Raw genomic sequence first — 57,671 nt, forward strand, 5'->3', positions numbered from 1 at the left:
GCCCCGTTGGTCCATGTCACCGTGGCCGAGGTGCCCGGCACGACCCGCTGGGTGGCCCTCGTACAGGTGCATCACCTCATCCAGGACCACACCGCGGTGGACGTCCTCTTCGCGGAGGTCCAGGCGTTCCTCACAGGACGCGCGGCCGAGCTCCCGACGCCGCTGCCGTTCCGGAACTTCGTCGCACAGGCGAGGCTCGGGATCCCGGTCGCCGAGCACGAGGCGTTCTTCACCGACCTCCTCGGCGATGTCACGGAACCCACCGCCCCGTTCGGCATCGTGGATGTGCGCGGGGACGGCACGGCGGTCGCCGAGTCCCGTGCCGCCGTCAGCGAGGCGACGGCCGCAGCGGTGCGTGAGGCGGCTCGTCGTCTGGGGGTGAGTGCGGCGACGGTCCTGCATGTGATGTTCGCCTGGGTGGTCGCGGCGGTCGCGGGCCGTGAGGATGTCGTCTTCGGCACCGTGCTGTTCGGGCGTATGCAGGCCGGCGCGGGAGCGGACCGTATCCCCGGGCTGTTCATCAACACGCTGCCGGTCCGACTCGACACCGGTCGTGGTGGGGTGCTCGACGCGGTGCGTTCCATGCAGGGTGACCTGGCCGAACTCCTGGTCCATGAGCACGCCCCGCTCGCCCTCGCCCAGCGCATGAGTGGCGTCGCGGCGGAAGCGCCGCTCTTCACGGCGCTGTTCAACTACCGGCACAGCGCGGGCGCGACGGACGCGGGCATGGAAGTGGAGGGGATCGAGGTCCTGTTCGCGCAGGAGCGGACCAACTACCCGCTGACGGTGTCCGTCGACGACACCGGCGACGGGTTCGTCTTCACAGTCCAGTGCGTCGACCCGATCGACCCCGACCTCGTCCTGTCGTTGATGGACACCGCGACCGGCCGACTGGTCCAGGCCCTGGACGATGCCCCCGGGACGCCCCTGCACACCCTCCCCGTCCTCGACGACACTCACCTGAACCAGGTCCTCACCCGCTGGAACGACACCACCCGGGACACCCCGAACTCGGCCCTTCCGGCACTGTTCGAGGCACAGGTCGCGCGGACGCCGGACGCCACGGCGCTGATGTCCGACGGCATCGAGCTGACCTACCGCGACCTCGACGACCGTACGAACCGGTTGGCCCGGCTGCTGATCGAGCAGGGAGCCGGGCCGGAGCGGTTCGTCGCGGTCGCCCTGCCCCGTTCCGCCGAGCTGGTGGTGGCACTCCTGGCAGTGCTGAAGACGGGGGCGGCCTACGTCCCCATCGACCCGGACTACCCCGCCGACCGCATCGCCGCCATCCTCGAAGACGCCCACCCCATGGCCGTCATCACGGGATACGGCGCACAGCACGCCCTGCCGAAGGAGACCCCACGTATCGTCCTCGACGACCCCGCCACCCAGCGGATCGTCGGCGCGAAGGCGGCGCACGGGCTGCGCGACGACGAACGTCCGGGTGCCTTGAACGCGGGCACACCGGCGTACGCGATCTTCACCTCGGGATCGACCGGTCGTCCGAAGGGCGTGGTGATCGAACACCGGGCCCTGGTCAACTTCCTGACCTCGATGCAGGAGCGGTTCGCGCTCCGGACCGGGGACCGGCTGCTCGCGGTGACCACCATCGCCTTCGACATCGCGGGCCTGGAGCTGTACCTGCCCCTTCTGAACGGCGCGACGGTCGTCCTGGCCGCACCGGACCAGGTGCGCGACCCGCTCGCCCTGCGCGCGCTGATCGCCGCCGCCGGGGTGACGGTCATGCAGGCCACACCGAGCCTGTGGCACGCGGTCGTCGCCGACAGCGAGGGCGAACTCGCCGGGGTACGTGCCCTGGTGGGCGGCGAGGCCCTGCCGGGCGAGCTGGCCCGGACCCTCGTCTCCCGGACCGCGGCCGTCACCAACCTGTACGGGCCGACGGAGACCACCATCTGGTCCACCGCCGCCGAGGTCCACGCGGACGCCACCGGTGTCTCCTCGATCGGCCGCCCGATCGCCAACACCCAGGTCTACATCCTGGACACGGCCCTCTCCCCGGTGCCGGCGGGCGTCCCCGGCGAGCTGTACATCGCCGGTGACGGCCTGGCGCGCGGGTATCTCGACCGCCCGGACCTCACCGCGGAACGCTTCGTCGCCGACCCGTTCGGCGTCCCCGGCGCGCGCATGTACCGCACCGGTGACCTGGTGCGATGGAGCACGACCGGACAGCTGGAGTATCTGAGCCGCATCGACGACCAGGTGAAGGTGCGCGGCTTCCGGATCGAGCTGGGCGAGATCGAGTCGACCCTGGCCGCCCACCCCGGCATCGCGCGGGCCGCGGCCGTCGTACGGGAGGACCGGCCCGGCGACAAGCGGCTCGTCGGATACGTCGTCGCCGCCCCCGGAGCCGTACTCGACCCGCAAGCCCTGCGGGCCCACGCGGCGGCGGCGCTCCCGGAGTACATGGTCCCCGCCACCGTCATGGTGCTCGACGCGCTCCCGCTGACCCCGAACGGAAAACTCGACCGACGGGCCCTGCCCGCACCCGAGTTCACCGCGAACGCCACCGGCCGCGCCCCGCGCACGGCCCGGGAGAAGCAGCTGTGCGAGCTGTTCGCCGAAGCGCTGGACGTCGAACAGGTCACCATCGACGACAACTTCTTCGCACTCGGCGGCCACTCACTGCTGGCCACCCGACTGATCAGCCGCGTCCGCAGCGTCCTGGACGTCGAGTTGGGCATCCGCGCCCTGTTCGACGCGCCGACCGTGGCCGGGCTGGTGGAACGGCTCGACACCGCCGACCCGGACGACTCCTTCAGGGTGCTGCTGCCGCTGAGGACCACCGGGACCGCGGCACCGCTGTTCTGCGTACACCCCCTGGGCTCGCTCGCCTGGGCGTACGAGGGCCTGGCGGACCGGCTCGGGCCGGACATCCCGGTCTACGGTCTCCAGGGCCGGGGCCTGCTGGAACCGCAGCGGCGGCCCGAGAGCGTGGCGGAGATGGCCGCCGACTATGTGGCGCGGATCCGCGAGGTGCAGCCGTCCGGGCCGTACCGGCTGCTCGGCTGGTCGTTCGGCGGGAACGTCGCGCACGAGATGGCGGTGCAGCTCGAAGAGCAGGGCGAGCGGGTGTCGCTGCTCGCGCTGGTCGACGCGGGGGCGACGTACGCGGTCGGGCCCGATGGTTCGGTCGTGGAGCACGAGACGCTGGAGACGCTGTTGCAGAGCCTCGGGTACAAGGCCGGTGACGTGGTCGGGGACGCGTTCGGCACGGACACCGGCGCCGGTCGACTCGTCCGCGCGGACGTGATCGAATTCCTGCGGGGCGCCCGGGCCGACTGGCGTGAGGGCGACGAGGCACGGATCGACGCGCTGGTCGAGGCGGCCCGGAACAACGAGCGGATCCTCGGCGCGTTCACGCCCCGCCGCAGCGCCGCGCGGGTGCTGTACTTCGCGGCCGACCCGGCCGGGCGCGATGACGGCACGGCGGCGGACAAGTGGCTGCCGTACGCCGGTGGCGGAGTCGTGCGGCACACGGTGCCGTACGAGCACGACGCGATGATGAGTCCCGGTTCGCTCTCGTCCATCGTGCCGGTCGTCGCGGCCGCACTGCGGGGTGAGGACTGAACGCGCGAGCACCGCGGTCGGGGGACCGCAACACAGCACATCAGTAGTCATGCATGGTCCACACGGGGAGCAGAGATATGGAGTTCGGAATACTGGGGCCGTTGTCGCTGGTCGACAGCGACGGCAGGTCCTGCGCGCCCGGCGCCCTGAAGCTGAAGATACTGCTGGCGAATTTCCTGGTGCGGCCCAACCGCACGATGTCCACCCATCAGCTGATCGAGGAGATCTGGGGCGGATTCCCGCCCCGGACCGCGACGACGGCGCTCCAGGTGTACATCTCCAACATCCGGAAGATTCTGGGCGAGGGGGGCTCGCGCACCGAGCAGTCCTCCATCCTCACCCGCCCGCCGGGGTATGTGTTCGAACTGGCCGGGCACGGCAGTGATCTGCACCGGTTCGAGCAGGAACGCGACGAGGCCGGGCGGCTGGAGGCGGCGGGGGACACGGAAGGCTCCGCGCGGCTGCTGCGCACGGCGTTGCGGCGATGGCGCGGGCGGGCCCTGGCCGATGTGCGGTGCACACCGCGGCTGACGGCGGCGGCACGGCGCCTGGACGAGCTGTACATCGCGTCGTACGAGAAGTCGATCGAACTCGAATTGATGATGGGGCGGGACGCGGAACTCGTCGGGGAGCTGTACGCGTTGGCGGGGGAGTATCCCTCCCGTGAGCGGGTCCATGAATTCCTGATGGTCGCCCTGTACAACACGGGACGGCCCGGTGAGGCGTTGCAGGCGTACATGTCGATTCGCAATGCGCTGAGCGAGCAGTCCGGGCTCGCCCCGAGCCATCGGCTGCGCGGACTTCAGCAGGCGATCCTGTCGCGGAGCATCGATGTGCTGTCGATCAGACCGCAGAGCCCGATGCGGTCGATCGCGTGATCCGGCGTATCGCGAACCCCTGAGAGCCGGAGCCGGCCCACCCCGAGGAACTGGACATTCATGCGCGAACTCTTTCGGCTGCGCAATCTGCGTATCTGCATTCTGGGCAATACCGTGACCATGATCGGCGACAACGCCTTCTGGCTCGCCGCCTCCATCTGGGTCAAGGAGCTGACCGGATCGACGGCACGGGCCGGCGTCGTCATCCTCTGCCTGACCGTGGGGACCATGCTCTCGCCCCTGACCGGTGTGCTCGTGGACCGGTTCCGGCGCAAGCGGCTGCTGATGGTCACCGAGGCGGTCACCGCGCTGCTGATGCTGACCCTGGTCACGGTGGACGGCCCCGGCCAGGTCTGGCTGATCTATCTGATGATGTTCCTGTACGGGTGCAGTGCCGCGATCACCTCGGGGGCGTTCGCGGCCCTGCGGGAGCAGCTGATGCCCGCCGAACTCGTCAGCACGGCCATCGGACTCAGCCAGGCACTGAACCAGGGCGCCCGGCTGATCACCCCCGGGATCGGACTGGGGGTCCTGGCGGGCTGGGGCGGGCATGTCCTGGCGATCGTCGACGCGGCCACCTTCGGGGTGTCCGTACTGTGCTGGTCGCTGGTGCGGATCGAGGATCCGAAGCCGGTACGGGAAGCGCAGCGGGAGCGCTGGACCCGCCATGTCGGCGCAGGCTTCCGGTACTTGCTGACCACGGCACTGCTGCGGCAGCTGTCCTTCGCCCTGGCGCTCGCCTTCTTCGCGATGGGCTTCTACGAGACGCTCGGCATCGCCGTGGTGACGGTAGGCCTCGGAAAGCCCGCGACCTGGGTGGGCACGCTGGTCACCGTCATGAGCCTGACCGGACTGGGCGGCGGACTGCTCGCACCGGCCATCATCAAACGCGCGGGGCCCGGCCGGACCGCCGCGGCCGGTCTCGCGCTGTGCGCGGTGGCCGGCGTGTTCGTGGCCGTCCCCAACACGGCGGTGGTGCTCGCCGCCGCGGCGGTCGTCGGGCTGGGCCTGGCGCCGGTCGTGGTCAGCTCCATGACCGCGTTCCAGCTGTACACCGCGAACGAACTGCTGGGCCGGGTGACCGGCGCGGCGAACTTCGTGATGACCGGTATGCAGGGCATCGGGATTTTCGTCGGCGTCATGCTGATCGACGTACTGCCCTACCGGTACCTCGTCTACCTCAGCGTGGCCGTTCTCGCCGTCGGCGCGCTGTATCTGGCCACCCGCCCCGAACAGCGGCGGCGGCCCCTGGTCCCGGCGCCGGCGGGTATGTCCGGCACACAGTGAACCGACCCGACCGTGATCTCCCCGCGCACCCACCACTGGAGCACAACCCATGATCCTGAACACCCCCGGCACCGCGACCTGGCTGCGGCGGTTCGGCACGGCCGCCGGGCCCCGGCAGCATCTCGTCTGCTTCCCGCACGCCGGGGGTGCCGCCAGCGGCTTCAGCGGCTGGCGCCGGGGGCTGCCCGCCGATGTGGAACTGCTCGCGGTCCGCTACCCCGGCCGGGAGGACCGGATCACCGAGCCGTTCATGGCGGACATGGACGCGATGGCCGCGGCGATCTCCGCGGACCTCGCGCCGCTGCTCGATCGCGGACTGGTGCTGTTCGGGCACAGCATGGGCGCGGCCCTCGCCTTCGAGGTCGCGCTGCTGCTGGAGCGGCGCCACGGCCGGGGCCCCGACCTGGTCGTGGTGTCCGGGCGCGGCGGCCCCGGCACCGGCGGGCGCGAACTGCCCGAGGACGACGACGAGTCGGTCGTCGCGTTCGCCAGGTCCCTGGACCACGCCAACGCGGCGGTGTACGACAACGAGGACCTTCGCCCGCTGCTGCTCCCTGCGCTCCGCGCGGACCTGCGGGTGATCAGGAACCACACGCCCCGGCCCGGCCGCACCGTCAGGAGCCCGCTGGCGATCTACGTCGGGGACCGCGACCCGGACGTCACCGTCCCCGAGGCACACGCCTGGTCGCGGGCCTCGACCGGCGCGTCGAGCCTCAAGGTGTTTCCCGGCGGACACTTCTACCTCGCCGAGTCCGAGGCGTCGGTGCTGGCCGACCTGTCCGCGCGGCTGCGCGACATACGCGCCGACTCGGCGGTACGGCAGGGAAGCTGAGCCACCTGAGGGACGTCAGGTCGCCACCTGGATCTCCAGCAGGATGTGTTCCAGCGTCTCCGTTCCCTCCGGGAAGCTGTGCCGGCGCAGCACCTTCAGCCGGCGGTCGTGGGCCGTGGCCAGGGCGGTCAGACGGGGGAGGTCGCCGCGGTCGCTGAACTGGAGGAGGGCCCTGCCGCCGGACGTGAGCCGCAGAGGGGCCTCCACCAGATAGCGCTCATGGGCGCGGTAGCCGGTGTCGACGTAGGCGCGCTCGTGGTCGCCGCGGTAGCGGTAGTCGTCCGGGGCCAGCACGAAGTTGGAGTGCCAGTACACGCAGTCGAAACGGTCGTCGGCGTCGAGCGCGGCGAACAGGTCGCTGTGTACGGCCCGCAGCCGGTCGCCGACACCATGGCGCCCGGCGTTGCGGCGGGTGTTCTCCACGGCGCGCGCGTTGATGTCCGTGGCCACCACCCGGGCGGCGCCCCGCAGCGCGGCCATGACCGCGATGATCCCGGTGCCCGAGCCGACCTCCAGGAAGGACCCGCCGGGCCGCAGCAGGGGCGCCTCGGTGCCAGTCAGGCCCAGGATGTCCATCGCCGTCTCGGTCGTCCTGGAGAACGGCGGCGCGAAGACATCGGCGAGCAGGTCCCATTCGAGGCCCGCCATGGTGAAGGTGTCCGGACGATCCGGCCGACTCGAAGCCGCGCGGCTTCGTTCGAGAGATCGCTCGTAGCTGGTGCGTTCCGTCATCTGGGTTCCTTCCCCCCGCAGTTCGTCCCGGCTCATGACAGCACGGACGGGGGAGACATGGCCGAGGTGAACGCCGGCACCGAATGATTTCGGCCGAACGGGCGGGTGTTCGCACGCTGGAAAACGGTGGTCCGTGCGTCGGCGCGGCTAGACAAGCACGCTCTCGGTACGGGTGTGGGTGCGCACCAGCGCCAGGGACGCGAGCACCGCGAGGCACAGTAACGGCAGGCTGTACGCGTACACCGTGCCCGCGAGCCGTCCGGCCGGGAAGAAGACCAGGCCCGCGCAGCTCAGGCCCAGCGACCCGGACAGCTGCTGGATCGCGGGCAGGGCACCGGAGGCCGCCCCCCGCAGGTCCGGCCGGATTCCGTCGAGAGTGTCGGCGAACACCCGGGCCACGAAGGCGCCGTAGCCGACCCCCGCCGCGAACAGCGCGGGGCTCAGCGCGATGGGCGGGACCCGGGGAAGCAGTACGGCGACCACGAGCAGGCTCGCCGCGACCAGCGCGGCGGCGTACACACTGTGCCGGGGGGAGCGGGCCCGGCGCCCCGCGAGGGTGGAACCGGCGATCGCGCCCACCGCCCAGGGGATCTGGAGCAGCCCGGCGCGCAGCGGGCTGAGCCCCCGGACCGTCTGGAGCCACTGGCTGAACAGGAAGAAGAACGGGGTGACCGCGAGGAAGAACGCCGCCGCCGTCGCGCTCCCCGCACGAAAGCGCGGCCCGCGCCACAGCCCCAGCGGCAGGGTCACGGGCCGCCCGTTGCGCCCCTGGAGCACAAGGGCGCACACCACCACCGCGGCGCCGATCGCCCCGCACAGCCAGGGCAGGACGCCCCCGACGGTGCGGGCCAGCGAGATCGCCAGCACGAGGCCCAGCACCCCGGCGGCCAGCCCCGCCGCGGTCGACCAGCCCACCCGCTGCTCCGGATCGCGTGCGAGCACCGGCACACAGCGGGGGAGGGCCAGCAGCACCGCGGCACCGACCGGGACGTTGACCGCGAAGATCGCCCGCCAGCCGATGCCCGCCACGTCCGACTCGCTGAGCAGCGCGCCCAGCACCGGTCCGAGCACCGAGGCCAGGCCCATCGTCGCGCCGTACCAGCCGAGAGCGCGGCGGTGGGCCGGACCCTGCCACAGGGCGGAGATCGCGAACAGGGCCTGCGGGACCATCACCCCGGCGCCGATGCCCTGCACCAGCCGCATGCCGATGAGCACGTCGACCGTCGGCGCAAGACCGCAGCCCGCCGAGGCCAGCGTGAACAGCGCGACACCGACGGCGAACACCCGCCGGGGACCGTGCCGGTGGCCGAACCGCCCGGCCGGCAGCAGTGTCGCGGCGAGAGCGGCGGTGTAGACGGCCGAGACGAGGACCAGCCGGCCGCTGCCCGCGTCCAGGTCGGCGCCGATGGCGGGCGCGGCGACATTGACGATCGTCGTGTCCAGCAACTGGATGAACGTGGAGGCGAGCAGGACAGTGAGGGCCAGGGGGCGGGAGGCGGTGGGCACGTTCCTACCTGATCATCCGGGCGACGGTGGCGTCCCGTGAATCGGCGCGGGGCTTCAGAAAGTGACCGGAAGCCCCTCGGTGCGCAGCGTGATGTGGCCACCGATCCACTTGACCTCCTCCGGGTCGACCGCGAGCCGCAGACCGGGCAGCCTGCGCGCCAACGTGCCGAAGGCGACCTGGAGTTCCATGCGCGCCACACCCGCGCCGGGGCAGTGGTGGGGGCCGTAGCCGAACACCAGATGGCGGTTGTCCGCGCGGGTGATGTCGAACCGCTCCGGCTGCGCGAACTGCCGCTCGTCACGCGAGGAGGCGTGCATCAGCGGAATGACCCCCTCGCCCTTGCCGATCGAGGTGCCCGCCAGCTCCACATCCTCCAACGCCACGCGCAGCAGGCCGACATCGGACGGCGGGGCGTACCGGAAGACCTCCTCCACGGCGGGCTCGGTCAGCTCGTCCGGGCGGGCGGTGAGCAGCTCCCACTGGTCCCGGTGCCGCAGCAGCTGGAAGATTCCCCGGCCAATGGTGTTCACCGTGGTGTCATGGCCCGCCAGCAGCAACTCCGCTCCCAGCCAGGTCAGTTCGGCCTCGGACAGCCGGTCGTCGGCGTCCCGGGCCTGGACCAGGGCGCTGAGCAGATCGTCCCGGGGCTCGGCCCGCCGCGCGGCCACCAGCTCCCGGACGTACGCGGTCATCGCCTCACGCGTGGCCAGCCGCTGCTCATTGGCTCCGACGCTCATCAGCGTCTCGGTCCAGGTCTTGATCCGGTCGCGGTCCGCCAGCGGCGCCCCGACGATCTCGCAGACCACCCAGATCGGCAGCACGGTGCAGAACTCGTGGTAGATGTCGACCGGTTGGGGCAGCGCCGCCACCCGGTCGATCAGCTCGTCCGTGATCTCCTGCACCCGGGCCCGCAGTTCCTCGGCCCGGCGCGGAGCGAAGGCGCCCGCGATCAGCCGGCGCAGCCGGGCGTGGTCGGCGCCGTCCAGGTTGAAGATGCTGTACGGGTTGTCGCCGAAGTCCGGGCCCTTCACCATCCGGGGCGCGCCCGGTGCGCGCAGCGCGGCCCGGGACAGCCTGCGGTCCGTCAGCGCCGTGACCACCTCGTCGTAGCCGCTCACCACCCACGCCTCGTCGCCGCTGGGCAGCGTCACCCGGCTGACCGGGCACGCGGACCGCAGCCCGGACAGCTCGGTGGGCGGCTCGCCCAGCGGGCCGGGCGGGAACGGGAAGGCGGTCGGGTCCTGCGCACTGCTGCTCATGGAGACTCCCCCTTTGTCGGGCGTCCCTGCGGGCACCCCGTCGGTTGCCCCCAGTCTGCGGGCGCCCGGCCGGGCCGGTCTTCGGGTCTGGGACGGGGATGGCCCGCCGTCGGGCCGTACCGGCGGACGGGCCGCTTCCCCGCCCCGCGGCCAGGTCACCGGGCGCGGCGCGCTCACTAGGCTCATCGTGACCATCCGTCCCCGGCGATCCAGAGGCCCGTCATCGTGCGTTACGGGGTCAACCTTCCGCTGCCCGGCGTCCCCCTGTCCGACCACGCGCCCGTGCTGCGCGAACTGCCCGGCCTGGGCTACACCGACCTGTGGACGGGCGAGGCGGCGGGGCACGACGGGTTCACCCCGCTGGCCCTCGCCGCCGCCTGGGCGCCCGGGATGCGCCTGGGCACGGCGGTGGTGCCCGCGTTCACCAGAGGACCGGCGCTGCTCGCCATGACCGCGGCCACCCTGGCGGAGGCCGCGCGCGGGGACGTGGTCGTCGGTATCGGCTCCTCGGGACCGCCGTTCGTCGACCGGATCAACGGCATCTCCTCCGCCGAGCCGTACCGGCGGGTGCGGGACACGGCACGCTTTCTGCGCGCGGCCTTCGACGGGCGTACGGTACGGGGCCGCTTCGACAGCTTCACCATCGACGGATTCCGGCTGCCGCGACCGCCCGCGCCCCGGCCCAAGGTGATGATCGGCGCCCTGCGGCCCGGCATGCTGCGGCTCGCGGCCCGCGAGTCCGACGGGGCGATCACCAACTTCCTCGCGGTCCGGGACGTCCCCGTGGTGGCGGCCGCGCTGGGGCCCGAACGCCCGGACCGGGAACTCGTCGCCCGCCTGTACGTGTGCCCGACCCGCGACCGGACGTACGCGCGCCGGCTCGGCCGCCGGATGCTGGCGGGCATCCTCAACGCGCGGACGTATGCCGCCTTCCACGCCTGGCTCGGCCGGGCGGACGTCCTCGACGCCAGCTGGCGGGCCTGGGCCGAGGGCGACCCGGAGCGCGCGGCCGCCGCCGTACCGGACGAGCTGGTGGACGACCTGCTCATCCACGGGGACCCGGAGGAGTGCCGTGCGCACATCGCCCGCTTCGTCGCGGCCGGCATCGACACACCGTTCCTCCATCTGCTGCCCGCGCCCGAGACGGGCACCGGCCCGCAGGGGGTGCTGACCGCGCTGCGCGCCCTCGCGCCCGCCCGGTGACGCACCAAAAGTCCAAAAAGGCGCGGTAAAAGCCCGCTATGCGGAGATTTCGACCGAGAACGACACGGAGAGGGGGAGGGGCGTCGGGCGCGGCCCGGCGGCCCCGACAGCCATGAAGGCGATCGCATACAACCACCGGGGCGGCCCGGACGTACTGGAACTGGTCGAACGGCCGATACCCGAACCGGGGCCCGGCGAGGTCCGGGTCCGGGTCCGGGTCTCGGGCGTCAACCCGACCGACTGGAAGGCACGCGGCGGCGGCCCGACCGACTGGAAGGGCGCGGCCCCCGGCCAGGCGCTGCCCGCCCCGCAGGTCCCCCACCAGGACGGCGCCGGTCTGCTCGACGCCGTAGGCGAGGGCGTCGACGCGGGGCTGCTGGGCCGCCGGGTCTGGATCTGGGAGGCCGCCTGGATGCGCCCCGACGGCACCGCGCAGGAGTACGTCGTGCTGCCCGCGCCCCAGGCCGTGCCGCTGCCCGACCATGCCTCCTACGACCTCGGCGCCTGCCTGGGCATCCCCGGCTTCACCGCCCACCGCGCCCTCACCCTGCCCGGCAGCGGACCCGACCGGCTGGGCCCCGGCACCTGGGCCGGCCGTACGGTCCTGGTGGCGGGCGGCGCGGGCGCCGTGGGCAACGCGGCGATCCAGCTGGCCCGTTGGTCCGGTGCCACGGTGATCACCACCGTCAGCAGCCCGGAGAAGGCCCGGCTGGCCCGCGCCGCCGGTGCCGAGCACGTGGTCGACTACCGCGCCGAGGACGCCGCCTCCGCGATCCGGGCCGTCGCACCCCGGGGGGTGGACCTGGTGGTCGAGGTCGCGCCCGCGGTCAACGCGGAGCTGGACCAGGCGGTGCTCGCCTTCGGCGGCACGGTCGTCTACTACTCCAACGACGGCGGCAACACCCTCACCCTGCCGGTCTTCGACCAGTTCATCGCGGGCACCCGCTGGCAGGGCCTGCTGGTGTACGCCGTCCCGCCGAAGGCCAAGGCCCAGGCGGTGGCCGACCTCACCGCGGCCGTCGAGACCGGTGCCCTGCGGGTGGGGGAGGCGGCCGGGCTGCCGCTGCACCGCTACCCGCTGGAGAAGACGGCCGAGGCCCAACGGGCCGTGCAGGACGGCACGATCGGGCGGGTCCTCGTGGACGTCGGGGAGTTCTGACCCGCACACGCGGTCGCACGCGCGCCCGCACACGCGAGAAGCGGGGCGCCGAAATCCCGGCGCCCCGCTTCTGCTTCCGCTCTCGCGTCAGGCGGTCAGAGCCACTCCTCCAGCACCGCCCAGAAGCCGGCGAAGTCCTCGTTGTGCACGACGTGCCCGGTGTCCGGCACCGTCCGCACGGTGAAGCCCCGCTCGCTCAACTTCCGGGCCCACGGCGGCGGGACGTTGTGACTCGGGTCGGCGAGGACGATCAGGGAGGGCACCTGCGGGGCCGGCGGATCGTAGCCGCCGAAGCCGTCGAACGCGTCGAGCGTCGCCGGGTCCCAGCGGCGCAGCGCGGTCGACTTGTGCTCCCGCGCCCGCGGTTCCCAGCGCGCCAGCGAGGCCTGGATCCGCTCCTCGCTCCAGTCCTTCTGGACGCGCAGCGCGTCCGTCATCGCCTTGGCCGTCGCGTCGTCGGGCGGCGCCGCCCACGCCGGATCCACATGGACCACGCGCCGCGGCCGCAGCCGGTCGAGCGCACCGGCCAGCAGCAGGGCGCCCAGCGAGTGACCCAGGGCCAGATCGGGCCGCTCGGGCAGGGCCTCGGCGATCGCGTCCGTCATCGTGTCGAGGCCGTACGCGTCCCAGCGCGGACTGCGGCCGTGGCCCGGCAGATCGACCGCGACGACGCGATAGCCCCGCCGGACCAGTTCCGGTGCCGTACGCCACCAGCTGTTCGTGTCGGCGGTGATGCCGTGCACCAGGACGGCGATGCGGTCACCGTCGCCCCACTGTTCGATGTGCAGCTGTGCCATCGAGAATTCGTTCCTTCCGTCTCACGGGTTTCACAGCACGACCCGGACGCCGTACTCCCGTAGCCACTGGTCGAGTTGGATGAGCCGGGGCAGCCAGGGCGGCGGGGTGAAGTCACCGCTGAACCAGGCGTCGCTGTCCACCATGGCCCGCACGGCGGGCACATTGACCAGGTCGAGGACCGGCGCGGCGGGGTCGGCGACGATGGTGCGCACGGAACGGCGGATCGCGTCGAGGTAGGCGGGGCTGTGCCCGAACGGGAAGCCGCTCTTGGGCCGCCGCACCACCTCGTCCGGCAGCAGATCCGCGACCGCCCGACGCAGCAGGCCCTTCTCCTGGCCCCCGGTCCGCTTGAACTCCCAGGGCACGTTCCACAGGTACTCGACCAGCCGGTGGTCGCAGAACGGCACCCGGACCTCAAGGCCGTTGGCCATGCTCATCCGGTCCTTGCGGTCCAGCAGGAAGGGCAGGAAGCGGGTGATCTGGAGGTGGAACACCTCGCGCATCCGCCGGTCCGCGCCGCTCTCGCCGTCGAGCCGGGGCACCTCGGCGAGCGCCGTGCGGTAGGCGTCGGCGACATAGGCGTCCAGGTCCAGCGCCTCGCGCAGCTGCGGCGACAACTGGGCGTTGCGGTCCTTGACCCCGGCCGACCAGGGGAAGTTGTCCGTGGGGCGCTCCGCCTCGGCGCGGAACCAGGGGTATCCGCCGAAGAAGTCGTCGGCGCCCTCCCCGGACAGGGCCACGGCGGCGTGCCGGCGCACCTCGCGGAAGAGCAGCAGCAGGGACACATCGAGGTCGCCGACGCCCGGCATGTCCCGCGCGCGCAGCGCCGGCCCCAACTCGCCCACCAGGGAGATCGTTTCGACCGAGACATCGGTGTGGTCCGTGCCCACGTGGCCGGCGACCGCCCGGACGAACGGGGCGTCCCTGCTGACATGCAGGGCGTCCGGCTTGAAGTCGGTCTCGCTGCCGGTGAAGTCCAGCGCGTATGTGGCGAGCCGGCCGCCGCCGTCCTCCGCGAGGCGCCGCGCGGCGAGCGCGACGATGGCGCTGGAGTCGATACCGCCGGACAGCAACGCGATCAGCGGCACATCGGACTCCAGCTGGGAGCCGACCGCGTCCCCCAGCAGCCGGCGCACCTCGGCCACGGTGGCCGGCAGGTCGTCGGTGTGCGGGGCGGTGGTCAGCTCCCAATAGCGCCGGTGACGCACGCCGTCGCGGTCCACCCGTACGACATGGCCGGGCCGTACCTCGTCAAGGCCCCGGTAGACGCCCTGGCCCGGGGGCTTGATCGCCACCGTGAACAGGGCGGCCAGGCCCTCGGCGTCGACCTCCGCGGGCACCTCCGGGTGGGCCAGGACCGCCTTGGGTTCGGAGCCGAAGATCACCCCGTCGCCGCGCCGGGTCCAGTACAGGGGCTTGATGCCGAGCCGGTCGCGCACCAGCAGCAGGGTCTCGGTGCGGGTGTCCCACAGCGCGAAGGCGTACATGCCGACGAGCCGGTCGAAGGCCCCCTCACCCCATTCGAGATAGGCCCGCAGCACCACCTCGGTGTCGGACCTGCCGCAGAACGCGTGCCCGCGCCGGGCCAGTTCGGCGCGCAGCTCACCGTGGTTGTACACCTCGCCGCTGAAGACGAGGACGGCCGGCGGCGCCGTGTCGGCAGGGCCCGCGGGTGTCATCGGCTGGCCGCCGGTCGCCAGGTCGATCAGGGCGAGCCGCCGGTGTCCCAGCGCGGCGTGCGGGGACAGCCAGACGCCCGAACCGTCCGGTCCGCGCGGGGCCATCGTGGCGGCCATCGCGGTCAGCAGCGGGCCCTGGCCCGACAGATCGCGCGTGTGGTCGACCCATCCGGTGATGCCGCACATCAGTGAGTTCCTTCCGGTGTGTCGGAGCCCGTCCCCAGCTGGCGGAGGGACTCGGCGACCACGGCGTTGATCGGCTCCGGCAGGCGCGCCCAGTTGCGTTCGTCGTTGAGGTCCAGGACCCGGGACAGCTTCCAGCCGAGGTACTGGCCGAGGGAGGCGAGCGGGGGCAGTGTCTCCACCGGGCGCACGGACACCGCGAGCCCGGGGAACAGCGGCGCGAGCCGCTCGGCCACCACCGCGTTCCAGATCTCGTCCGGGGTGCCGTCCGTGGTCACCAGCAGCACCACACCGCGATCGCGTACCACCAGCATGTAGTTGAAGACGGTGTGCCCGGGCAGCTCCGTGGACCACAGTGCCGCCTCCAGGTCGTTCTGGCGCACCCCGTTGCCGGAGAGCGCCACGACGTCCTGCTCCCGGCCCAGCGTGCGCAGCACCGGGGTGCGCACCCCGCAGGCGCACGTCTCGCCGGTGATCTCCACGCGGTCGCCGGTGCGGTAGCGCAGCAGCGGCCGGGCCGGCAGGTCCAGGGTGGTCACCACGAGTTCACCGCGGTCGGCGGAGCCGTCGACGGGCCGGGTGCCGGTGTCGTCGTGCAGCTCCAGCAGGTAACTCTGGGTCTGGAGATGCAGATTGCGCTCCCGGCAGGTGACCGCCGTCGTGCCGGTCTCCGAGGAGCCGTACGAGCAGACGTAGGCGGTGCCGCCGGTCAGCCGCTCCAGGTGGCGTACGAAACTCGGTCCGGTCTGTTCGGCCATGAGCAGCAGCCGGTCGAAGCGGGGGGCCGGGAGGCCGTTCCGGTGGGCGAACTGGATCATCTCCAGCAGCCGGGAGGGCGGGCCCACGAACACATTGGCGTTCAGGGACTCGATCAGGCGCAGCACCCTGCCGTAGTCGCCGGTGATGTTGTCCACCCAGGGGCGGAACGACATCACTCCCACGTACTCCAGCACCTTCTCGAACTGGTAGGCGGCGGGCGCGAACGGGGCGTTGATCAGGATCAGGGCGACATCGCGGGGCTGGAGGAACTGGGCCCACAGCTCACCGATGTTGATGGTGTTGATCACGAGGTCGTCGACGGCCTTGGGCGCGGCGACCGGGTTGCCGGTGGTGCCGGAGGACTCGTAGTAGTGCAGGAACTCGGCGAGCGGCCGGGTGAAGGCCTCCTCGCCGTGCGCGGACAGCTCGGCCTTGCCGAGCAGTGGCAGCCGTGGGAAGAGCTCCCGCAACACGGCCCGGGGGCCGCGGAGTTCGGCCGTCGGCCAGTCGGCTCGCACCGAGGCGTCGGCGGTGTGCCGGTACAGGGCGCTGCCCGCGGCGTGGCCGAGGGCCCGTGCGAGCTTGCCCGCGTGCACCGCCGTGAGGTCCGCGGTGCCCGCGTGGGTCTCCCGGACGAGGCGGGTGTGCTCCTCGACCAGCTTTCCGACCGCCGTGTTCTGCTCGCGGTCACGCAGCAACAACATCTGCCAGCCCCCTGCCTGTGACGAAGTCGGAGTCGGCGAGGCCGGCGGCACGCCGCACGGCCCCGCTCTCGATCAGCCCGATCACCGCCGCGATGTCGCCGTCGAGCCGGCGGTCGCGGGTGACGAACGCGGAGTGCTCGCGCAGCAGCGCGTGCACGGCGCGGGTCGCGGGCGCGCAGTGCTCGATCCCGCGCAGTTCCACCGCCTGCGCGAGCGCCAGCAGGTGGATCGCCGCCACCTCGCGCACCAGGCCGCCCACGGCGCGCGCGTCCCGTGCCGCGATGGTGCCCATGCTGACCTTGTCCTGGTTGTGCGCCTCCGTGGAGCGGGAGAAGACGGAGGCGGGCCCGGTCTGCTTGAGCGCCTCCGCGGTGATCGCGGACGCGGCGATCTGCATCCCCTTGAAACCGTGGTGCAGTCCGGCCTGCGGATCGTCCGCCGAGCGCGGCACGATCAGGTTCGGCGGCAGCCCGCCGTTGAACTTCTCGTCCACGACCAGCGCGAGTTGACGGTCCATCAGGTCGGCGAGCCCGGCCACGGAGACCTTGAGGCTGTCCATGGCGTGCCCGACGTGCCCCGCGTAGAAGTTCCCGCCCAGATGCAGCCGGGACTCCTCGGTGTCGAAGAGCGGATTGTCGCTGGAGGAGTTGATCTCGGTCTCCAGCCAGCGGTCCACCCAGTCGAGCATGTCCCGCACGATCCCGGCGATCTGCGGGGCGCAGCGCACCGAGTACTTGTCCTGGATCCGGTCGTCGAGCTGGAGATAGCCGCGCCCGGCCAGCGGTTCCCGGCGCGTCAGGATGTCCTCGAAGGAGGTCGCGAGACCGGATCCGGAGAGCAGCGCGCGGATCGTGCGGGCGCTCTCGATCTGTCCCGGGTGCGGTTTGTTCTCGTGCACGAACGGGTGCATCGCCGAGATGTTGCCGCGCAGCGACTCCAGGGTCATCGCGGTGGCCACATCGGCGACGAAGGCCAGCTCGCGGGCGTCCCAGGCGGCCAGTACGCCGAACGCGGCCGTGAACGAGGTGCCGTTGATGAGAGCGATGCCCTCCTTCGGTTCGAGCGACAGCGGCCGGATTCCGGCGTCGAGCAGCGCGTCCAGGGCCGGGCGCGCCTCGCCCCGGTGTCTGACGTCGCCCTCGCCGATCAGCGCGGCGGCCAGATAGCACAGCGGGACCAGGTCGCCGCTGGCGCCGAGCGAGCCCCGCTCGGGGATCATCGGCAGGATGTCCGCGGCCAGGCAGTCCAGCAGCGTCCGCACCACCTCGGGGCGCACCGCCGAGGGCCCGCGGGACAGGGCGTTCGCCCGGATCAGCATGGTGGCCCGGGCGACCTCGTCGGGTGCGGCCGGGCCCACCCCGTTCAGGTGGTACAGCACCAGGTGCCGTTGCAGCTCATGGGCCTTGTCCCCGGAGATCTGCCGGATGCAGCTGTCCCCGAACCCGGTGGTCACACCGTAGATGGGGATGTCCTGCGCGAGCAGGGAGTCCTTCAGGGCGACCGACGCCCGCATCCGCTCGACGGCCTGTGCGGCGGGTTCCGCCCGTGCCGTGCCGGCGGCGCCGCGCGCGAGCGTCGCCACCTGGACGGGGGTGAGCGAACCGCCGTCCAGCGTGAGCGTCGTACTGCTGATCTTGCCCGGTGTTCCCGACACTTCCGACCCCCGTGTGATGACGACAGGCCCTCACCCTCGGCCACGGGACGATCCCCCGCCTTCCGCCCGGCGACGGGTTTTCCACCCTGTCCGTAGGGACGGTTTCCCTATTTGCGCACATCGCCTTCGGCTCTCAATGTCAAGATATGCGACGCGTATTTAGCTGTTTCTTTGTCAGTAACGTTCTGGACAGTCGTCCACGTGTTCGCGTAGGCTCGATGCCGGTCAGAGGACTGCTGTTTGACGTTCAATTGACTGCCGGGGTGTTTACCGAAACAGCGTGATTCATCACACACGCTGCGGCGTGCACACGGAGACGGGGGCTTGTTGACATGGAGTGTCGTAGTGGTCCGGTGAGTGCGGTCCGGGGGGCCGGAAGAGCCGCAAGAGCACCTTTCCTTTAGGGGTAAGGGATTTACGGATGCATACCGCTTCCCACGAAGAAGCGCGCGTGCCAAGGAATCTTTAACTCAATTCTCGCGCCCGTGGACACGATTCATGACGGGACAAGGACAGGACTCCATGCTCTTGCACAAAGCACTGCCCGAAACCGAACGAACCGATGACGAGAACACTTCCGCACGCAAAGAAGTCAAGGTGGCGGTCCTGGCCAGCCGGGCACTGACGCGCATCGCGCTTCGCACCGTCATGGCGCAGTCCTCCGGAGTGGAGATAGTCGCCGAGGCGACCACTCCCTTTCAGCTCCAGCACGCCGTCGCCGTCAAACGCCCGCAGGCACTGCTGCTCGACGACGCCGATCCCGCCTGGGACACCGCCGAGGTGCTGCGCGGACTGCGGGAGAACGCCGGCCGCCGGGTGGGCGTGGTGATCCTCGCCGACGCGGGCGCGCTGGACGACGCGCTGACCTATCTGTGCGACGGCGCCGACGGAGTGGTGCTGAACGACGACGCGCCGGCCGAGGTGGCCACCGCGATCCGGGCGGTCGCGGCGGGACACGCCGTGGTGCCCCCGCCGCTCGCGCGCCGGCTCGTCGACCTCGTCGGGGTGCGCAGGCCGGCGATGCCCGCCCAGGACCAGATGGCCGCGCTGACCGCGCGCGAGCAGGAGATCTTCGAACTGGTCATCAAGGGCATGTCGAACCAGGAGGTCGCGCAGACCCTGGTGCTCAGCGAGCGGACCATCAAGTTCCATGTCTCCAACCTGCTGCGCAAGCTCGGGGTGCGGAACCGCACGCAGGCCATCGTCTACGCGCGGGACCGCCGTCTGCTGCCGGGCCCAGCTCCGTGCGTCAATCCGTGAGGATGCGCAGCTCGGCCAGGGACCGCCGGCAGCGCTCGATGGCATCCGTGGTGTCGTCGCCCTTGCTCGCCACATGGCCGAGTCCGTCCCACTGTCCGTCGAAGGAGCGGACCACATCGCCCGGTCCCACCCACAGGTCGACGCCTACCGTGTCCGGCTTGGCCAGTATCTCGTCCAGACCCCGGACCTCCCGCACCTTCCCGGGCTCCGTCACGATGAGCCAACTCGCCGCGCCGCCACGGGGCTTCGGCCGCTCCGCCACCGCCGGCGCCACGCCCAGCGGCCAGCTGAAGGCCAGCTCCTGGAGGTCGAGGCCGTAGACCGTGCTGATCAGCTGGTTGAGCAGCGCCCCGCCGACCCGGGCCTGGGTCTCGATGAGCACGGGGCCCTCGGGGGTCAGCTTGAACTCGGTGTGCGTGGCGCCGTCGCGGTAGCCCAGCGCGTCCAGTACGGCCCCCGTCACCCGCACCACGTCCGCCTCGACGGCCGGGCTCACCCGCGCCGGAATGGCATGGCCGACATGGACGTGGTTGCTCTCCTCCGTGATGGCCTCGGTGACGGTCGCGACCACATGGTGCCCGTCGAAGCTGAACGCCTCGGCGCTGCACAGCGGCCCGTCGATGTACTCCTCCATGATGAACTCGCCCAGGTCGTAGGCGTGGACGAGCGGATGGTCGGAGGTGCGCAGCCGGCCGATCTCCGCCCAGGCCGCCGCCGTCAGCTCGGGACCGTCCACCTTCAGCACCCCGAAACTCGCCGTGCCGCAGGTCGGTTTCACGATGAACGGGTAGCCGTGCGCGGCACCGAAGTCGCGCAGGCTCCGCTCGTCCTCGACCAGCGCGCAGGCCACGAGCCGGATCCCGGGCGCCGCCGCCTCCGCCAGCCGCCGCCGCATCAGGTACTTGTCGGTGAACCGGTGCGCCACCTCGAATCCGGTACCGGCCAGGCCCAGTTGGTCGTTGACCCGGGCGGCGGGGTCGAGACCGGGCTCGGTCAGGGACACCACGGCGTCGAACGGCCGTACCTCGTGCGCCTCCTGGGCCAGCCGGCGCAGCGTCTCGGCGTCCGCGTAGTCGGCGTGGACGACCTCGACACCGTCCCCGGTGTCCACCGGGCCGGTCTCCTCCGGCAGCCGGACCCAGAGGATGTCGGCACCGCTGGCCCGTGCCTTGGACAGATGGGTGGCGGAACCGCCCACGAGAAGCAGGCGCTTGGCTGGCGTCATGGGATGTGTCGCTTTCTCACTGCGGATCCTGGCTGATCCGTGATCGGGTGGATGCCGTGGTCAAGTCGGGTCGGGGGGAAGGCGGGTTCAGGCGCGCGGCTCCCCGAACAGATCGGGGAAGTAGTAGATGTCCGAGGTGACGGCGTCGAGCATCTCCCCGATGCGTCCCTCGCCGCGGCGGTCCAGCAGCTCGTCGTTGTGCCGCAGGGTGCGCCGGGAGAACGGCAGCGAGCCGGCGGACAGATAGCGGATCGCGCCCTCCCGGTCCCGGCCCGGGATGAGCGCCGAGCGGGCGTGGCGGCTCGCGCTGAAGGGGATGTCCAGCGTGCCCTCGGCGAACGCGTCCACGATCGCCGCCTTCAGATCGCCGCCCCGGCCCAGCACCGGCGCCACCAGCTCGTCCACCTCCGCCAGGATGCGTGCGCGCTCGGCCGCCACCCGCTCCTCGTCCACCGTCACGAAGTCGAGCAGCGGGGAGTTGGCGCGGTCGGCCAGCCGGATGCCCTCGGCGTTGGCCTCGGTGTCCGGGATGCCCGCGGCCTCCTGACGGGTCTTGGAGATCACCTTCCACGCCCCGCCGAGACGGGCCACGAGGGCGCCGTAGAGGATGAGGTCCTCCGCGTGGTCGCGGTGGCGCGGGAAGACCCCCATGAACTCGTGCAGCACCGGGGGCACCAGGACGTCCGGGCCCAGATACCGGGCCGCCAGCTCCGGGATCGCGCGCAGCGCGGCGACGTCCTGGATCACCTGCCCGCCCTGCGGATAGGCGATCGAGACACAGCGGACGCCCGCCCGGACCGCGAGGACGGCCTCCAGGACGCTGACGGCCAGGCTGATGGACGGCGGCACCAGTACGGCGGTCAGGGTCCCGAACAGCTCCCGGTCGACCACCACCCCCAGCTCCGCCAGCTCACCGCAGCGCCGGTCGACCTCCTCCCACGCCGTCAGCGACTCGGCCAGCGGAACCGCCTTGGAATAGGGCAGGTTGTAGGAGATGCCGCCGCCCTCGAACGAGGTGATGCCGGACGCCACGGCCGTCTCGAAGAGCAGCCGGGCGTCGGGCGAGCCGTGCCGCACCTCCAAGGGCGCGGCCACCGCCTCGTTGAGCTCCCGGCCGCGCCGCCAGCCATGGGTCACCAGCGGATATCCGTTGAGGTCCTTGGGGTCGTCCAGCAGCGCGCGCCGCGCCTGCCCGAACCGCAGCAGCCGGGTGTGCGAGTCGATGGTGAGGGTGAGGACATCGGGCGCCGCCCGCTCCTCCAGCGTCATCAGCAGCCGCTTCATCTCCTCGTGCCCGCCCACCCCGCAGCGCGGCTGGACGGCGACCCGCCCCAACGCGTGCGCCTGTCGCAGCACCTGTGCCACGGTGGGCTTGCCCAGCTCCTCGATGTACGCCGCGGACTCCCGCAGCGGGGGTGGCACGGGTGCTCCGCCCGGCGGCAGGGTCCGCTTCACGCGGCACCCAGACCGTCGCCCCGGGCCCGGCCGGCCGCACGGGCACGCTCGGCGCGCAGTTCGTCCAGGACGGCCGGCAGCAGCGAGGGATCGGTGACGATACGGTCCACGCCGAGCGCCAGCAGCCGCTCGGTCGCGGCCGCGTCCTTCGCGCTGCCGACCGACAGATTGCCGCCGAGGACCACCGGGCAGGGCACGGCACCCGAGGCCCGCGCGGCGGGCAGCTCCCTGAGGTCCTCGTAGGCGTGCCCGTTCATGCTGCCGATGAGCACCGCCTCCGCCTCGGGATGCTCCCGGCACGCGGCGGCGAACTCCGCGACCGGGGTGCATGTCCCGAGATTGACCACGTCGAAGCCCTGGGCCCGCAGGCCATGGGCGATCAGCTGGTTGGCCACGGCATGGCTGTCACTCGCGGCCACGCCGAGGATGACCAGCCTGCGTCCGGATCCCGCGTCGGCGCGGTGCCTCCGGTGGGCGGGACCTGTCACGGCTGCTCCTTCCATGGAGACGGCTCAGGGGGTACGACATGTCACTTCGGCGGTACGACGACAGGGGCCGGGCCCCTCAGATGAGCTGGCCCGTGCAGGCGTCGTCCAGGTAGGCCTGCTTGGCCGCGTCGTCGCGGGCGGACTGGAGGAAGCGCGACCAGCCGCGGCGCTCGTGCGAGGTGGCGTCCAGCTCCACGACCTCCTGGGTGGCGCGCAGGGTGCCCGGCGCGGCCTGGTAGGGGCCGTACCCCGACGCGTCACGGGCGAAGATCGCCTGGCACATCTCGTTCTTGTTGCGCCACACGCACACGATCATGAAGTACTTGTCGTCGCACCGGTGGTTGAGGACGAAGCCCATCTCGCCCCGGAACTCCAGCCGCCCCGCGGCCGCCTCCGCCCGCAGGAAGGCACGTGCCTCCTCGGTGACCTCGGGGGTGGCCTCCTGCTCCGGGGTGCGGATGTCGTACCACTTCAGCAGGGCGCCCGGCAGGCTCAGGTGCTCGCCGGGGTGGATGCGCTTCTCGGCGTGCTGCCAGTCGGCGGGGTAGTCGGCCACCTCGGCCAGGTTCAGCCCGGACGTCGTCTCAACGGACATCGTTTCAACTCCTCGGTAAGGGACTGTCGTTGTGGGGGGAGAAGTCAGTGGCCGCCGGTGGGCACCGGAGCCGCGTAGAGTCCGGTGCGCTCCAGTTCGCGCAGCCGCCGGTAGTCGGCCTCGACCTGCGCGGGGTCCGGCGCGCTGAGGTAGACGTAGCCGGGGGAGCTGTTCAGATCCACGGTGGGGCGGACCGGCGAGCCCTCCGGCGCGGTCAGCACCAGTTCCACGAAGGACGGCAGCGCGCGCACCGGGGCCAGCCGTGCGGCGTCCGGCGCGATGCCGTCGACCTGGCTGATCAGCGACACATAGCGCAGCGGGGTGCCGATCCGGTAGCGCGGCAGGGTGCCGTCGGCCAGCTCGCCGGGCCGGGCGATCACCCGGGCGAGCAGGTCGATCTGATTGGTGCCCAGGCAGCGGGAGACCACGTCCGGGGTGTGCGCGCCGCCGGGCCGCGCCCCGCACTCCACGAGCACCGGCCCCTCGGCGGTCAGCATGACCTCGGTGTGCGCCGACCCGTTGCGGATCTCCAGCGCGTCCAGGACGGCCAGCGCGTAGGCGGCGACCCGGCGCACCCCCGGGTCGTCGGCCGGTACGGGCTCCTCGTAGTCGTACATCGGCACGGTCCCGGAGATCAGCGCCTTGTGATAGCGCCAGACCTCGACGACATGGTGCGCGCCGTCGCGGCTGACGGTGTTCACGAAGTACTCCTCGCCGCGCAGATACCGCTGGGCGAGCACCGTCGTATTGCGGGTGCCGTAGTGGTCGGTGGCCGCGACGATGGCCGCGAACGCCGTGGTCACCTGCTGCTCGTCGTGGCAGAAGTGGACCTGGTCGGTGCCGGCGCTGGCCCGCGGCTTGAGCACCACGGGCCACTCGCCCCGCCGCCGCACCCACTCGCGCAGTTCGGGCAGTGAGCCGGTGACGAGCGAGTCCGCCGTGGCCAGGCCCGCCGCCGCGACGGCCCGGGCCATCGCGTACTTGTCGCGGCGGGCGGTGGGCACGGACATGCCGTTGCCCGGGGTCCCGAGCGCGGCCGACAGCGCGTCGGCCAGCAGCACCCCGGACTCGGTGCCCGCGACGACGAAGTCCACCCCGAGCCCGCGCAGCGCCGCGGCGGTGGCCGACAGGTCGCCCGTGTGCACGACATCCGCGCCCGCCTCGCTCCGCTCGTGGGCGAAGCTGGCGGACGGGGTGTCGGAGCGTACGACGACACAGCCCAGACCCTCGCGGCGCAGCGCGCCCGGGAGATGGGCGCCGATGCCGTCGGCGTCGACCACGGCGACCGTGCGGGGCCCGGTCATCCCCGGCCCACCAGCGGAATGCCGTCGGCCGCGTCCGCGAGCAGCGCCTCGTCCGGGCGGTCGTCGGCCAGCGTGCCCGCGAAGTACCGGTCGTAGGCGGCGAGATCGAAGTGGCCGTGGCCGGACAGACCGAACAGGATGGTCTTGGCCCTGCCCTCCTCACGGCAGCGCAGGGCCTCGTCCACGGCGACCCGGATGGCGTGCGTGGACTCCGGGGCGGGCACGATGCCCTCGGTGCGGGCGAACCGCACGCCCGCCTCGAAGCAGTCGGTCTGAGGCACCGCCCGCGCCTCCATCAGCCCGTCCTCCACACAGCGGCTGACCAGCGGGCCGATGCCATGGGCGCGCAGCCCGCCGGCGTGCACGGCCGGGGGCACGAAGCCATGGCCCAGGGTGTGCATCCGGAACAGCGGGCCGAGCCGGCCGGTGTCCGCGTAGTCGTAGGCGATGGTGCCCTGGGTGAGGGTCGGGCAGGCGGCCGGCTCCACGGCGATGACATGCACATCCCGGCCGCCGCGCAGCCGCTCGCCGAGGAACGGGAAGGAGAGACCGGCCAGATTGCTGCCGCCGCCGGAGCAGCCCACGACGATGTCGGGGTAGTCCTCGGCCAGCTCCATCTGCCGGATCGCCTCCTGGCCGATCACGGTCTGGTGCAGCAGTACATGGTTGGCCGCGCTGCCGAGCACATAGCCCAGGTCCGGGTCCTGGGCGAACGCCTCCAGCGCCTCCGAGGTGGCGATGCCCAGGCTGCCGGGGCAGTCCGGGTCGTCGGCCAGGATCTTGCGCCCGACCTCGGTCTCGGTGCTCGGGCTCGGTGTGCACCGGGCGCCGTAGGTCTCCATCAGGGCCCGGCGGTACGGCTTCTGCTCGAAGCTCACCTTGACCATGTAGACCTGGGCCGTCATCCCGAAGAAGGACGCGGCCAGCGCGGTGGCGCTGCCCCACTGCCCGGCACCGGTCTCGGTGACCAGACCGGTCTTCCCGGCCAGCTTGTTGTAATACGCCTGCGGGATCGCGGTGTTGGGCTTGTGGCTGCCGGTCGGCGCGCCACCTTCGTACTTGTAGTAGATACGCGCCGGAGTGCCCAGCGCGCGCTCCAGGCGGCGGGCGCGGAAGAGCGGGGAGGGCCGCCACAGCGCGTACAACTCCCTTACGGCGTCCGGGATCTCGATCTCGCGCTCGGTGCTCAGCTCCTGCTCGATGAGCGGCTCCGGCATCGTGTGCGCCATCTCCGCGCGGGTCAGCGGCTGATGGGTCTTCGGGTTGAGCGCGGGCGCCAGCGGGGCCCCGGGCAGATCCGCGGCCAGGTTGTACCAGGTCGTCGGAGCATCGTTCTCGCCGAGCGAGAAGCGCGTCCTGTCCATGCTGAAGGTCCTTTTCAGAGCGCCGCACCGGCCGCCTCGGCGGCCAGCGATCCGGGAGTGGTGGTGTGCGAGCCGGCGAACAGCCTGGGGTGCGCCGCTTTGATCCCCTGGTAGACGAGGTCGTAGGGAACGTCGTCGAACTCGCCGTGGACGTGCAGGAATTCCATGTGCCGGCGGTTCTGCTCGTCGTAGGGGTGGTACATGCTGTCGGCGCGCCCGTCGAACTCCAGCGGCTTGATGCCGTACAGCTTGCACAGCATCTTGTTGAACACCGGGGTGGCCTTGGTCCAGCGGCCGTCCAGCCGCACCACGGCCAGGCTGTGGAAGCGGAAGATGTCACCGCCGACCAGTTCGCGCAGCCGCGGGGAGGCGAGGTGGTTGCGCACATCGCCGTAGTAGACCCGGCTGGGCACGCCCACCGCGCGCACGGCCGCCGCGTACAGCGCGGACTTGTGCACACAGAAGCCGAAGCCGTGGCCGAGCACGCCGCTCGCGCTGAGCCCGGCGCGGGTCAGGTCGGCGCCGTACACCTCGTACGGGATCGAGTCGCGGACCGCGTAGTACAGCGCGACCGCGTTGCGCCGGGCCCGTTCGGCGTCGGGGTCGGCGCCCTCGCCGGTGAAGACGTCGGCGGCGGGCAGCACCTCGGCGACGAATGCCCGGACCGCCGCGGAGGTGTGGTCGAGGAACTCGGTCGCCGCCAAATTCGGTTCCTGGTTCAGTGCCATGTCCGCCCCTTCTTCCCGGTCGTGGTGAGGGGACGGTCGAGCCCCATGAGTACGGCGAGACGCTCGCGCTGGATCTCCGAGGTGCCGGAGTAGATCGTGCCGCCCACGGCGTCCCGCAACTCCTTCTCCAGGCCGTACTCGGTCGTGTAGCCGTAGCCGCCGAAGATCTGCACCGCGGCCAGCGCCGAACGGACGTTGGCCTCGCTGACGATCAGCTTGGTGGTGGCGATGTCGGCGGCCACGTCCTCGCGGTTCTGGGCCCGGCGCGCGGTGTCGTGGAGCCACTTGCGGGCGGTCTCCACATCGATGCGCAGATCCACGAGCTTGTGCGAGACGGCCTGGTGAGAGCCGATGTGGACGCCGAACTGCGTTCTGCTGCGAGCGTGTTCGACGCAGCGCTCCAGCCGTCTGCGCAGCTCGCCGGTGGTGACGGCGAAACCGCACAGGATCTCCCACTGCATGACGTGGTCGAAGACGAGGAAACCCGCGCCGACCCCGCCGATCACATGGTCGCGGGGCACCCGGACATCCTCCAGGAACACCTCCGCGAGCGGTGACGTCCGCAGTCCGAGCTTGCCCACCGGCCGCCCGACGGTCACGCCCGGGCTGTCCCGGCGCACCAGGAAGGCCGTCAGGCCCCCGATGTCACCGGGTTCGCCGGTGCGGGCGTACACCACGATCAGGTCGGCGAGCGGCCCGTTGCTGACGAACGCCTTGCTGCCGTTGAGCACGAAGGCGTCGCCGTCCCGGGCGGCGCTGGTCCGCATGGCGGTCATGTCGGAGCCGCCGCCGGGCTCGGTGATGGCGTGCGCGCCGATCGTGGTCCCCGCGCAAATGCCGGGCAGATAACGGGATTTGAGGTCCGCCGAGCCGAACCGGTGCAGCGGGACGCCGGTGCTCACCAGATGGGTGGTGGCGGAGAAGGTCAGCCCGGTGTCGTGGCAGCCGTACCCCAGTTCCTCCAGGACGGCGACCGTGGTCACCAGGTCCTGGCCCAGGCCGCCCCACTCGGTGCCGAACGGCAGCCCGAACAGGCCGACGTCGCACAGCCGTTTCCAGCCCTCCGTGTCGAACTCGCCGCCTGCGTCCCGCTCGATATGGCCCTGTCCGGCGGATCGGGCCACCTCGCGGATGGCGCGCAGCAGTTCGCGCTGCTCGTCGCTGTCGGGCATCTCAGTAGTGGGAGAAGCCGTCGGAGCCGAGGTCATGCCGTTCGTCGCCGCGCAGCGGTGGGTTGAAGACGCTGATCAGCACCATGTCGCCGGCCGGGTCGGCGATCAGGAAGTGGGCGTCGTGCCGGTCGAGCGCGTAGAGCATGCCGGGCTTGATGTCCTCGCCCACGCTGCCGTCGGCGGTCTCCACCCTGCCGGAGCCCGAGATGCAGTAGCAGGCTTCCAGATGGCGGCTGTACTCCAGCTTCGACTTGGTGCCCGCCCGTACGACGGTGTGGCAGACGGTGAACCCCATCCGGTCGTTCTCCACGACCATGCGGTAGCTGAGGCCGTTGCCCCACTCGACCGGCTCGATGGCTCTCTTGTCACGAATGAACATGTCGCGAACCCCCGTTCGTCTCGGATCAGTTGGCTGGGATGGATGACGTGCCGAGGGACCGGCGGTGCCGGTCGATCAGCCCCACGATCGCCGCCACCGAACGGAAGTCGTCCGGGGTGACGTCGAGTTCGTCGAAGGGAACGTCGTAGTGGTTGCCGAGCCAGGCGATGAGCCGCAGCAACTGAAGGCTGGACACCACCCCGTTGCGCAGCAGGTCGTAGGAGTCCGCCAGCTCCTCGGGGGGAGTACCGGGCAGGTACTCGTCCACGATGTGCCGGGTGATCTCTTGGTTCAGACTCATGTCACATGCTCCTGGAGACGGCGACGGTCCACCTTTCCGGTCGGCCCCACGGGCAGCGGACCGGCCATGAGATGGAAGCGGCTGGGAATCGCCACCCGGTTCAGCCGGGCGGCGCAGAGGGTGCGCAGCTGGAGTCCGGTCACCTCGGCCCCGCTGGTGCGCACGAAGGCGTGCAGGGCGACCCCGGCCTCCGGATCGGGGAGGGCGACGACCGCCGCCTCGGCGACCTCGGGCCGGTCGGTGAGGACCCGCTCGACCTCCTCCACATTGACGCGGACACCGCGCACCTTGACCTGGAAGTCGGTCCGGCCGACCAGCCGGATCCGGCCGTCCGCACCGCGCTCGACGAGGTCGCCGGTGCGGTACCAGATATGGCCGTCGCGCTCCCGGAACCGGTCCGAGGCCGCGGGTTCGGCCAGGTACCCGGGTGTCTGGAACGGTGTGGAGACGAGGAGCTCGCCGCTGCCGGGCCCGGTGACCTCGTGCTCCCCGTCGAGTACGGCGATCCGGGTGCCCGGAACCGGCTCGCCCAGCGGCAGCACCTCGCCGTCCGCCGCCTCGGCGCCGTCGAAGCCGTGGACCATGCTGTCGTTGGTCTCGGTGCAGCCGTAGACGTTGTGCAGCCGGGCGTGCGGGAACAGCTCGGGCAGCTGCCTGCGGACCTGCCGGGGCACATGGTCGCCGGTCAGCAGCACATGCCGGACGGCGTCCCCGCGCAGCCGCGCGCCCGCCTCGGCGAGCAGCCGGAACAGCAGCGGCACACCCTGGACGACATGCGGCCGGCCGAGGCGCACCCAGCGGGCCAGATACGCGGGCTCGGCGGCCCGCGCCGGGTCCACCAGGAGCACCCGGCCGCCGTGGCGCAGGGTGGCCCAGATGTCCAGCAGACACAGATCGAAGTTGAGCGGCGCGTGGTTGAGGACCCGGCTTTCGGTGTCCAGGCCGAGGAACTCGCCCGCCCACGCGGTGAAGGCGTCGAGCGCCCCGGCGGTCAGCGGGACGAGCTTGGGCACCCCGGTGGAACCGGAGGTGGTCAGCACGAGACGGGTCCCCTCGGGCACCGCCGGGCCGCTCTCCGCCCCGTCCGGCAGGGTCGTCCAGGCGAGGCGGCCCCCGTCCACGGTGGCGAGTGCCTGCGCTCCGGCGCGCCGGACCAGCGTGGCGGTGGTGTCCTCGCCGAGGTCGGGGGAGAGCAGCAGCAGCGGGCGGCCGGCCGACAGACAGGCCAGGATCAGGGCGATCGAGGCGGGCGTCTTGGCGGCGACCAGCGCGAGCGGACGGTGACCCCTCGGCCCGCGACCCCCGGCGAACAGGGTGTCGAGGGTCCGCTCGGTGCGCTCCGCCAAGGCGGCCAGTTCCCCGTAGCTGACGTCCGCGTCCTCACCGGGCATTCCCGCCAGGGCCACCGCGGCCGGGCGCAGCCGTGCGGCGGCGAGGATATCGCTCGCGAGTGTTCCCGACACAGGTCCCCCGGTCCGTTGGATGGCGTTGCGGTGACGGCCGGTTTCGGCCATCGGTCACCGTCGCCGAGGAGTCTGCGTCGCCGTCCCGCGTGCCGTCTTCGGTCCGGCGGCGGGGCCGTACCTGTACTCCGGGTCGGGTCGCCGCGGCCATGAGCTGGACCTGGATCCGAAGACGCCGCACCGGCGGGCGCGCAGACTCGGTCGGGTGCGTCGAGGTGGCAAAGATATTGCCGAGTGACCGCCCTCACGGCCGGAGAATCTTCCGCCAAAGGCCCTTCGGATGCGTAACCTTGCTGCGCCGAACCGCTTGTGAAGGACGGAGAAGTCGCATGCCCCCTATGGCTCCCGGTGCGCTCTCGGCGGCGGGTGACCGCCGTGGACCGCTGCTCGTCGGCATCGTCAACATCACGGAGGACTCGTTCTCCGACGGCGGCCGCTACCTGGACGCCGAGGCGGCACTGCGGCAGGCGCTGCGGCTGCGGGCGGAGGGGGCGGACATCGTCGAACTCGGGCCCGCCGCGAGCAATCCGGACTCCGCGCGGGTGCCGGCCGAGCAGGAGTGCGCGCGCCTCGCGCCGGTCCTGGACCGGCTGGCCGCCGAGGACATCCCGTGCTCCGTCGACTCGTTCCTGCCCGAGACCCAGGGCTTCGCGCTCGCCCGCGGGGTCGCCTTCCTGAACGACATCCAGGGCTTCCCGCATCCGGAGCACTACGGGGAGCTGGCGGCGGCGCGCTGCGGGCTCGTGGTCATGCACTCGGTGCAGCGCCTCGGGCCCGCCACCCGGGTGCCGACCGATCCGGCCGAAGTCTGGGAGGGGATACTGGAGTTCTTCGCCGAGCGACTGGCCGCCCTGCGGGACGCGGGGATCGACCGGGACCGGCTCGTCGTGGACCCCGGGCTCGGCTACTTCCTCGGCAGCAACCCCGAGACGTCCTTCGCGGTACTCGGCGGAGTCCGGTCGCTGAAGGAGGAGTTCGGGCTGCCGGTCATGATCTCCGCCTCGCGCAAGTCGTTCCTGCGCTCCGTGACCGGCCGCGCGATCGCCGAGAGCGGACCCGCGACGCTGGCCGCCGAGATCCACGCGGCCCTCGACGGCGCCGACTACATCCGCACCCATGACGTCGGCGCCCTGCACGACGCCCTGACCGTCCTGCGGGCGGTCACCGAACAGGCCACGGTGCTGTCCGGGCGATGAGCATCCAGGGACAGGTCCAGGTGACGCGCACACTCCTCATCGACAACTACGACTCCTTCACCTACAACCTCCATCAGCTGCTGACGGAGGTGAACGGCCGAGAGCCGCTGGTCGTCCGCAACGACGCCGACTGGTCGGCGCTCGATCCGCGGGACTTCGACAACGTCGTGATCTCCCCGGGCCCCGGCCGGCCCGAACGGCCCGAGGACTTCGGCATCGGCTCCCGGGCGATCCTGGAGTGGGATCTGCCCGTCCTCGGGGTGTGCCTGGGCCACCAGGGCATCTGCCAACTGCTGGGCGCCGAGGTACGGCACGCGCCCGAGCCACGGCACGGCCGCCTCTCCCTGGTCACCCACACCGGCCGCGACCTCTTCGCCGGACTGCCCTCGCCGTTCGGCGTGGTGCGCTACCACTCGCTCGCCGTCACCGCGCTGCCCGAGGAACTGGAGGCGCTGGCCCGGTCGGAGGACGGCGTCCTGATGGGGGTCCGCCATCGCACCAGGCCGCTGTGGGGGGTCCAGTTCCATCCGGAGTCCGTCAGCACGCAGTACGGCCATGAGCTGCTCGCCAACTTCCGTGACCTCACGCACACATGGCACCGCCGCGCGCTCGGCCCGGCTCCGGACGACGCACCTGCTCCGGACGACGCCCCGCCGTACCGGCTGCATGTCCGCCGTCTGCCCTGGGTGCCGGACCCGGAGGCCGCCTACGTGGAGATCTTCGCCGCCGCCCGGCACAGCTTCTGGCTGGACAGCGGCAGCGCACCGCGGCAGGGGCGCTTCTCCGTCATGGGCGACGGCGCCGGTCCGCTCGGCGAGTACGTCACCTACCGGGCCGCGGAACAGGTCGTCCGGGTGGAGCCGGGCGGACGGCGGATCCGGGGCACCTTCCTGGAATACCTGGACACGGAACTGGGCGCCCGCCGCGTCGACGGCGGCACCGACCTGCCCTTCGGGTTCCGGCTCGGATACGTCGGCTACCTCGGCTACGAACTCAAGGCGGACGCAGGCGCGTTGACCACGTACTGCGCCGAAACACCCGACGCGGCCCTGGTCTTCGCCGACCGGGCGCTGGTGATCGACCACGCCGAGCGCACCTGCTTTCTGCTGCGGCTCAGCCGGCACCAGGACGACCCGGAGGTCACCGCCTGGCTGGAGACGGCGGGCGGGCGTTTGCGCGCACTGCCCCGAACGCCCCTGCCTGCCGGCGATGTCCAGCCGTCGGAGGCGGCGCCCGTACCGGTCGAGCTGCGGCACAGCAGGGACGCCTACCTCCGCATGGTCGGGGAGTGCCTGGAGGAACTGCGGCAGGGGGAGTCGTACGAGATCTGCCTGTCCAACACGGCGGTCGCCGAGACCGGCATCGACCCGCTGACCACCTACCGCGCCCTCAGACGCGTCAGCCCGGTCCCCTACGGGGCGCTGCTCGACTTCCCGGGCGTGGCCGTGCTCAGCGCCTCACCGGAGCAGTTCCTGGCCGTCGCCCCCGATGGAGCAGTCACCTCGAAGCCGATCAAGGGCACCAGGGCGCGCGGTGCCACCGAGGCGGAGGACAGGCGGCTGCGGGACTCCCTGACCGGCAGTGAGAAGGACCGGGCCGAGAACCTGATGATCGTGGACCTCGTCCGCAACGACCTGGGCATCGTCTGCCGTCCCGGCTCGGTCCACGTACCGGTGCTGTGCGGGGTGGAGACCTTCCCGCAGGTCCACCATCTCGTCTCCACCGTCCGCGGCACCCTGCGCGAGGGACGCTCGACGGTCGACTGCGTACGGGCGGCCTTTCCGCCCGGCTCCATGACCGGCGCGCCCAAACTGCGCACCATGGAGATCATCGACCGCCTCGAACAGGGCCCACGCGGCGTGTACGCGGGGGCGATCGGCTGGTTCTCCCTCGGCGGCGGCTGCGAACTCAGCGTCGTCAACCGCACCATCGTGGCCACACCCGGATCCGTCCGCTACGGCGTCGGCGGTGCCGTCGTCGCCCTGTCCGACCCGTTGGAGGAGTTCGCCGAGACCATGGTGAAGGCCCGCGCGATGGCGACGGCGCTCACCCTGAGCCGCCCGGAACCGCGCCGCGTCCTCACCCCGATGTGCCGGAAGTAGGCGGCGAGCGGAACCACGCGGTGCCGGCCCGCGCCGGAAGCGGGCGGTGGCGGTGTCCCCGTACGGCGAGCAGTGAAGGAGACTCTCGGATGAAGAGCCCAGCGGCCGACCGGGACACCGGTCTGCTCTCCCCGGTACGGGCCGGAACACCCGTCGAGCGCGCGGTCAGCGACCAGGCCTGGCTCCAGGCCATGCTGGACACCGAGGCCGCGCTGGCCCGCGCGGGGGCCCGGCTCGGGTCGGTGCCCGATCAGGCCGCGGCGGTCATCACGGCCGCGGCCAGGGCGGAGAGCGTCAACCCCCGGGACATCGCGGTCCGCGCCCGGGGGAGCGCCGACACCGTCGCCGAGCTGATCGGGGCGTTCACCCGGGTCGTCGCCAAACTGGACCCGGACGCGGCGCCCTACGTGCACCGCGGGGCGACGAGCCAGGACATCCTCGCCACCGCGGCGATGCTGGTCTGCGGGCGCGCCCTGCCGCTGGTACGGCGGGACCTGCAACGGGTACGCACCGCCCTGCCCGGCGGCCGGGGGTGGGCGCTCGGCGGCCGACGGGCGGTGGAGGAGGCGGACGGACGGCTCGCACTGCTGGCGGGGGACGCGCTGACCGTCGTACTGCACGACGCGGACAGCGCCCTGACCACGGCCTTCGCCACGGAGACCGGACTGACGGTCGCGGACGCCGGAGCGCACGCCGAGCCCGCGGGCTCCCTCCCCGAGGTCGGACGGGCCCTGACCCGCACGGTCCGCGCCCTGGCCGAACTGGCCACCGCTGTCGGCGCGTTCGCGGAAGCGGGGTCCGGCTCCGCCGCGGCCGGCTGCCACGCGCGGACGCGGGGACCCGTGGAGCTGATCCATGGCGCCGCGCTCCAGGTCCCCGCGCTCTGCGCCGTCCTGGAGCCATCGCCGTCCGTACCGGGCGCCCGGTACGCCTTATGGCAGCCGCTCAGAGAGGCGATCCGGCTGACCGGCGGCGCGGCCCATACGGCGGCCCGGCTCACCGAGGACCTGGACGCGACGCCCCGTACCGCCACCCCGGCACGGGTCTCCACCCTGTGATCACCCCTGCTCCCGCAGCAGGTCGCCGATCGCGGACATCCCGGCGGTGACGGCACGCTCCCCGACATTGCCGAAACCGAGCACGAGCCGGGGCGGCGCGGTCTCTCGCGAGGTACGGCAGGTGCTCATCCCGTACAGGCCGACCGAGCGGGCGCGGGCGGCGGCCACGAGACCCCGTTCGTCCGCCGTCTCCCGCAGATGGGCGACCGCGTGGAAGCCGGCGGCGAGTCCGGTCACGGCGACGCCCGGGGCATGCTCCGCGAGGGCGGCCAGCAGGGCGGTGCGCCGGGCCGCGTAGGTGCCGCGCATCCGCCGCAGATGCCGGTCGAAGCGGCCCGACTCGATCAGCCTGGCGAGGGCGAGCTGATCGAGGACCGGCGAGCCGCGGTCGCTGATGTGCTTGACCGACACCAGTGTGTCCGCGAGCGCCGGCGGGCACAGCAGCCAGCCGATCCGCAGCGCCGGTGCCAGGGACTTGCTGACGGTGCTTATCGAGACGACCCGGTCCGCGGCGAGCCCCTGGAGGGCGCCGACCGGCTCCCGGTCGTAGCGGAACTCGGCGTCGTAGTCGTCCTCGATGACCACCGCGTCCTGCGCGGCCGCCCACGCGATCAACGCCAGCCGCCGCTCGGGTCCGAGCACCACCCCGGTCGGCCACTGGTGCGCCGGAGTGACGACCACTGCCCGCGCCCCCGTCGCCGTCAACGCGCCCACGTCTATGCCCTGTTCGTCCACCGGCACGGGCACCGCCTCCAGGCCCGCCGCGGCGGCCGCCGCCCGGACGGAGGCGGGCGAGCCGGGATCCTCGTAGGCGACGCGGCGCACCCCGCCGCGGGCGAGGGCGGCCAGGGTCAGGGACAGGCCCTGGGCGTACCCCGAGCAGATGACGATGTGCTCGGGGTCGGCCGCCGCCGCGCGTACCCGGCGCGCGTACCCGGCGACCACCTCACGCAACACCGCGCTGCCCCGGGGATCGCCGTAGTCCAGCTCGGCCACCGGCATCCGGCGCGCCGCCTCCCGCACCGCCCACAGCCAGTCCGGCATCGGGAACGCGCCCAGGTCCGGTACGCCCCACCGGAAATCGGCCAGCAGCGGCGGTCGCCCCGCGGGCCGACGCGGCACCGGCGGCGCGGCCGGCGGGCACGCACCGGCGGCCACCCGGGTGCCCGAGCCCACCCGCGCCACCAGATAGCCCTCGGCCAGCAGTTGGGCGTACGCGTCCTGGACCAGCCCCCTCGACAGGCCGAGCGCGCCCGCGAGTTCACGCGAGGGCGGCAGCCGCTCACCCACCCGCAACCGGCCGGTACGGATCGCCTCGCGCACCTGGTGTTCCAGCTGGGACCGCAGCGGCTCGTCGCGGTCACGGTCGATCGCGAAGAGCAGGTCCGACGACACATTGGACCACTGGGAAGACATGGAATTGGAGCTTACCGGTGAGCTGATCGCTCCCTAGGGTGCGACCATGACCACCACTGATCCACGGAAATCCCCGTCGCCCACGACCGGGCCAAAGGACCGGCCCCCGCTGGTGACGCGTCCGCTGCTGCTCCGCTTCATCAGCGTGTTCGGCGCCTCGGCGAGCTTCTATCTGCTGCTGTCGGTCGTCCCGCTCTACGCCAAGCACTCCGGGGCCGGCGGCAACGGCGCCGGGGCGACCACGGGCGCCCTGATGCTGGCCACGGTCGCCGGCGAGATCGTGGCACCCCGCTTCATCGAGCGCTTCGGCCACCGGGTCACCCTGGGCGCGGGCCTGCTGCTGATGGGCGTGCCGTCGCTGGTGCTGACGATGTTCTCCGGCGTCGCCTGGATCACGGTGGTCTGCCTGCTGCGCGGCGCGGGCTTCGCCCTGACCGTCGTCGCGGGCGGGGCGCTCACCGCCTCCTTCATACCCTCCGAACGACGGGGCGAGGGGCTGGCGTTGGTCGGCATCGTCTCGGGCGTGCCCTCGCTGCTGGGGCTGCCGCTCGGCGTCTGGCTGGTCTCCGAGGTGGGGTACACGCCGGTCGGCGTGGCCGCCGGGGTGTGCGCGCTGGCCCCGATCCTGTCCATACCCGGGCTGCCGGAGAAGGAGTACATCGCCGGGCGGCGGATCGGCATCATGGACGGCATCCGCGATCGCGCGATCGCCCGGCCCGCGGTCCTCTTCGCGGTCACGGCGCTGGCCGCCGGGATCGTGGTGACCTTCCTGCCGCTCGCCGTGCCCTCTGCCTCCACGGGGCTGGTGGCCGTGGCCCTGTTCGTGCAGCCCGCCGGAGCGGCCGTGGCCCGCCTGGTGGCCGGCCGCCTGGGCGACCGCAAGGGCTCCTCCCGGCTGGTCTTCCCGGGACTCGTGGTGTCCGCCGCGGGCATGTTCATCACCGCGTACACCAGCAGCGCGGTCGCGGTCGTCGTCGGCGTCGCCGTCTTCGGTATCGGCTTCGGCATCGCCCAGAACTCCACGATCACCCTGATGTACTCCCGCGTCCCCGCCTCCGGTTACGGCACCGTGAGCGCCCTGTGGAACATCGCCTACGACGCCGGAATGGGCATCGGCGCCGTCTGCTTCGGCGTCCTCGCCCAACAGGTCGGCTACCCCTGGGGCTTCGTCTGCACCGCCGCCCTCATCGTCCTCGCCCTCCCGTCGGCCTGGCGGGACCGGCCGGGGGCACGGGGGCGGGAGGTTGAGGAGGCGGCGGTCTGAGATCGGTGGGGCGGGGGCTGGGGCCTTCTCCCGGCAGGGGAGGAGCGGGGCGGCAAAGGTCTGAGTGCCGGGCGCGGGGCTGGCCGCGTCGGTGCCGGGTCGGGCGGTCGTCCGCCGCCCGCATACGCTCTCGTCCCGGCAGGGTGGTGCCGGGGGAGGTCCCGTCGGACCGGAGGTTCGCCGCAGGGGCGGTAGGGCGCGCGGAGCCGGTGCGGTGGCGGAGCCGCGGGTGGCCTCGCGGGCGATGCCGTCGGGGTCGTATGGGCCGTGGACGCCGGGTGCCGGCGCCGCCGCGACGCGGCCGGAACCGCGGGACTCCCGTCGTAGCGGCGGCGGTCAGCCGCCCCCCGAAGACGGGTGCTCCCCACTTCCCTGCCCCGGCCCCGCGGAGAGCCGTTCGTGCTCGTCCTCCCAGACCCTCAGCAGGACTTGGGGGTCGGCGCCACAGGTGCGCGCGTACAGGAGGATGAAGCGGCGGGGCGGGAAATGGGCGCCGCCGAGGACTCTGGCGAGGTAGTCGACGCCGACTCCGGTCCGGTGCGCCAGGATCTCGTGCTGGATGCCCGCTTGCCGGCGCACTCGTTCGAGAACGACACCGATGTGCGTGGGGCCCGTCAGCGGGCGGTTGCGTGTATCGGACATTGCTGGCTCCGCTGGGCTCTGGGGACGTGCTGGTTCATGCCTGGAGCTCGGTCAGGGGAGTTGTTCGGACTGGTGCGGGAATGACGCTAGGCGCGGAAAGGCGCCACATCTCCTCTTTTCTCAACCCTGCGTCGGCGCAGGCTCTCGGCAACGCCTGTTCAACAGCCTTCATTTGCCCCCGAGCCCCCGTGCGCCGTTCGATTCACATGACGGGTCTACGGGCCGGACGACTTTGTCAATTTCCCCTGCTGAAAGGCTTACTCGGGCCACCGCACGACAAACGCGTGGTGGCCCGCGTGCGAATTGACGCCGCCGACGCGTCTCCCGACCGGAACGCGGTTCGGCGGTGCGATGAACCGGTGGTCCGAAGGCTGCACTTGCATGCGCGAACAACGGTTGAATCGAGACATTGTTGCCTTAAGCACGCATACATCACCGGCTCCGGGGCGATCCTGACCTCGCCGGGCGAGATGCAATTGCATCTCGACGACGGGGAGTTCGTTCACCGCGGGAGGAAGTTCGGTGGGGAAGTCGATGTATGTGTCACGGCAGGACGCGGACGACGCCGGCGTGATGTGGCATAAGAGTTCGTACAGTTATCCGGAAGGGGAGTGCGTCGAGGTCGCGCAGCCGTCGGGCGCCCAGGTGCTCTTCGACGACTCGAAGGTCCGCAAGGGCCGTCTGGTGGAGGTTTCCACGGCCGCCGCGGTCGCCTTCGTGACCGCCGTGCGCCGCGGCGACATCTGAGGCGACGACCACCGCCGGGCGCACCGTCCGCCGCGGACGACGCGCCCGGCCCTGAAAGGGTCCTGATGCCCCGTCAAAGAAATCGGGCAGCTCTGGACATCGTCCGTAACCGACCAGTATGCATAGGGATAATGCAAGTGCATTCCGTTCCTGACCGGGATGGATGATCAGCGGATACCTGGGGGTGTGCCGTGGCGGAACAGCCTGTGCCTGCACAAGGACAGGACGGTACGAACACGGACTTGGGGCAGGACAGGGCCCACAGTGCACGCATGTACGACTACTACCTCGGCGGAAAGACGAATTACGTCGTGGACCGGGAGGCCGCCCAGGAGGTGATCCGGGTCTTCCCGGCGATCGAGACCGTCGCGAAGGTCAACCGGGCCTATATGCACCGGGCCGTCCGCTACCTCGCGCGGCAGGGGATCCGGCAGTTCATCGATGTGGGGACCGGCATCCCCACCTCGCCCAACCTCCACGACGTGGCCCAGGAGGTCGCCCCGGACTGCCGGGTCGTCTACGTCGACAACGACCCGATCGTCCTCGTCTACGCCGATGAACTCCTCGACGGCACCCCGGAGGGGCGGACGGCCTACGTCCAGGCCGACGCGACCAAGCCGGACGAGGTCTGGGCCGCCGTACGGGAGCGGAACATCCTCGACCCCGAACTCCCGGTCGCCCTCAGCCTGCACGCCCTGATGCACTTCGTCACGGACTCCCAGGAGCCGTACGAGATCGTCAGGAGCCTCCTGGAACCGCTGCCGCCGGGCTCGTACCTGAGCCTGAGCCACTGCACCGGGGAGTTCGACCCGGAAGCCTGGCAGGCCATCATCGACACCTACGCGGAGGCCGGCACCTCCGTCCAGGTGCGCGGCCGGACGGAGGTGCGGCGCTTCTTCGACGGCCTCGAACTGGTCGACCCGGGCGTGGTCCTCGCTCATCAGTGGCATCCGCGGCTCGGCAGCGGACCCGGTGTCCTCAGCGAGCGGCAGGTGTCCCTCTACGCCGGAGTCGCCCGCAAACCGTGACCGACGCGGCGCGAGCGCGCGTCAAGGGGCCTGGTACTTCCGGTACATGCGCGCCAGATCATTGAGCTTGCGCCGCGCCGCGTCCGGCCCCAGCCCCTTGAAGCGCAGCTCGTCGAAGACGACCTCACGGTGGTCCACCAGGTCCTCGTCCTGGATGAACAGACAGCCGTCCAGGTTCTCCGCGTAGGCGACCTTGGGCACCCGGCCCTCGAAGTCGAAGATCGTCGTGGTGCCCAGCTCGACCGGCAGGTCGTAATGATGCGCCGGATCGACCAGCCGCAGCTGGTAGTTGCGCCGCTCGGAGAGGCCGGCCAGATGCTCCATCTGGTCGGCCATGATCTCCGGGGAGCCCACGCGATTGAGCAGCGCGGCCGCGTGCACCACGATGATCAGCTTCTTGCCCGGCGCGGCCTCGAACCTCGCCCGGCGCTCCTTGCGCAGCCCCAGCAGCGCGTCATGGGTGTCACGCTCCCCTCGGCCGCGTCTGATCAGGGCCTCGGCGTACGCCGGCGTCTGCGCCAGGCCGTGCAACAGATCGCTGCTGTACGCCTTGATACGTGTCGCCATGTCCTCGAAGCTGATCACAGCTTGGAGGTACGGCTGAGCCACGGTCGACCATTCCTGCCACCACGTCGGCTGGTTGGCGATCTCGGCGAGTTCGAGGAGGACGGCCTGTTCCTTCTCGCCGCTGATCTCGTACACCACGAAGAGCCGCAGCAGGTCCTTCTCCTTGAAATGGTGCATGCCGCTCTCGATCCGGCTCAGCTTCGAGGAGGAGCAGCCCATCCGGCGTGCCACCTCCTCCTGCTTCAGCCCGAGATGGTGACGCCGGCTCCGTAACGCGTGCCCGAGCAGCATCCGGGGCGCGGACGGAACGGCCTCGTCCTTGAGGTAGCGCACGGTGCCCCGGCGGCCCGGCCGGTCGCCGCCGCTCCCACTTCCGACCGGCCCCGGGGCCCCTGCTATCCGCCTGATCAACGTTCCCTCCTCGCCTCTACCCGCGGGACCGCCCGCGCCCCCGCCCCGCGGAGCCCCATAGTGCACAGCCTCGCGTCTCAGGGAGCCCGGATCACCGGAAAAACCCCATCGGCACGGATGTCCACCTGCTGTCGGCCCCTCACGGACACCTCACCAGGAGAAGACGAAGCCGCCTCGGGGGTCAACGTGGCGACCCCTGGCGGGAGTTGGCGCACAGCACAGAAAGGCCGGCGATATTCGCGAGAGATCGGCAGGGGTTCGGGGATAGCCTCCCGCGGTGACCTCACCTGCCCAGCCCCTCGTGGCTCCCGACTTCGTCGTACCGCCGCCGCCCGCCACCGCCCGCTTCCGGCTGGAACCCCTCGGCCCTCAGCACAACGCCGCCGACCACGCCGCCTGGACCTCCAGCATCGCCCACATCCGGGCCAACCCCGACTTCACCGGCCGCTCCTGGCCCCCGGTGGCGGGCATGTCCCTGGAGGCCAACCTCGAAGACCTGCGCCGGCACGCCGAGGACTTCGAGCGCCGCTCAGGCTTCACCTACACCGTGCTGTCGGTCCCCGGGAACGACGTCATCGGCTGCGTCTACATCTACGGCTCACGCCAGGATCCCGAGGTCACCGACGTCCGCTCCTGGGTCCGCGCGAGCCATGCCTCTCTCGACGCCGACCTCTATCGCGTCGTCAGCGACTGGCTGGAGCGCGAATGGCCATTCGGACGGGTGGCGTACGCCCCTCGCTGAGCCACCGCGGCGAGGGCCGCACAAGCACCGTGTGCGTCGCTCGCGGCGGCTTCCGTCAGACCGCGGACCGGCCCCGCGCCCCTGCCGCCCCCAGCTGTCGGTTCCGGGCCCGTCGGAAGAGCAGCGTGCCCGCCGCGGTGGCGAGGAAGACACCGCCCGCGGTCCAGGCCACCACGGGCGCCCGGGAGGTACCGGCGGAGCCGGCCGCCGCCTGGTCCGTGGAGCAGGACCTTCCGGATGCGGTGGGGGCCACGCGCAGACGCGCCCATGGCCGGTCCGGACCGCTCTGACCGGCATCGTGCCGGTAGACGACGTAAAGGCCCGGCGCGGCACCGCACTTGAGGGTGGCGGTGGCGGTCAGCACGGCGCGGGCGCCCCGCAGGACGGGGCGGTCGGCGAACGCGCGGGAGGTCAGGCTGATGTGCCCGTCCGCGCCTTCGTCGTCGTTGTCGGTGAGGGTGACACGGCTTCCGGCCCGGAAGGTCCGCACATCCCATTCCGACTGGGGCCATGTGTCGCCCGGGGCCCAGCGCTCCTCCAGATCGGGCGCGGGCAGCCGCTTCACCTTGTCCCGACAGGCCCGGCGCGCGTTCTCGTCGACCGGCAGGACGCGCACCCGCGCCCAACGGAAGGGATGTTCGTCCGGGCCCACGTCTCCGGCGCCGCGCCGGATGACCGGCTGAGTGCCGGGCCGGGCGTCGCAGGCGATGGTGACGGTGGTGGTCAGCAGCGGATCCCTCATGCGCAGCCTGCCCGTCGCCATGAACACGGACGCGTGCAGGGTGTCGCCGTAGGAGGCCTCGCCGGACCGGGCGTCGATGGTCAGCGTGTCGCCGGGCCGCACCGAGGCCAGGCCGCCGTATGTGAGCGACGGCGTCGACGGCGCGGCCGACGCCGGCCCGGCCGCGAGCAAGGGCAGCAGGAGGGGGAGGGCCGCCCAAGCCGCCCTGCGGAATCTGTCCATCGCCCGTGCCCTGTCTGTCTTTCGACGTCTGTCTTTCAACGCCGTGTCAGGCGGCGTCACCGGTCGGTATGCTGATCCTCTTCGTGGCGAACACATGTGCGATATATCCGATTTCAACGGTCCGGTATCGCGCACCGTTCGGCTTCCTCCAAGACGGAAAGACACCCTGGTGCGTTCCAGCTACAGATGGGTTCCGGTCCTCGCGCTCGGACTGGGCGCGGGCATGTTCGGTGCCGCCCCGGCCTCCTCGGCAGAGACCTCCGGGACCACGGCCCCCGCGGTCGCTCCGGACGAGCCGAACGTGCCGGACGGGCCGGGTCTCGTCGGCGAGGAGAGGTACTGGACGGCGGACCGCATGAAGAACGCGGTACCCGCCGACGGGCCCTCGGCCCCGGTCGCCCCGCGGCACGGCCTCGGCGCACAGCGGGCCGCGGGCCGCAGCTCACCGCCGTCCGGCACACCCGCGCCCCAGCACTTCGCGGGCCACCCGATGGTCGGCACCTTCTTCTTCGACGGCAAGCCGCTCGGCGGCGACACCTACTGCACGGGCAGCGTCGTGCACACGGCCGCCAAGGACATCGTGCTGACCGCCGGACACTGCGGCATCGGGCTGGGCAAGGCCACGCACCGGGTCTTCGTCCCGCAGTACAGCAGCGGCAAGAGCGCCGCGCAGCAGCCGTTCGGCGTCTTCCCGGTGCTCCAGGTCTACACGGACCCCCGCTACACGGCGAACACCAAGTCGGCCGCCTCCGACCTCGATCTGTCCTTCGCCCAGGTCGACGCCAACAGCCGAGGCAAGGTGGAGGACGTCACCGGTGCCCTCACCTTCACCCCCACCAGCGGCTACAACCACAAGGTCACCGTCATCGGCTATCCCGGCTCCGGGAGCGTCAACCCCGGTCATCTGCCGATCCGTTGCCCCGTCACCACCTCCCAACTGCCCGGGTTCCGGCAACTGCGCATGACCTGCAAGGGCTTCTACGGCGGTGTCTCCGGCGGCCCCTGGATCGAGGGCTACGACAGCGCCACGGGCCGGGGCAAGGTCATCGGCAACACCGGCGGATACAACGGCGGCGGCAACGACGCCGACGACGACTGGGTGTCGTACGCGCCGGTCTACGGCAAGGACGCCCAGGACCTCTTCCAGCACGCCGCCGCCCACCAGCAGTTGGGCAAGAACCCCCCGTACTCGGGGACGACGGACCCCTGGCTGCCCGGATCGGCGAGCACCTGGAAGAAGGCCGCGCTGATGACCTCAGGTGACTTCCGGGGGACCGGTCACAGCGACCTGATCGTGGTCTGGACCGACGGCGAGGTCACGCTGTACCCCGGCGACGGACACGGCGGCTACGGCACCGAGCGGCGGCTGATGGCACCCAACAGCACCTGGAAGAACGCCAGGACCATCACTGCGGGCGACTTCACCGGGTCCGATCAGTTCGACCTCCTGGTGCGCTGGACGGACGGCGAGGTCACCCTGTACGGCGACGTCGGCTCCAAGGGGCTGAACCGGGCCGGCACCCGGATGATCAAACCCAACGCCACCTGGAAGAACGCCACCCAGATCAGCGCCGGCCGCTTCGGCAGCACGCGGTACGTCACCGATCTGATCGTGCGCTGGGCCGACGGCGGGCTCACCCTGTACACCAACGTCGGCGCCGGCACCTTCGGGCAGCAGCACCGGCTCAAGGCCCCCAACGGCACCTGGAAGAACGCCACCCTGCTCACCAGTGGTGACTTCTCCGGTCGCCAGCAGTGGGACCTCATGGTCCGCTGGACCGACGGCGAACTCGACGACTACCCCGGCACCGGCACGTCCGGCCTCGGTACCGAGCGGCGCATCCAGAACCCCAACGAGCGGTGGGCCAAGGTCGCCACCATGACGACCGGCGACTTCACCGAGAACGGCCGCACCGACGACCTCCTCGTACGGCGGTCCGACGGCGAGACCACCATGTACACCGACACCTCGGGCAACAGCCTGGGCGGGGAACGCATGCTCGTCGCCCCGACTTCCTGACGACCCCCGACGGCTGCCTGTACGACGGCTGTCGGACTCGCTCACCCGGGCCCACTCGGGCGGCGAGCGGCGGGCGGAGGCAGCGGGCAGCGGGTGGTGGGCGGCCGCGTGCGCCGCCGTCCCGCCCGACGCCGTCCGGGGGACCGGCAACACCCGTGCTCCGGCGCCGCGTTGGGAGCGGGCTCAGAGGCGTCGTACGACACCGCCGGGCCCCGGCACACCTACGCGGTGCCCTGTGACGCGGTCAGCCAGGCGCGGTAGCGGCGGCGGGAACCCGGACGGGTGCGCGGCGCGAGGCGGGAGTGCGCGTCGGCGGTCCGGCCGGTGAGCGCACGGCGAGCACACGCTGAGCACACGGCGAGCGCACGGTGTGCGCCGAGGTGGTCGCGCGGGTGGTCCATGCCTCGGGCGGGGACCGGAAACGGAGCGGCGCAGCGGCACCGCGCCGGTCCCCGCCCTGCTCAGACCTCGGTCGGTCGGAGCCTTCGGCGTCCGGTCACACCGCGACGCGGCGCGAGCGCCGGGTGCGGCGGAGACGAAGGCAGACCGCGAGCACGGCCGCGGCGGCCATGGCGGTGGCGGCCGCGGTGAAGGCCGTTGTCGTGGTGGAGGTGGTGGCCGTCGCGGTGGCCGCGGAGGCGGAGGGCGCGTTGGCGGAGGACATGGGCGGGGCCGCCGTGGCGCCGTCGTAACCGCCGCCCTTGCCCGCCCGGTCGTAGGCGGAGCCGGGGAGCTTGTCGCCGTACTTCTTGTGGACCAGGCGCTGGTAGTCGGCGAGGGAGACGCCGGCCTTGCCCACGGCGCGGCGCGCGTCGGGGTCGAGCGGGAGCACGCGGCCGTCGCGCACCACGTACCAGGCGTCGATCTGCGGCTCCTGGAAGACGGTTCCGCGGCCGTGCGCCTTGCCGACGTAGTCGGTCTCGTCGCCGCCGGTCGCGATGTTGACGACCTTCCAGCCCTGCGCCGTCCGTACGGTCCACAGCGAGGCGACCTGCCCGTCGGCGGAGACCGCCTTGCTCGCGACGAACTGCGGCGCGGCGACGGGAGCGCCCGGGCGCCCGGCGACGAACCCGGGAGCGAGGGAGTAGACGGTCACCGAGGGCCCGACCAGATGCGGGCGGGCCGCGTCCGCCTTGAGGGTGCCGGCGCGGGCGAAGAAGCGCGACAGGGTGTGGAGGGTGGCGGGGCTGGACGCCGCCTCACGCGCCTGGGCGGTGGCCGAGGCGGTGAAGGGTGCGGGGAAACCGGCAGGCGCGGAGGCCGCGTGGGCGGCGGTGGGGGTGAGGGCGCCGAGGGTCGTGGCGGCGAGCAGGGCGACGACGGCCGTGCGCGGGTGGGGCGAGGTCATGGGGGTCACGCTCCGATCCCGTAGAGCGAATGCGTCCACGTGAACGAGTTGTTGTCCACGTAATAGTCGTAATCCGCCCAGTTGTAGCGGGAGTTGGAGGGCCACGGATCGCCCCAGTAGACCTGGCCGGCGGCAGGGTCGTAGCCGTAGAGCACATGCATGTGCCCGCCCCCGGAGCTCCACTCGATGCGTGTCTCGACGGGCCGGCCGGCGTCGATCTCCTTCTGCACGGTGGCGTAGCGCAAGTAACCCCGCACGTACGTACCGGGGTTGATGCCCATCCAGTCCAGGGCGTCCTGCACATTGCCCAGTGACGCCTGCCAGTTGCCGCAGGGGCTGCCCTGGGGCCGGCCGAACGCGGCGTCGCAGAACTGGTTCTGGTCGTAGTCCCGCCCGAACCACGAGGCGATGGTGTTGCCGCTCGCAGCCCAGCACCAATTGCTGTTCTGCTGCGCCTGCATGGTGATGTTCAGACGCTTGGCGGTGGCGACCGCGGGGCGAGAGGCGGCCCGAGATGCCGCCTGGCGCACGGAGTCGGGCGCGGCGTGCGCGGTGGCCGCCGGGAGGAACGCGGGCGTCAGGACGGCGACGGCCGTGAGGGCCAGTGACGCCAGCCGTATACGGCGTCGGTTGGAGATGGACATGGCAGTGCTCCCAGTCACGGTGGGGGGTGGCGGTGCGCGTCCGGACGCTGCCCCAGCAGCTTTGGTCACCTGCCGGGCCCCGGTCAACGGCATCCGCCGCGGGATGGTGGTGAAGTAAACTTCGCGCGTACGGTTGTGAACGCCCCCGCGGTGCCGGCAGGTGGCGGCCCGTAGGCAACACCCCGTGCCCGTACGGGAAGTGAACGTTCACTGGAAGACGCTCATGGGGGCCGGGAGAGGGAAGAGCCCCGATGGCAGCACGTGCTACCGATCGCCATGGCACCCCGCGCGCCAGTGATCCGGCCCTCGGCCCGTCCCGCCGCCCCGGCCCTCCCACCACCCCCGAGGCCGAACTCGCCGAAGCCCTGCGCACCGGCCCGTTCGATGTCGCGCTCCGGGCCGCGCTCGCCGCGCGCGGGCTGGCACTGCACCGGGTGCAGCACCGGCTCGCCCAGCGGGGCATACGGGTCGGGGTGACCAGCCTCAGCTACTGGCAGCGCGGGCTACGGCGGCCCGACCGGCCCGAGTCGCTGCGCGCCGTCACCGTACTCGAAGAGGTCCTGGAGCTTCCCCCGCACGCGCTCACCCGGCTGATAGGACCACGCGCCAACGGCGACCGCCCCCCGTCCCGTCCCTACCGCGCCCTCCTCGAACCGGCCGCCGCGCTCGAAGCACTGCTGGCGAGCCTCGCCGCGCCGGAGGACGGCGGGCTGCACACCGTGATCCACTACGAGCACGTTCACATCGGGGCCCGCCGGGAACTGCTCGCGCGGGACTCGCACCATGTCGTACGTGCCCACCGCGACGGCGTCGACCGGTATCTCGCCATCCATCTCGGCGACCCGGGCTGCGACACCGACCGGGTCCGGGTACGCGGCCTCGGCAACTGCCGGGTCGGGCGGACCCGGCGTGACGGCGCCTCGGGGATCGTCGTCGTGGAACTGCTCTTCGACGCACGGCTGAGAGCCGGCGAGACGGCCGTCCTCGGGTACCGCTTCGAGGACGGAACCGGCGCGCCCAGCGAGGAGTACGTGCGCGGCTTCACCTACGGCGGCGGCCAGTACGCCCTCCAGATCGGCTTCGACCGCGCCGCCCTCCCCGTCCACTGCCGCCGCTTCACCCGCCCCTCGGCCACCGCCCCCCGCAAGGCGGTCACCGACCTGACCCTCAACGCCCACGGCTCGGTTCACCTGGTGGAACAGCAGATCCGCCCGGGCGTCCTCGGCATCACCTGGGAGTGGGACTAGAGCCGGTCCCGAGGGCGGCACCCGGGGCGGAACCCCCCCTTGTTAGGCCGGATGCCGTCTGCGGATGCATGCCGCGATCGACCGCCGCAGCATCCTGATCATGCGGATATCTACTGTCGTACGGACCAGTCCACTGTCGGCGCGGCGCCGTGGGGCGCGTCATGTCATACCCGTGGCCCTCGTCTGCGGTGTGCTGCTGGCCGGCACCGCGGCGTGCGGCTCGGACGGCGGTCGCAGGAACCAGGCCGGCGCACCCGGTCTCAACATCCCGGTGGCGTCCGGGTCTCCCAACCCGGGCGCGGTGCCCCGCCTTCCGGGCATCGGAAGCCGTATGTCGAAGCGCGTACCGGCCGACACCCGCCAGGCGGTGGTCGTCTACGGCGACGACCAGGACTCGGACGAGAGCACCGTCGTGCTCTACGAGCGCAAGGCCAACGCCTGGAAACTCACGGGGACCTGGCCCGCGCACAACGGCAGGCAGGGCTGGACGACCGACCACCACCTGGACGACGAGCGCAGCCCCGTCGGCGCGTTCTCCCTGACGGACGCGGGAGGGTCGCTGGAGGACCCCGGCAGCCGACTGCCCTACTGGTACGACGACAACGCGTACGCGGCCATGACGGAGGACGGCGACGAGCACGTCCACGACTTCGACTACGTCATCGCCATCGACTACAACCGGCTCAAGGGCGTCGCGCCGTTCGACTGGAACCGCCCCGAGGGAGTGGAGAAGGGCGGCGGCATATGGCTGCACCTGGACCACGGTGACGGCACGTCCGCCTGTGTCACCGTTCCCGAGTCCGGGATGAAGACGCTGCTGAGCACCCTGAACCCCCGCCTCCACCCCGTCGTGGTGATGGGGGACCGGGACCACCTGAGCGCCTGACGGCGCGCCGACGGCGCGGTCCGCGAGGCCGCGTCCGCCCGGCGGCCACCGCGCCCGTTCGGCGCGGTGGTCAGCCGGACGGCCCGCGCCGGGTGCGCAGTGCCAGGACCAGGCAGACCGTGGTCGCGGCGATGACGAGTGAGGCGAGCAGCCGTGCCCATGAGGTACCCACCACCGGCGCCCGGGCGGCGAGCAGGACCAGCGCGGTCGCGGCGGCGGCGGCCAGTGCGGGTGTCGCCGGCGGACGGCCGGGCGGCGCGGTGACACCGACGGTCCACGCGTCGGTGACGAGCAGATAGGCGAGCAGCAGCGCGGCGACGCAGACGACCAGCCAGAAGGGGGGATCGGTGGCCGCCGCGATCGTGATCGCCGCGGCCGGCAGCACGGTCGTCCTGCGGCGGGCCGCGACGGCGCGTCGGCGCATGGAGGTCAGGACCGGGCGCGCGTCGACCATCGGGGCGGCCCACCACGCGGCCCCCACGGCCCCCAGGACCAGCATCTTGACCAGCCACGACGCGTGCAGGGCGGCCGGCGGATCGCAGGCCGCGACGACCAGTGCCGTACCGAGCAGGCGATCGGTGAGCCGGGAGGTGAGACGCGCGACGAGCAGCGCGGCACGGCTGTCGGCCGGGCGCGGATCCGGCCGGGCGGCGGCCCGGGCGTCGGCGGCGGTCATCGGGTCCCCCCGTGGATGCGGGTGCGCAGCAGCGGCGCGAGCGCGAGGTCCAGGCTCTCACCGGGCCGGTGGGCGACGACCGCGATGCCGCGTTCCACCAACGCGAAGCGCATGGCGTCGCGGTCGGCCCGCCACAGCCGCAGCGCGAGTTCGCCCTCGGTGTCGCCGGCTTCCAGGGCCGGCTCGCCGGTCGGGATCTCGACCACGACCATCGAATTGGCGCGGCCGCGCACCTGGTGCAGGATGTCGAAGATCCGCTGATCGGTCAGCGGCGTGATGACGTACACCAGCGCTCCTTGCGGCAACGCGGGCGGCGGGAGCAGACCGATCCCCTCCGTGCGGTACGCGGCGTCCTTGCGGACGTCCAGCACACTCTCGACGATGCGGTAGAAGTACCCCTGGCCGCCGCCCGGTTGCAGCCAGCGGGTCGTGCCGCCGACCGATACGACGCCGACCCGGTCGTGGGCGCGCAGATAGGCGCGGACCAGCCCCGCGGCGGCCCGGAAGGTCTCGTCGAGCGAGGACGCGCCGCTGACCGGATCGACCACGTCGGCGAGCACGTCCAGCAGCACCACGGTGTCGGCGGTGCGCTCCGCGGCGAACTGGTGGACCTGGAGGGTGCCGCGCCGGGTGGTGGCCGGCCAGTGGATCCGCCGCTGTCGTTCGCCACGCGCATACGGGTGCACGCCGGTGACCTCGATGCCCTCGCCGCGCTGCGCGGCGGTGTGCTCGCCGAGCCGCTGCGGCAGCCGGACCGGGATGGGGGTGAGACCGGCGTGCCCGGGCAGCGGGAAGACGGCGATCTCACCGAGTCCGACCCGCACGGTGCGCCGGGCCAGCCCACCGCGGTCGTAGACGTCGACATCGACCGTGCCGAGCGTCCAGCGGCCCCAGCGCCGCACGGTCAGCACGAGATCGACATGGCGCGGCCCGACCGCCAGACGGTCGAGCCGGACCCCGTGGCCGAGGGTGATGCCGGGGTCCAGACGGCCGGTCTCACCGTCGCAGGCCACCGCGATCCGCACCGTCACCCGCTCGCCCTCGAAGCACCGCCGCGGCTGCACCTCGGCCTCGGCCGTCACGCTCTCCGGACGCGGCCCGCTCGGCAGGGCGAGGGCGAGCACCACCAGGGGCGCGGCGGCGAGCGCGAGTACCCAGGGGCGTCCGGTGACCAGTGCGGCGGCCAGCGCGACGACCGCCAACGTGCCCAGCCGCAGCGCGCGTTCACCGGCACGCCAGCCGGGCGGGGGCGGTGGCGGAGGCTCGGCGGTCATGTCCGGGCGGTCGGCCAGGGCCCGTCGGACGGCGGCGGCGGCCGCTCCGCCGGTCGGCACCGGTTCCGTCATGACACGGCCGGGGTGCGCGGCAGGGTCCCCGGGGCGGGTACGGACTGCACGATCTCCCGGATCACGTCGTCGCCGTCGATCTGCCGGACCCACAGTTCCGGCTTGAGGGTGACACGGTGCGCGAGGGCCGGTACCGCCACGGACTTGACGTCCTCCGGGGTCGCGTAGTCCCGCAGGTCCAGGACGGCACGGGCGCGGGCCAGCTGCACCAGGGCGAGACCGCCGCGTGGCGAGGCACCGACCTGGATGTGCGGGTGGTCCCGGGTGGCGCCGACCAGCGCGACGACGTACTCCAGCAGGTCGTCGTCCACCTCGACGCGTTCGACGGCGGCCCGCATCGCCAGCACCTCGCCCGGCCCGCTGAGCCGGCGCACCACTGCCTCGGGCGCCGCCCGGTCGATCCGCGCGCGCAGCATCCCGGTCTCCTGGGCCGCCGTCAGATAACCCATCCGTACCCGCAGCAGAAACCGGTCGAGCTGTGCCTCGGGCAGGGTGTACGTGCCCTCGTACTCGATGGGGTTTGCCGTGGCGACGACCACGAAGGGATCCGGCAGCGGCCGGGTGCTCCCGTCGATGGACACCTGGGACTCGGCCATCGCCTCCAGCAGCGCGGCCTGGGTCTTGGGCGGAGTGCGGTTGATCTCGTCGGCGAGCAGCAGATGGGTGAAGACCGGGCCGGGCCGGAAGACCATGTCGGCGCTTCGCTGGTCGTAGAACGGAGCGCCGGTGACATCGGAGGGCAGCAGGTCGGGGGTGAACTGGATCCGTCGGAAGTCCAGGCCGAGAGCGGTGGCGAAGGAGCGGGCCAGCAGCGTCTTGCCGAGCCCGGGCAGGTCCTCGATCAGGACGTGACCGCCGGCGAGGACACCGAGCATCACCAGCGCCAGGGACTCCGGCTTGCCGACCACGGCGGTGCCGATCTCGTCGAGCACGGCCGCGGCCGCCTCACCCGCCCGCCGCGGCGTCAGGGTGTCGTGGTCCGGGATGGGCTGCGTGCTGGTCACGGTCGGATCCTCACGGGACTTGGACTTGGGCTTGGACGGAAAGGGGGGCGGAGGTGGAGGCGGTAGCGGAGACGGGGCTGTCACGGGGACGGGTGCGGGTGCGCGGGTCGCGGGGTTCGGCCCCGGGGCCGCGGGTCACAGGGCTTCCAGCCGGTCGAGCAGGGCCCGCAGGACGGGCTCCGGGAGAGTGGGCCGCGGAGCGGACGCCCGGGGGTCGATCCACGGCCACAGCTCGGCGCCGACCAGGGCCCGGGCCCGCCGCGGGTCGCGGTGCATCACCACGCCGTGCCGCTCGGCCAGCCGGGCGGCGAACAGCCGCTGCAACTGCGGCCTCATGACGGTTCGCAGATGCGCCTCGCTGTCGTCCGCGAAGGTCTTGGCCACGATGCGCCGCCACCCGCCGAGCGCCGGGGCGTGGCTGCCGAGCAGGCGCACCCGCTCGCGGTGGTCGCTGTCCTGGGCGCCGCCGCCCGCGGCATAGCGCACCAGGACCAGCGCGACCGCGGTGACGAGGGCGAAGCCGGTGGCGGCCGCGGCGGCACCGTCGGCCAGGGCGAGCAGTACCTCGGCTCCGACCGCGACAGTGCCCAGGACGACGAGCGAGTGCCGTACCGATCCGGGCGTCCAGGCCGCGGAGTTGACGAAGTTCTGTATCCGCGCGGGCACCTTCACGAGGCACCCGCCACGGATTCGGGCCCGGACGCCCGTGAGCGCAGACCGTCGGCGATCTCGGCCAGGGCCGCCGCGGCGCGGTCGCGGTGGCCGTCGTCCATCGGGTGCGTGGAGTAACGAGCCTCGCGGAACAAGGAGGTGAGCTCGACGACGGCCGCCCGCGCGGGCAGCCCGCTCGCGACAGCCCGCTCCAGCAGGTCCTGCGGGCTGTCCGAGGCGCGCCGGGCCACGCCGGAGGCGGCGAGCGACTCCTCCATGGTCGCGTAGCAGGCGATGACGGTCGCGCGGGCGTCGGTTCCGTCCAGCAGGGCACGGCGCCCGGAGTCCACGGCCCGGGTCAGCTGTTCGTGCTCGTCGCCGACCGTCGCGTAGGTCGCCGGCGCGTCGAGCACCGGCGGCCGGGTCAGATACCGCCACAGGTACAGCCCCGCGATCACGACGACTACGACGCACAGGGCGATGCCGAGACCGAGCAGGATGGGTGTCAGCCCGAGGCGCAGGCCGTGGTCGGCGTGCTCGGCGGCCGGCAGATCGGGTACCGGATCCTGCCCCGGGCTGGGAAACGCGGTCGGCCCGTCGCCGCTCCCGTGCTCGGCCTCATGGCCGCCGCCGAACGAACCGAACCGGTGCAGGGCCAGGACGAGCAGCGGTACGGCCAGGGTCGCGGCCGGCAGTACACGGCTCACGACGTCGACCAGCCGCTGTTCCACCGGGTCGAGCCCCCGAACGGCGCGGACCTGCTCCCGGTACTTCTCGCGCAGCGCCAGGCCACCGAGGAACGCCAGCAGGACGAGACCGATCACGAGCACGGGATTGCCACCGAGCGGCCCGCGCCCCTTGGCCGACAGGCCCGTGCCGGGACGCAACAGCAGCGCTCCCAGCGCCACTCCGCCCACCACCAACACCGCCGCCGCGACCTGCGCCGCGCCGATCGTCCCGTGCCGCCGCTGTCGCCCCGTACGCTCCCGCCCCACCGCCCACACCCCTCCCGTGTGATCGGCAGCTTTGCATACTGGTTGACGGCGTGTCAGCAGGGGGACCGGTGGGGCGGCCTGGACAGAACCCCCGGTGCACCGCAGCTCTCCCCTCTCCTACTGCCCCTTCCCCTTCCTGGAGACGAACCCGGCGTGGGCGAGGGCGAGCAGGGTGACGGCGGTCAGCAGGATGGGTGTCGTCGTGACGTGGCCGAGGAGCGTGAGGACGTACGGGGTGAACATGCCGAGGTACGCCACCGCCCAGAACCAGGCCGTCCAGCGGGCGAGTCGGTGGGGCGGGGCGAGAGCCGCGGTCCGGGTGAGGCCGTATGTGAGGGCCAGTCCGTAGCCCGCGCCGAGGACGATCGCGGCGAGGAGGGCGAGGGGCTCGTTCTCCGAAGCGTCGGCGACGACGGCGATCGCGGTGCCGGCCGCCACGGTCAGGAGGCCCGCGGTGGGCGTGGAGGGGGCTCGCCGCGCGGTGAGCAGACCGGCGCCGGGGACGAGGGCCGTCGCGACGCCCGTGAGGAGCAGACCGCTGTGCAGCGTGCCCGGCAGCGTGACGAAGCCGATGGTGGGGGCCGCGAAGACCCAGGGCGCCAGGGGCAGGACCGTGCGCCGGAAGCGGTGGCCGGTGTCTTCGCGGGCGACGTCGGAGCCATGGACCGCGACCCCGCCGCCCGTCTCCGGCGCGGCCAGCGCGAGCCACCCCGCCACCGCGCCGATGACGACGTGCGGGACGTACGCCGTGACCATCGGCCAGGGCGCCCACCGCGCGATGAACGCCGCCGCGAGGCCGCCCGTCGCGAAGCCCGCGGAGACGAACAGGCCGGGGCGGCGCGGCGAGCCGGAGAGTTCCTTGATCCAGGCGCTGCCCGCGGCCAGCAGCGCACCCGCGCCGACCCCGGTCAGAAAGCGGCCGGGCAGCAGCAACCAGGTACCGCCCCACGCGCCGCCCGCCATGAGGAGCACGGTGGACAGGACGTTGACCGCGAGGGCCGCGAGCGCCACCGGGCGTCGTCCCCTGCGGTCCGCGAGCGGTCCCGCGAGCAGCAGCGCGGGTATCAGACCGACGACATACACGGCGAACAGGCCGGTCACCGTGGACTCGGTGAGGCCGAGGTGGCTTCGATAGGCGCCGAGCAGGGCCGAGAACTGGTTGGCGCTCCAGCCGGAGGCCAGCATGATCCAGGCGGCGCGGGCCCCGGTGGCGGAGGGAACAGCGGTGACGGGCGCGGTGGCCGGAGCCGTGACAGGAGGTGCGGTCATCCCCCCTTCGTACCGGCCCGGCTGTTCGGCGCGCGCCGTACCTTCACGATTCGTGAACGGCCCGCGCCGGGCGCCAGGAGTCCCGTCTACCCTGGGCGTATGGCGCTTGACCTGCGGCTGCTGTCGTCGTTCCTGGCGGTCGTCGAGGAGGGACACTTCGGACGGGCCGCGGCACGGCTCTTCCTGTCGCCGCCCGCCGTCACCCAGCACATCCGCCGCCTGGAGAGCCAGGTCGGCGCGCGACTTCTGGACCGCTCCGGTTCCCCCGTCGTGCCGACGGCCGCCGGAGTGCGGTTCGCCGGACACGCGCGCGCCCTCCTCGACGCCGCGAACGCCGCGCTCGACGACCTGGCGGACGTCGCCCAGGAGACCGACGGCGGGCGGCCACTGCGGGTGGGGATCATGGGGCACGGTTCGGCGGAGCTGACACCCGCGGCCATCAACGCCTACCGGCGGGCCCGGCCCGAGGTGCGGGTGGAGATCCGGCAGTTGGACTTCACGGAGCATGTGACCGCGCTGGTGGAGGACCGGGTGGACGTGGCCTTCGTACGGCCGTCCCCCAAGGACGAGCGGCTCGTCGCGGATGTCCTCACCACCGAGCAGCGGATCGTCGTCGTGCACGAACGGTCGCCGCTGGCCGACGCCCGGACGTCCGGGATCGAGGTCGCGGACCTCACCGAACTGCCACTGTTCCGGGTCCCGGGACACACCCCGCACTCCTTCACGGACTACCTGTACTTCGGCGACCGAGCCCAGCGCCGCAGCTCCGAGTACGCCGTCACCCCGCAGGAGGTCCTGACCGGTGTCGTCACCGGCCGGTCCGCGGGCTCCGGACTGCGCTCCTTCGCGCGGTACTACGCCTGGCCGGGCGCCGTCTTCATACCCGTCCTCGACGCCCCGTGGGAGAGCAGCTATCTCGCGGTGCGGGCCGGTGACGACAACCCGGAGGTACGGATCTTCCGCGCGCTCGCGGTGGCCCTCGCGAAGGACATGGGACCCGGCATCAACGCTCTGTAGCGCGCCCCGCGTCGAGGCGGCAGGGCGCACTTCGCCGCCACCGTGCTACGGCGCGGTGGCCAGGTGCGGGGAGCGGAGCACGAGAAGGGTGATCTCGCTGGGGGCGAAGACACGGAACGGCGGGCCCCAGAAGCCGGTGCCGCGGCTGGTGTAGAGGAGGGTGCGGGCGCCGTGGTGGCTGAGTCCGGCGAGGGCGGGCTGGTCGATGCCGACCAGGTGGTGGAAGGGCCAGATCTGACCGCCGTGCGTGTGCCCGGAGAGCTGGAGGTCGACTCCGGCGGCTGCCGCCCGGTCCACGAACTTGGGCTGGTGCGCCAGAAGCAGGACCGGCAGATCGGGGTCGGCGCCGTCCAGGGCTCCGGTGAGATGGGCGCGGTGTCCCGCCAGGCCGGAGGACTCGGCGGTGACGTCGTCCACACCCGCGACCACGAGGGTGTCGCCGCCGCGTTCGAGCAGCAGATGGCGGTTGCGCAGCGGCTCCCAGCCCAGCTCGTCCATGAGATCGACCCAACCCTGGGCCTCGCTGTAGTACTCGTGGTTGCCGGTGACGTACACACGGGCCCTGGTGGCCCGCACGCTACCGAGCGGGACAGCCTGTGCGCGGCGGCGTTCGGCGGTGCCGTCCGCGATGTCGCCGGTGTGGCAGACCAGATCGGCTTCCAGCGTGTTCACGGTTTCGCACACCCGCGCCGACCAACGGGCGCGATCGAGGGGGCCGTAGTGGGTGTCGGTGATGAGGGCGACGCGAAGGCCGTCCAACCCGGCTCCCAGCCGCGGGAGTCGCACGTCGAGCCGACGCACGCGCGGCACACGGCGGGCCTCGGCGTACCCCCAGACGAGCAGGACGGCGGTGACACCGAGGACGGCCCACGTAACGATGCGGGCCCTGTCCTGGCTCCCCCCGACCCCGGCCACGGTCAGCGCGAGCCGCAACAGCACGCCGAGCAGAACGGACCAGGTGAACAGGATCCAGCTGGCGCCCAGCAGGGTGTCACCGATGATCGCCGCCCGGTCCTGCTGGCGCCGGCCGTGGCCACGCGTCATCGCGAGCGGCATACCGACGAGGCCGAGGACGAACAGGACGGTGCCGACCACCGTGACGGGCAACGGCCAGTGCTGCCCGGCGTGCAGGAGTACCCAGCAGGGCACGGCCCACAGCAGTACGGGGGCGACCAGGGGTATAAAACGCATCAGGCGGCGCAGTCGGCTCGGCCCCGGCGCCTGCGCCTCGCTGTCGGCGGATCGGGTGCTGCTGGTCTCGGTCACGCTTCCCCTCTCTGACCGGGTGCCGTCTCGCGCACTGTATCCGGTCACCCTCGGGACCCTGCCCGGCGTTCCTGGGCGCGGCCATGGAGCGAGGGGGCGGTACTGCCCGGGCTCGGCACTGCCACCGGCGGAGAGCGCGCCGGAGCGAGGGCCTGGGCCGATGACGGTGGCTGTGCCTCCGCTGGTTTTGGAGCAATGGTGCGGGTCGTGCCAGCGAACGTCGGTCAGGGTGTGCCCGGCGGAGCTGTCGATGGCGACGCGCGCACCGTCAGCGGCCGTTCAGGAGCGGGCTGGTCATCAATGCATCTTCCTTGATCAGGATTTACACCGATCGTTTTACATTCCCAGATCACGCGGCAGTGCGGGGCACGGGCCTTCACCTCCCGTGCAGTCTTGAGCGCCTCCTCGAACTGCGGGCGGACGCGGATGCGGGTGCTGATCTTCGCGCTGAAGATTTTGTCCCGAGCTGAGTAGTTGCGGTACAGGAGATCCCGGCGAGACTGATCTTGCCGGGGTTCGCCTACTCCGCGGGGCGCTTCGAGCCGGCGGGGGACGGTGTCGGCGCGCAACTCCCGTAGGTCGGGTATGTGCCGGCGGGGCGTGGGCCACCGCCTTGGCCGCTCCTGGTGAAACGGGACGGCGGCGAGCCGAAGACGCGGGCGAAGGCGACGGTGAAAGCGGCTGGGGAGGCGTAACCGAGGCGGCCGGAGACCTCGGTGACGGACGCGGTGCGCAACAGCGGGACCGCCGCGAGCAGGCGGCCACGGGCCCGCCAGACGGCGGGGCTGACGCCTGTCTCCGCGCGGAAGCGCCGGGTGAAGGCCCGTTCGCTCTGGGCCGTCCGCCTCGCCCAGACCGCGTTGGTGATGGAGACGTCCGGTGCGGCCAGGTACTCCCGGCACAGTTCCGCCAGGTCGGTGGAGGGCGGAAGCGCGACGTGGAAGGGGAGCGGGGTGCGCGCGGCGATCTCGTGCAGCAGGAGCGCGGCGATGCACCCCTCCCGCCCCGACAGGCTGTAGTCGGCCTCGAACTCGGTTGCACTCAGCAGGAGTTCACGCAGCAGTGGTGGCACGTCCACGACCGTGCAGGTGGCGGGCCACCAGGGAACGGTGCCCGGCTCGATGTAAAGGCTCCGGGTGCTCACCCCCAGCATCCGGACCCGGTGCTGGGTGGCGGCAGGAATCAGGACGGCACGCTCGGGCGGGACGG

50 protein-coding genes (2 of these 50 only partly in view) are annotated in these 57,671 nt (G+C 72.2%); 18 read left to right on the forward strand and 32 right to left on the reverse strand.

Going from position 1 to position 57,671, the window contains the following annotated elements:
* The 4 genes from HEP81_RS33120 to HEP81_RS33135 form a co-directional block, all read left to right on the forward strand.
* On the forward strand, positions 1-3,588 hold the 3' portion of the coding sequence (locus HEP81_RS33120; RefSeq protein ID WP_190276056.1) for an amino acid adenylation domain-containing protein. It extends 10,131 nt beyond the left edge of the window; only the last 3,588 of its 13,719 coding nucleotides appear in the window; the start codon falls outside the window, past its left edge; the stop codon is at positions 3,586-3,588.
* A 77-nt stretch (positions 3,589-3,665) separates the two neighbouring features.
* A complete protein-coding gene (locus tag HEP81_RS33125) occupies positions 3,666-4,466 on the forward strand; it encodes an AfsR/SARP family transcriptional regulator (RefSeq protein ID WP_051850493.1) in 801 nt (266 codons plus the stop codon).
* A 60-nt stretch (positions 4,467-4,526) separates the two neighbouring features.
* Complete coding sequence (locus HEP81_RS33130; RefSeq protein ID WP_037660953.1) at positions 4,527-5,753, forward strand: MFS transporter; 1,227 nt, start codon at positions 4,527-4,529, stop codon at positions 5,751-5,753.
* A 49-nt stretch (positions 5,754-5,802) separates the two neighbouring features.
* Positions 5,803-6,585, forward strand: coding sequence for a thioesterase II family protein (locus HEP81_RS33135; RefSeq protein WP_037660959.1), 783 nt, complete (start codon positions 5,803-5,805; stop codon positions 6,583-6,585).
* A gap of 15 nt (positions 6,586-6,600) precedes the next feature.
* Here HEP81_RS33135 and HEP81_RS33140 read toward each other — a convergent pair whose 3' ends face one another.
* The 3 genes from HEP81_RS33140 to HEP81_RS33150 all read right to left on the reverse strand — a co-directional run bounded on the left by HEP81_RS33140 (position 6,601) and on the right by HEP81_RS33150 (position 10,083).
* Positions 6,601-7,317, reverse strand: coding sequence for a methyltransferase domain-containing protein (locus HEP81_RS33140; protein ID WP_037660963.1), 717 nt, complete (start codon positions 7,315-7,317; stop codon positions 6,601-6,603).
* Between the two features lie 147 nt (positions 7,318-7,464).
* Positions 7,465-8,823, reverse strand: coding sequence for an MFS transporter (locus tag HEP81_RS33145; RefSeq protein WP_051850494.1), 1,359 nt, complete (start codon positions 8,821-8,823; stop codon positions 7,465-7,467).
* A gap of 54 nt (positions 8,824-8,877) precedes the next feature.
* Positions 8,878-10,083, reverse strand: a complete 1,206-nt coding sequence (locus HEP81_RS33150) for a cytochrome P450 (RefSeq protein ID WP_037660965.1) — start codon at positions 10,081-10,083, stop codon at positions 8,878-8,880.
* A gap of 225 nt (positions 10,084-10,308) precedes the next feature.
* Here HEP81_RS33150 and HEP81_RS33155 point away from each other — a divergent pair, with 225 nt between their 5' ends.
* Complete coding sequence (locus HEP81_RS33155; RefSeq protein WP_037660967.1) at positions 10,309-11,286, forward strand: LLM class F420-dependent oxidoreductase; 978 nt, start codon at positions 10,309-10,311, stop codon at positions 11,284-11,286.
* Between the two features lie 112 nt (positions 11,287-11,398).
* Positions 11,399-12,445: an NADPH:quinone reductase gene (locus tag HEP81_RS33160; RefSeq protein WP_037660969.1), complete on the forward strand. Its 1,047-nt coding sequence runs from the start codon at positions 11,399-11,401 to the stop codon at positions 12,443-12,445.
* Between the two features lie 95 nt (positions 12,446-12,540).
* Here the strand turns inward: HEP81_RS33160 and HEP81_RS33165 are convergent, their stop codons facing one another.
* Genes HEP81_RS33165 through HEP81_RS33180 form a run of 4 tightly spaced genes read right to left on the reverse strand, consistent with a single transcriptional unit; the run spans position 12,541 to position 18,222 of the window.
* Positions 12,541-13,242: an alpha/beta fold hydrolase gene (locus HEP81_RS33165; RefSeq protein ID WP_037660971.1), complete on the reverse strand. Its 702-nt coding sequence runs from the start codon at positions 13,240-13,242 to the stop codon at positions 12,541-12,543.
* A gap of 30 nt (positions 13,243-13,272) precedes the next feature.
* Complete coding sequence (asnB, locus tag HEP81_RS33170) at positions 13,273-15,108, reverse strand: asparagine synthase (glutamine-hydrolyzing) (protein WP_037660973.1); 1,836 nt, start codon at positions 15,106-15,108, stop codon at positions 13,273-13,275.
* The gene (locus HEP81_RS33175; protein WP_106980020.1) at positions 15,108-16,568 is read right to left on the reverse strand and encodes a phenylacetate--CoA ligase family protein; all 1,461 of its coding nucleotides are present in this window, start codon (positions 16,566-16,568) and stop codon (positions 15,108-15,110) included. Before HEP81_RS33175 ends, asnB begins: the two co-directional genes overlap by 1 nt.
* Positions 16,552-18,222, reverse strand: coding sequence for an aromatic amino acid ammonia-lyase (locus HEP81_RS33180; RefSeq protein WP_190276057.1), 1,671 nt, complete (start codon positions 18,220-18,222; stop codon positions 16,552-16,554). Before HEP81_RS33180 ends, HEP81_RS33175 begins: the two co-directional genes overlap by 17 nt.
* Before the next feature lie 597 nt (positions 18,223-18,819).
* On the opposite strand from HEP81_RS33180, the gene HEP81_RS33185 reads away from it, so the two are divergent.
* Positions 18,820-19,482 (forward strand): LuxR C-terminal-related transcriptional regulator, encoded by a 663-nt coding sequence (locus HEP81_RS33185; protein WP_125212862.1) that lies wholly within the window; start codon positions 18,820-18,822, stop codon positions 19,480-19,482.
* On the opposite strand, the gene HEP81_RS33190 is transcribed toward HEP81_RS33185, so the two are convergent.
* The 11 genes from HEP81_RS33190 to HEP81_RS33240 all read right to left on the reverse strand — a co-directional run bounded on the left by HEP81_RS33190 (position 19,472) and on the right by HEP81_RS33240 (position 29,956).
* A complete protein-coding gene (locus HEP81_RS33190) occupies positions 19,472-20,707 on the reverse strand; it encodes an ATP-grasp domain-containing protein (RefSeq protein ID WP_037660975.1) in 1,236 nt (411 codons plus the stop codon). The two genes, HEP81_RS33185 and HEP81_RS33190, sit on opposite strands and share 11 nt — an antisense overlap.
* A gap of 87 nt (positions 20,708-20,794) precedes the next feature.
* A complete protein-coding gene (locus HEP81_RS33195) occupies positions 20,795-22,129 on the reverse strand; it encodes a methylaspartate mutase (protein ID WP_106980022.1) in 1,335 nt (444 codons plus the stop codon).
* Positions 22,130-22,158: 29 nt separating this feature from the next.
* Positions 22,159-22,650 (reverse strand): cobalamin-dependent protein, encoded by a 492-nt coding sequence (locus tag HEP81_RS33200; RefSeq protein ID WP_243279658.1) that lies wholly within the window; start codon positions 22,648-22,650, stop codon positions 22,159-22,161.
* 76 nt (positions 22,651-22,726) lie between these two features.
* Positions 22,727-23,245, reverse strand: a complete 519-nt coding sequence (locus HEP81_RS33205) for a hypothetical protein (RefSeq protein ID WP_037660977.1) — start codon at positions 23,243-23,245, stop codon at positions 22,727-22,729.
* Between the two features lie 44 nt (positions 23,246-23,289).
* Entirely contained in the window at positions 23,290-24,549 is a 1,260-nt protein-coding gene (locus HEP81_RS33210) for an ATP-grasp domain-containing protein (RefSeq protein ID WP_037660979.1), read from the reverse strand.
* On the reverse strand, positions 24,546-25,913 hold the full coding sequence (locus HEP81_RS33215; protein WP_037660981.1) for a TrpB-like pyridoxal phosphate-dependent enzyme: 1,368 nt from the start codon (positions 25,911-25,913) through the stop codon (positions 24,546-24,548). The genes HEP81_RS33210 and HEP81_RS33215 overlap by 4 nt, the downstream gene beginning before the upstream one ends.
* Positions 25,914-25,927: 14 nt before the next feature.
* Positions 25,928-26,641, reverse strand: a complete 714-nt coding sequence (locus tag HEP81_RS33220) for a transglutaminase-like domain-containing protein (RefSeq protein ID WP_037660984.1) — start codon at positions 26,639-26,641, stop codon at positions 25,928-25,930.
* Positions 26,632-27,813 (reverse strand): acyl-CoA dehydrogenase family protein, encoded by a 1,182-nt coding sequence (locus tag HEP81_RS33225; RefSeq protein ID WP_051850499.1) that lies wholly within the window; start codon positions 27,811-27,813, stop codon positions 26,632-26,634. Before HEP81_RS33225 ends, HEP81_RS33220 begins: the two co-directional genes overlap by 10 nt.
* 1 nt (position 27,814) lies before the next feature.
* Positions 27,815-28,192: an ectoine synthase gene (locus HEP81_RS33230; RefSeq protein ID WP_037660985.1), complete on the reverse strand. Its 378-nt coding sequence runs from the start codon at positions 28,190-28,192 to the stop codon at positions 27,815-27,817.
* Positions 28,193-28,217: 25 nt separating this feature from the next.
* Positions 28,218-28,493, reverse strand: coding sequence for a phosphopantetheine-binding protein (locus HEP81_RS33235; RefSeq protein ID WP_037660986.1), 276 nt, complete (start codon positions 28,491-28,493; stop codon positions 28,218-28,220).
* Positions 28,490-29,956: an AMP-binding protein gene (locus HEP81_RS33240; RefSeq protein WP_051850500.1), complete on the reverse strand. Its 1,467-nt coding sequence runs from the start codon at positions 29,954-29,956 to the stop codon at positions 28,490-28,492. Before HEP81_RS33240 ends, HEP81_RS33235 begins: the two co-directional genes overlap by 4 nt.
* A gap of 338 nt (positions 29,957-30,294) precedes the next feature.
* On the opposite strand from HEP81_RS33240, the gene folP reads away from it, so the two are divergent.
* From folP to HEP81_RS33255, 3 genes are all read left to right on the forward strand, one after another.
* Positions 30,295-31,152 carry a dihydropteroate synthase gene (folP, locus tag HEP81_RS33245; protein ID WP_051850501.1) on the forward strand — a complete coding sequence of 286 codons (858 nt, stop codon included), beginning with the start codon at positions 30,295-30,297 and terminating at the stop codon, positions 31,150-31,152.
* The gene (pabB, locus tag HEP81_RS33250; protein ID WP_037660987.1) at positions 31,149-33,254 is read left to right on the forward strand and encodes an aminodeoxychorismate synthase component I; all 2,106 of its coding nucleotides are present in this window, start codon (positions 31,149-31,151) and stop codon (positions 33,252-33,254) included. The genes folP and pabB overlap by 4 nt, the downstream gene beginning before the upstream one ends.
* 89 nt (positions 33,255-33,343) lie before the next feature.
* On the forward strand, positions 33,344-34,312 hold the full coding sequence (locus tag HEP81_RS33255; RefSeq protein ID WP_051850502.1) for a lyase family protein: 969 nt from the start codon (positions 33,344-33,346) through the stop codon (positions 34,310-34,312).
* Here HEP81_RS33255 and pdxR read toward each other — a convergent pair whose 3' ends face one another.
* Positions 34,313-35,728, reverse strand: coding sequence for a MocR-like pyridoxine biosynthesis transcription factor PdxR (gene pdxR / locus HEP81_RS33260; protein WP_037660988.1), 1,416 nt, complete (start codon positions 35,726-35,728; stop codon positions 34,313-34,315). It lies immediately after the preceding gene.
* Positions 35,729-35,774: 46 nt separating this feature from the next.
* On the opposite strand from pdxR, the gene HEP81_RS33265 reads away from it, so the two are divergent.
* Complete coding sequence (locus HEP81_RS33265; RefSeq protein WP_051850503.1) at positions 35,775-36,992, forward strand: MFS transporter; 1,218 nt, start codon at positions 35,775-35,777, stop codon at positions 36,990-36,992.
* 336 nt (positions 36,993-37,328) lie between these two features.
* On the opposite strand, the gene HEP81_RS33270 is transcribed toward HEP81_RS33265, so the two are convergent.
* Positions 37,329-37,634: a helix-turn-helix domain-containing protein gene (locus HEP81_RS33270; protein ID WP_051850504.1), complete on the reverse strand. Its 306-nt coding sequence runs from the start codon at positions 37,632-37,634 to the stop codon at positions 37,329-37,331.
* A 522-nt stretch (positions 37,635-38,156) separates the two neighbouring features.
* Here HEP81_RS33270 and HEP81_RS33275 point away from each other — a divergent pair.
* Positions 38,157-38,381, forward strand: a complete 225-nt coding sequence (locus HEP81_RS33275; protein ID WP_037660989.1) for a DUF397 domain-containing protein — start codon at positions 38,157-38,159, stop codon at positions 38,379-38,381.
* A gap of 242 nt (positions 38,382-38,623) precedes the next feature.
* A complete protein-coding gene (locus HEP81_RS33280; RefSeq protein WP_259332477.1) occupies positions 38,624-39,409 on the forward strand; it encodes an SAM-dependent methyltransferase in 786 nt (261 codons plus the stop codon).
* Positions 39,410-39,430: 21 nt separating this feature from the next.
* Here the strand turns inward: HEP81_RS33280 and HEP81_RS33285 are convergent, their stop codons facing one another.
* On the reverse strand, positions 39,431-40,387 hold the full coding sequence (locus HEP81_RS33285) for a helix-turn-helix domain-containing protein (protein ID WP_037660992.1): 957 nt from the start codon (positions 40,385-40,387) through the stop codon (positions 39,431-39,433).
* Positions 40,388-40,664: 277 nt separating this feature from the next.
* Between HEP81_RS33285 and HEP81_RS33290 the strand changes: the two genes are divergently transcribed.
* A complete protein-coding gene (locus HEP81_RS33290) occupies positions 40,665-41,129 on the forward strand; it encodes a GNAT family N-acetyltransferase (protein ID WP_051850506.1) in 465 nt (154 codons plus the stop codon).
* A gap of 55 nt (positions 41,130-41,184) precedes the next feature.
* Here HEP81_RS33290 and HEP81_RS33295 read toward each other — a convergent pair whose 3' ends face one another.
* The gene (locus HEP81_RS33295; RefSeq protein WP_037660999.1) at positions 41,185-42,093 is read right to left on the reverse strand and encodes a hypothetical protein; all 909 of its coding nucleotides are present in this window, start codon (positions 42,091-42,093) and stop codon (positions 41,185-41,187) included.
* A 169-nt stretch (positions 42,094-42,262) separates the two neighbouring features.
* Here HEP81_RS33295 and HEP81_RS33300 point away from each other — a divergent pair, with 169 nt between their 5' ends.
* Complete coding sequence (locus tag HEP81_RS33300; RefSeq protein ID WP_243279660.1) at positions 42,263-44,113, forward strand: trypsin-like serine peptidase; 1,851 nt, start codon at positions 42,263-42,265, stop codon at positions 44,111-44,113.
* Between the two features lie 496 nt (positions 44,114-44,609).
* Here the strand turns inward: HEP81_RS33300 and HEP81_RS33305 are convergent, their stop codons facing one another.
* Together HEP81_RS33305 and HEP81_RS33310 are read right to left on the reverse strand one after the other, a co-directional pair.
* Positions 44,610-45,461 carry a hypothetical protein gene (locus tag HEP81_RS33305; RefSeq protein WP_037661000.1) on the reverse strand — a complete coding sequence of 284 codons (852 nt, stop codon included), beginning with the start codon at positions 45,459-45,461 and terminating at the stop codon, positions 44,610-44,612.
* A 5-nt stretch (positions 45,462-45,466) separates the two neighbouring features.
* Complete coding sequence (locus tag HEP81_RS33310; protein WP_037661001.1) at positions 45,467-46,105, reverse strand: papain-like cysteine protease family protein; 639 nt, start codon at positions 46,103-46,105, stop codon at positions 45,467-45,469.
* A gap of 251 nt (positions 46,106-46,356) precedes the next feature.
* Here HEP81_RS33310 and HEP81_RS33315 point away from each other — a divergent pair, with 251 nt between their 5' ends.
* Complete coding sequence (locus tag HEP81_RS33315; RefSeq protein ID WP_243279661.1) at positions 46,357-47,352, forward strand: hypothetical protein; 996 nt, start codon at positions 46,357-46,359, stop codon at positions 47,350-47,352.
* A 64-nt stretch (positions 47,353-47,416) separates the two neighbouring features.
* Positions 47,417-48,238, forward strand: a complete 822-nt coding sequence (locus HEP81_RS33320) for a hypothetical protein (RefSeq protein WP_243279663.1) — start codon at positions 47,417-47,419, stop codon at positions 48,236-48,238.
* Between the two features lie 70 nt (positions 48,239-48,308).
* Here HEP81_RS33320 and HEP81_RS33325 read toward each other — a convergent pair whose 3' ends face one another.
* From HEP81_RS33325 to HEP81_RS33350, 6 genes are all read right to left on the reverse strand, one after another.
* Complete coding sequence (locus tag HEP81_RS33325; protein WP_037661002.1) at positions 48,309-48,914, reverse strand: hypothetical protein; 606 nt, start codon at positions 48,912-48,914, stop codon at positions 48,309-48,311.
* Entirely contained in the window at positions 48,911-50,260 is a 1,350-nt protein-coding gene (locus HEP81_RS33330) for a DUF58 domain-containing protein (protein ID WP_037661004.1), read from the reverse strand. Before HEP81_RS33330 ends, HEP81_RS33325 begins: the two co-directional genes overlap by 4 nt.
* Complete coding sequence (locus HEP81_RS33335; RefSeq protein WP_198422749.1) at positions 50,257-51,264, reverse strand: AAA family ATPase; 1,008 nt, start codon at positions 51,262-51,264, stop codon at positions 50,257-50,259. The genes HEP81_RS33330 and HEP81_RS33335 overlap by 4 nt, the downstream gene beginning before the upstream one ends.
* A gap of 135 nt (positions 51,265-51,399) precedes the next feature.
* The gene (locus HEP81_RS33340; protein WP_243279665.1) at positions 51,400-51,930 is read right to left on the reverse strand and encodes a hypothetical protein; all 531 of its coding nucleotides are present in this window, start codon (positions 51,928-51,930) and stop codon (positions 51,400-51,402) included.
* Between the two features lie 2 nt (positions 51,931-51,932).
* Positions 51,933-52,910, reverse strand: coding sequence for a DUF4129 domain-containing protein (locus tag HEP81_RS33345; RefSeq protein ID WP_243279667.1), 978 nt, complete (start codon positions 52,908-52,910; stop codon positions 51,933-51,935).
* A 117-nt stretch (positions 52,911-53,027) separates the two neighbouring features.
* Entirely contained in the window at positions 53,028-54,179 is a 1,152-nt protein-coding gene (locus HEP81_RS33350) for an MFS transporter (RefSeq protein ID WP_106980023.1), read from the reverse strand.
* 99 nt (positions 54,180-54,278) lie between these two features.
* On the opposite strand from HEP81_RS33350, the gene HEP81_RS33355 reads away from it, so the two are divergent.
* A complete protein-coding gene (locus tag HEP81_RS33355) occupies positions 54,279-55,196 on the forward strand; it encodes a LysR family transcriptional regulator (RefSeq protein ID WP_037661007.1) in 918 nt (305 codons plus the stop codon).
* A 45-nt stretch (positions 55,197-55,241) separates the two neighbouring features.
* On the opposite strand, the gene HEP81_RS33360 is transcribed toward HEP81_RS33355, so the two are convergent.
* Positions 55,242-56,462: a metallophosphoesterase gene (locus HEP81_RS33360; RefSeq protein WP_037661010.1), complete on the reverse strand. Its 1,221-nt coding sequence runs from the start codon at positions 56,460-56,462 to the stop codon at positions 55,242-55,244.
* Between the two features lie 520 nt (positions 56,463-56,982).
* Positions 56,983-57,671, reverse strand: partial view of an AraC family transcriptional regulator gene (locus HEP81_RS33365; RefSeq protein ID WP_078967609.1) — the 3' portion only. The gene runs 169 nt beyond the window's last position; 689 of the gene's 858 nt are visible here — the last part of the coding sequence; the start codon falls outside the window, past its right edge; its stop codon occupies positions 56,983-56,985.

Origin of the sequence: Streptomyces griseofuscus (assembly GCF_014673495.1) — a bacterium.
Classification (GTDB): domain Bacteria; phylum Actinomycetota; class Actinomycetes; order Streptomycetales; family Streptomycetaceae; genus Streptomyces; species Streptomyces murinus.

Coding starts and splice junctions, on each gene's coding strand:
- HEP81_RS33175 (WP_106980020.1), bottom strand. CDS start 16,568: ATGTTGTTGCTGCGTGACCGCGAGCAGAACACGGCGGTCGGAAAGCTG.
- HEP81_RS33295 (WP_037660999.1), bottom strand. CDS start 42,093: ATGGACAGATTCCGCAGGGCGGCTTGGGCGGCCCTCCCCCTCCTGCTG.
- HEP81_RS33215 (WP_037660981.1), bottom strand. CDS start 25,913: ATGGACAGGACGCGCTTCTCGCTCGGCGAGAACGATGCTCCGACGACC.
- HEP81_RS33270 (WP_051850504.1), bottom strand. CDS start 37,634: ATGTCCGATACACGCAACCGCCCGCTGACGGGCCCCACGCACATCGGT.
- HEP81_RS33160 (WP_037660969.1), top strand. CDS start 11,399: ATGAAGGCGATCGCATACAACCACCGGGGCGGCCCGGACGTACTGGAA.
- HEP81_RS33305 (WP_037661000.1), bottom strand. CDS start 45,461: ATGACCTCGCCCCACCCGCGCACGGCCGTCGTCGCCCTGCTCGCCGCC.
- pabB (WP_037660987.1), top strand. CDS start 31,149: ATGAGCATCCAGGGACAGGTCCAGGTGACGCGCACACTCCTCATCGAC.
- HEP81_RS33220 (WP_037660984.1), bottom strand. CDS start 26,641: ATGGCACTGAACCAGGAACCGAATTTGGCGGCGACCGAGTTCCTCGAC.
- HEP81_RS33150 (WP_037660965.1), bottom strand. CDS start 10,083: ATGAGCAGCAGTGCGCAGGACCCGACCGCCTTCCCGTTCCCGCCCGGC.
- HEP81_RS33235 (WP_037660986.1), bottom strand. CDS start 28,493: ATGAGTCTGAACCAAGAGATCACCCGGCACATCGTGGACGAGTACCTG.
- HEP81_RS33315 (WP_243279661.1), top strand. CDS start 46,357: ATGGCAGCACGTGCTACCGATCGCCATGGCACCCCGCGCGCCAGTGAT.
- HEP81_RS33125 (WP_051850493.1), top strand. CDS start 3,666: ATGGAGTTCGGAATACTGGGGCCGTTGTCGCTGGTCGACAGCGACGGC.
- HEP81_RS33225 (WP_051850499.1), bottom strand. CDS start 27,813: ATGCCCGACAGCGACGAGCAGCGCGAACTGCTGCGCGCCATCCGCGAG.
- HEP81_RS33330 (WP_037661004.1), bottom strand. CDS start 50,260: ATGACGGAACCGGTGCCGACCGGCGGAGCGGCCGCCGCCGCCGTCCGA.
- HEP81_RS33230 (WP_037660985.1), bottom strand. CDS start 28,192: ATGTTCATTCGTGACAAGAGAGCCATCGAGCCGGTCGAGTGGGGCAAC.
- HEP81_RS33130 (WP_037660953.1), top strand. CDS start 4,527: ATGCGCGAACTCTTTCGGCTGCGCAATCTGCGTATCTGCATTCTGGGC.
- pdxR (WP_037660988.1), bottom strand. CDS start 35,728: ATGTCTTCCCAGTGGTCCAATGTGTCGTCGGACCTGCTCTTCGCGATC.
- asnB (WP_037660973.1), bottom strand. CDS start 15,108: ATGTGCGGCATCACCGGATGGGTCGACCACACGCGCGATCTGTCGGGC.
- HEP81_RS33320 (WP_243279663.1), top strand. CDS start 47,417: ATGCATGCCGCGATCGACCGCCGCAGCATCCTGATCATGCGGATATCT.
- HEP81_RS33205 (WP_037660977.1), bottom strand. CDS start 23,245: ATGTCCGTTGAGACGACGTCCGGGCTGAACCTGGCCGAGGTGGCCGAC.
- HEP81_RS33210 (WP_037660979.1), bottom strand. CDS start 24,549: ATGACCGGGCCCCGCACGGTCGCCGTGGTCGACGCCGACGGCATCGGC.
- HEP81_RS33265 (WP_051850503.1), top strand. CDS start 35,775: ATGACCACCACTGATCCACGGAAATCCCCGTCGCCCACGACCGGGCCA.
- HEP81_RS33350 (WP_106980023.1), bottom strand. CDS start 54,179: ATGACCGCACCTCCTGTCACGGCTCCGGCCACCGCGCCCGTCACCGCT.
- HEP81_RS33355 (WP_037661007.1), top strand. CDS start 54,279: ATGGCGCTTGACCTGCGGCTGCTGTCGTCGTTCCTGGCGGTCGTCGAG.
- HEP81_RS33190 (WP_037660975.1), bottom strand. CDS start 20,707: ATGACGCCAGCCAAGCGCCTGCTTCTCGTGGGCGGTTCCGCCACCCAT.
- HEP81_RS33165 (WP_037660971.1), bottom strand. CDS start 13,242: ATGGCACAGCTGCACATCGAACAGTGGGGCGACGGTGACCGCATCGCC.
- HEP81_RS33310 (WP_037661001.1), bottom strand. CDS start 46,105: ATGTCCATCTCCAACCGACGCCGTATACGGCTGGCGTCACTGGCCCTC.
- HEP81_RS33140 (WP_037660963.1), bottom strand. CDS start 7,317: ATGACGGAACGCACCAGCTACGAGCGATCTCTCGAACGAAGCCGCGCG.
- HEP81_RS33255 (WP_051850502.1), top strand. CDS start 33,344: ATGAAGAGCCCAGCGGCCGACCGGGACACCGGTCTGCTCTCCCCGGTA.
- HEP81_RS33325 (WP_037661002.1), bottom strand. CDS start 48,914: ATGACCGCCGCCGACGCCCGGGCCGCCGCCCGGCCGGATCCGCGCCCG.
- folP (WP_051850501.1), top strand. CDS start 30,295: ATGGCTCCCGGTGCGCTCTCGGCGGCGGGTGACCGCCGTGGACCGCTG.
- HEP81_RS33135 (WP_037660959.1), top strand. CDS start 5,803: ATGATCCTGAACACCCCCGGCACCGCGACCTGGCTGCGGCGGTTCGGC.